The organism is Amycolatopsis sp. NPDC051371, assembly GCF_040682155.1.
Taxonomy (GTDB): Bacteria; Actinomycetota; Actinomycetes; order Mycobacteriales; family Pseudonocardiaceae; genus Amycolatopsis.
This window is the reverse complement of record NZ_JBFBAG010000062.1, coordinates 1-56,061: the sequence shown is the minus strand read 5'-3', so window position 1 is coordinate 56,061 and position 56,061 is coordinate 1. Positions and strand designations below refer to the sequence as shown.

Sequence of the window (56,061 nt, the reverse complement as noted above, 5' to 3'; positions counted from 1 at the left end):
TCGCGGATGCGGGAATGGTCCGTCGGCGGCATGCCCAGCATCTCGGAGATCACCGCGAACGGGAGCGGGAACGCCAGCTCCTCGACCAGGTCCGTGTCGCCCTTCTCGGCCATGCGGTCCAGCGCGGAGTCCACGAGACCCACGATCTTCGGCTCCAGCGCGGCGATCGCGCGGCGGGTGAACACCTTCGTCACCAGCGAGCGCAGCCGCGTGTGGTCGGGCGGGTCGCGGTCGAGCATCGAGAGGTTGAGCGCTCCCGGATCGGCGTCCGGGGTGAGCGCGGCGGCCTGGTCGAGCAGCGGCCCGGGCGCCAGGTTCCCGACCTCCACCGAGAGCCCGGCCTTCAGCAGCGCCGAGACGTCGTCGTAGCGCGAGACGAACCAGAACCCCAGCGGGTGCTCCTGCACCGGGTCCTCGTCGCGCAGCTTCTTGTACTGCTCGTACGGGTTTTCGAAGAAGCCGGGCGCGAACGGGTTGAACAGCAGATCGTCGACGTCGGTCATGACTACCCCCACATGCACTGTGTCGGTGACATGCACAGTGTATGTCCTATGCTTTGCGCATGTCGACCGTCAAGAGCCGGCGGGAGCAGTACTCCGAGGCCACCCGGGCCGCCCTGCTGGCGGCGGCCACCCGCCGGTTCGCCGAGCACGGCTTCACCGGCACGGCCCTGGAGGACATCGCCGGCGACATCCAGGCCACGCGCGGCGCGATCTACCACCACTTCGCGAACAAGACGGCGTTGTTCGAGGCGGTTTTCGAGCAGCTCGAGACCGAGGCGATGGAGCTGTCGGCGGCCGCGGCGGCGCAGGCGGCGGACCCCTGGCACGCGGCGTTCGCGGCCCTCGACGTGTTCCTCGACCGCTGCTGCGACCCGGTGTACGGCAAGCTCGTCTGGCAGGAGGCGCCGCTCGCCCTCGGCTGGCTGCGCTGGCAGGCGGCCGAGGAGCAGTACGCCTACGGGCTCGTCGAGCAGCTGATCAAGGCCCTGGTGGAGGGCGGCGACATCGACGACCAGCCATTGGAAACCACGACGCGGCTGGTGTTCGGCATGCTCGGCACGGCCGGGATGGCGCTGGCCGAGGCGTCCGATGTGGACAAGCCCCGGCTCAAGGCGGAGTACGCCGCCGTCATCGGGAAGATGGCGTCGGGGTTGCGGCCAGGTGGACGCCCGGCCGCGGTGACGGAATTGTGACCTGTCCGATTTACGGCGACCGTTTTATGCGGTTTCTCGGCCCTTTCGAGTTAATGGGGACACCGCGCGTAGCGCTTGTTGGGTCCGTGTAAGCTCCGGTTTCGCTTGACCGGGTGATCGCTCACCCGAATCAGTGGCCGCCGATCGGGGCACGCGGCCCTGCCGTCGCGGTTCGGGCTCGGATAGGAGATTTATGCAGGTCAGGTCCACTCTCGTGCGTGGCGGGATCGCGGCTCTCGCCGCGGCCGCCGCCGTCATGATCGGTTCGCCGGCCGCCCTCGCCGACGACGGTGCCGCCCGCGGCCGCGTCGTCGCGGACGACCACGGCAACGCCAAGGCCACCGTCGGCTACCGGCTCAACCTCGGCAAGGGCGGCGACTACATCGCCGAACTGTTCGAGATGAAGCTGTCCAACGGCAGCACGCTGAAGCTCTACTGCGTGCAGATCACCGTCGGCCTGCGCACCGACGTCGACATGGTCGAGCGTCCGTGGAGCAAGTACCCGGCCGCGAACTCGCCGTTCGAGAAGAACAACACCAAGATCAACTGGGTGCTGCACAACGGCTATCCGGGCACCGGCCTCGACGCGCTGGGCAAGGCGCTGAAGAAGGCCGGCGTCGAGGTCCACGACGGCGTCTCCGAGCGCGAGGCCATCGCCGCGACGCAGGCCGCCGTGTGGCACTTCAGCGACGGCGTGAACCTGGACGCCACCAAGCCGCTGGCCGAGGAGAACTCGGCCGACGCCAACGCCGACGTCGCCGCGCTCTACGCCTACTTCACCGGTGACCAGAACAAGGGTATCGGCGAGCAGCCGAAGCCGACGCTGAACATCGCCGCGGACAAGACCGAGGGCACGGCCGGTGGCAAGATCGGCCCGTACAGCGTCGCCACCAGCGGGGACATCACCTCGCTGACCAGCCAGCTGCCCGCGGGCGTCAAGATCACCGACGCCGACGGCAAGGAGCTGAAGGGCACCGACGTCAAGGACGGCAGCAAGCTGTACGTCGACGTCCCGGCGGGCACCACGCCGGGCAAGGGCGCCTTCACCCTCAAGGCCACCGGCGAGCTGGACACCGGCCGCCTGTTCGTCTCCGAGAACTACGCGAAGAAGCCGGCGCAGTCGCTGATCGTCGCCGACTCGGAGAAGACCGAGGTGACCGCGAACGCGGCCGCCAGCTGGACCGAGGCCGGTGCCCCGACCACCGCGCCGAGCACCCCGGCCGGCTCGACCGGCGGTGGCGGCGAGCTCGCCAACACCGGTGTCGACGCCGCGGTTCCGTTCACCGTCGGCGGCCTGCTGCTCGGCGGCGGCGCGCTGATGCTGCTGGTGAACCGGCGTCGTAGCCGCGCGTAAGCACTAGTCAGTACTGAGAACGGGGCCGGTCCACAGTGGACCGGCCCCGTTTTCGTGCGTCCGGAGACCCGACCATCGGATTGCGATCATCGGGGCAAAAGCGACGAACTGTACCTTCATTGGTCTAGACTTTTCGCCCGGACGGCGAAGGGACGACGTCATGCGCGGTACGACCGTTCCGCCCGGGACGCCCTGCCCGCCACCGCGGGCGGGGGAGCTGCCGATGCACCGGCTGGAGGTGCCGGCCCCGCCCGCGCCGCCGTTCGCGGTCGGCACGTTCGACGAGGTCGGGCCGCTCTCGCGCGCGGAGTTCCCCCACCGGCACACCTTCCACGAGCTCGTCCACGTCACCGGCGGCACCGGCGCGCACGTCGTGGATTTGACGCGCCGGCCGCTGCGTCCGCCGCACTTCGGCGTCATCACGCCGGGGCAGGTGCACCAGTGGGCCGGCGTGCGCGGCCTGACCGGCCACGTCGTCTTGTTCACCGACGACTTCCTCCTCGACCACCCGGCCGATCGCGAGCTGCTGCGGCGGCTCAGCGAACAGCCGTGGCTGGAGCTGGACGCGCGCGCCGACGCGGCCGTCACGCGGCTGATCGCGGATCTCGTGGAGGAGCACCGCCGCGGGGAAGAGTCGGTGCTGCGGGCGCTGGTGCACGTCCTGGTCGTGCGCGCCGGGAGGCTGCTGGGCACGCCGCCGCCCGCGCCCGCCGGAGCGGTGGCGGCGGAGTTCGCCCGGCTTGCCGGCCGCCCCGACCTCGGGCTGTGGTCGGTGTCCGCGCACGCCGAACGCATCGGGGTGACGCCGGGGCACCTCACCGAGGCCGTGAAGGCCGCGACCGGCCGCACCGCCGCGCAGCTGCTGCGCGAGGCGCGGACCCGGGAGGCCCAGCGGTTCCTGCTCCGGACGGACCTCACCGTGCGCCAGGTCGCGACCCGCGTCGGGTTCGCCGACCCGGCCTACTTCTGCCGGTTCTTCCGCCGGGAAACCGGGCTGAGCCCCGGTGACTTCCGCCGCGGCGGGGAGAAGCACCACAACTGACCGGGCCAGTCCATCGTCGCCGGCCCGGTGCGCTGCCTACGTTCGAGGGGATTCCCGACGCCCCCACGAGGAGCAGGCATGGACGAAGACAGCAAGCTCAGCCGCAAGACGGTGCTGCGCGCCGCACTGGCCGCGGGCGTCGCCGCGCCGGTCGCCCTGATCGGCGGGCCGGCGCTCGCCCGCACGACCGCCGTCCCGGAGCTGACACCGTCGTGCCACGACGACGACGATCCGACGCCGGCCCAGACCGAAGGCCCCTACTTCAAGCCGAACTCGCCGGAACGGACCGACCTCGTCACGCCCGGCACGCAGGGCACGCGCCTGACGGTGTCCGGTCACGTCTTCGGGCTCGCCTGCCTGCCGGTGAACCGCGCGCTGCTGGACTTCTGGCAGGCGGACGTCAACGGCGCGTACGACAACACCGGCTACACCTTCCGCGGCCACCAGTACACCGACGCCCAGGGCGCGTTCCGGCTCTCGACGATCGTGCCCGGCCTCTACCCCGGCCGCACCCGGCACATCCACGTCAAGGTCCAGGCGCCCGGCCGGCCGAGCCTGACCACCCAGCTCTACTTCCCGGACGAGCCGCGCAACAACACCGACACGATCTTCGACGCGCGGCTGCTGATGACCGTGCGGGACAACGGCTCCGCGAAGGAAGCCGCGTTCGACTTCGTGCTGAACGTCCCGCAGAACCCGACGTCGACCCCGCCGACCTCCACCTCGCCCGGGGGCACCACCTGGACGGCGGGCACCGGCTACGCGGCGGGCGCCCGGGTCGCCTACGGCGGCCGGGGATACGTCTGCCTGCAGGGCCACACCGCCCAGCCGGGCTGGGAACCCCCGGCCGTCCCGGCGCTGTGGCGGGCCGAGTGATCCCCTGAGGTGGACGCCGGGGCCCGCAGGCTTCCGCACGATAGGCGTCGAGCCGGTCCGGGCCGGCCTGGGAGATTCGTCGGCATGACGGATTCTCGAACCCCGTGGCTCCGGCGCTTCCACCCGGCCGCGCCCGGCGCGCCGCGGCTCGTGTGCTTCCCGCACGCCGGCGGGGCGGCGAGCTACTACCACCCGCTCTCGGCCACGCTGGCCCCCGCGGTCGACGTGCTGGCCGTGCAGTACCCGGGCCGGCAGGACCGCCACGCCGAACCGATGGTGGACGACCTGTTCGTGCTCGCCGACCGGCTGGCGGACGTGCTCGCCGCCGAGGTCGCCGGGCCGACGGCGTTCTTCGGGCACAGCATGGGCGCCAGCCTGGCCTTCGAGGTCGCGCGACGGCTCGGACCCGGACTGCTCGGCCTGTTCGTGTCCGGGCGCCGCGCACCGTCGGAGTTCCGTGAAGGGCCGGTCCCCGAGCGGAGTGACGACGAGCTGCTCGCCGACGTCCGGCGGATCGGCGGGACCGATCCCCGGGTGCTGGCGCACCCCGAGCTCCTCCGCTTGGTGCTGCCGGTGCTGCGCAACGACTACAAGGCCGCGCAGAGCTACCACTACCGGCCGGGGCCCGACGTCGGCTGCCCGGTCTTCGCGCTGTTCGGCGACAGCGACCCGAGGGTCACGGAGGCGGAAGCGCGGCAGTGGGCGGCGCACACGTCCGGGTTCTTCGAGCTGAAGTCGTTCCCGGGCGGTCACTTCTACCTGAACGACCACCTCGAGGAGGTGGGCGGCCTGCTCCGCGAGCGGCTCACCCGGTCGACGGATGAGCCGCTCGCGTCAGGTCAGCAGTAGAGGTTGGCGCCGGGGTCGACGCCGAGGACGGAGCTGATCTGGCGGTACTTCGAGACCCGGCTCTCGACCTGGGCGGGGTTGCCGCCGTTGCACTCGATCGAGCCGTTGATGCTGCGGATGGTCTCGCCGAACCCGCGGCCGTTGACGATCGCGTTGTGCGGGGTCATCGTGCCGGGGCCGGTCTGGGTGTTCCAGTACCAGAGGCCGGTCTTCCACGCGACGGCCGCGTTCTGCTCGACCTGCCAGGGGTTGCCGAGCAGGTCGATGCCGAGGGCGTCACCCGCGGCCTTGTAGTTGAAGTTCCAGCTGAGCTGGATCGGGCCGCGGCCGTAGTACGCGGCTTGGCCGGCCGGGCAGCCGTAGGGCTGGCCGTAGTCGCAGTAGTGCGGGTAGTTGGCCGTGTTCTGCTCGACGATGTAGACCAGCCCGCCGGTTTCGTGGTTGACGTTCGCGAGGAACGCCGCCGCTTCCTGCTTCTTGACCGTGTCGCTGCCGGTGGTGGCGAAGCCGGGGTAGGCTGACAGGGCAGCGGTCAGGCCGCTGTAGGTGTAGAAGCTGTTGCGGCCCGGGAAGATCTGGTTGAACTGGGCTTCGCTGACGACGAACGAGCCGGGGTTGCCCGGGTCGGTGCCGCCGCCGCAGGAGTAGGGCTCCCAGTACCAGGTGCTGATGATCGGGTCGTAACCCGGATTCGCGTTCTTGGCGCGGTAGTAGCTGCCGTTGGTGTACTTGACGATCGCACCGACGTCGTACCACTGGCCGGCGACCCAGTTGGGGGCGTTGCAGGTGGTCCCGCCGCCCCCGCCGTCACAGCTGTAGGGCTCCCAGTACCAGGTGCTGATGATCGGGTCGTAACCCGGATTCGCGTTCTTGGCGCGGTAGTAGCTGCCGTTGGTGTACTTGACGACCGCGCCCACGTCGTACCACTGGCCCGCGACCCAGTTGGGCCCGCTGCAGGCGGCAGCCGCGGCCTGCGGGACTTGGCCGGTGGCGGCGGGCACGCCGAGCACGAGTGCGGCGGCGGCGGCGAATGCTGACAGGACCGCGACAAGACGTCTTCTCAAGACTGGCTCACTCCTTCGGCCACGACGGAGTCCGGACGCGGGGGCGCCCGGTGTCGGAGGGGGTGTGCTCATCCGGCCGGAACGAGGGTGACACCGGTCACTAGAGCAGATTGGTCTAGTCCAGTCAAGGATTCTGGTGGTCCGGGCAAGGGGAGTGCGCGAACGACTCCCGAGTTGAACCGTTGGAGGGTGGGTTCCGGCGGCTCCTTGACACCGCTACGCCGCGGACTTTCCGGCCGGTTTCCGCGCCAGCACCCGTCCCTGCGGCACCCGCGCCGCCGGGTCGCGCAGCACCTGCGTCACGACCTCGAACCCGGCGTCCACCACCAGCTCGCACACCCGCTCCACCGGCAGCCAGTAGATGTCCAGCGAAAATCCCTCGTGCCCGTAGCCGTCGGTGCGGTGGTGCCGCCGGTCGCCGACGTGGAACCCGAGCTGCAAGTGACCTCCCGGACGCAGCACCCGGAACAGCTCCGCGCACACCTCGGGCAGCCGCGCCGGCGGCGTGTGGATGATCGAGTACCACGCCACCGCGCCCGCGAGGCCGCCGTCCGGCAGGTCCAGCGCGAGCAGCGATCCCTGGGAAAACCGCAGCTCCGGGTGGTCGCGGCGGGCGACGGCGAGCATCTCCGGCGACAGGTCGATCCCGGCGACGTCGAGGCCCTTCGAAGTCAGGTACGCCGTCACGCGGCCGGTTCCGCAGCCGAGGTCGGCGACCGGGCCGTCGCCGTCCGCGCGGACCAGGTCGGCGAACGCCGTCAGCAACGCGCGGTCCTGCACGTCTTCGTCGATGGGTGGCACGAACCGGTCGTAGCTCTCGGCGACGATCGAGTAGGTGTGGCGGGTGGTGGTCAGGAAGTCGGTCACGGCGCGCACGGTACCGGCGGACACCGACAGTTTCCGCGATCCGTCCTAAGTGGACTCGGCGTGGCCGAGGTGGTCGAGCATCGAGCGGACGGCCTCGAACTCCCGGACCTCCTGCCGGCAGTCCGGGCACGCCGAAAGGTGCCGCTCCACCCGTGCCGTGTCGGCGGCGTCGAGCAACCCCAGGCTGTACGCCCCGAGGTCGGTCCGGTCGTACCGGGCCATGGATCGCGTCTCCGTTTCCGCGTCCCGCGGGGAACGCCCGCACTACCGGACATCTCCAGAGTCCAGACGCGGACGCGGTACCGGCACCGTTCCGCCGTTTTCCACCCGATCGGCCGACAACTTGGGGCGGCGAACAGCCCATGTGAGTGACGGCGGGCCGTCACGGTACTCACCGGTCCGGACACGGAAAGCTTTTCTGCCCCGAATTTCGGCGTTTCGGCGTCATGGCCCGCGGGTGGGCTCGTCGGACCTGCGTCGGACCGGAATTTTCCGGCCTCGACCAGGGCGAAGGCGATCCGAAAGAGGAGAGCGAGAGCGATGACCGTACTCAGCCACCGGGCGGACCACGTCGTCGAAGAAGTCGGGGTGTGGCTGGCCGGGGAGTTCACGGGGCGGCTCCCCGCCGCGGAGATCGACCGCGTCGTCAAGGTGACGCGGCTCGACCTCGAAAGCAGCATCGCGCCGGAGGAGCTCGGGGAGATGCTCCACCGGCTGGGCCGGGCCCGGCTGCAGCGCATCGCGCAGCTCTCACCGGCCGCGAAGCTGAGGATCCCGCAAGCGCGGTGACCCGCAGCTTTCACGTGAAAGCGCGGCTTCAGCGGGACGCGGCCGCTTTGATCGTGCGGAGGACCGGGGCCGTCTCCAGGGTCCGGACGGCGTCGAGCGCCCCGAGTCGTTGAGTCAGGTAGTGGTGGAGGGCCGCCGCGTCCGGGCAGAGCGCGTGCGCGACCAGGTTGGCCGGCCCGGTCGTCGCCGCGACGAGCGCCAGCTCCGGGTGGCCGGCCAGCTCCTGGCCCACCTGGTCGAGGTGCGCCGGGGCGACCGACATCCAGAGCAGCGCGTGGGTCGTCGCACCCAGCGGGGTCGTGTCGACCTCCAGGTCGAAGAACACCGTGCCGCCGGCCTGCAGGTCGGCCAGCCGGCGCGCGACGGTCGCCGCGGACCAGCCGGTCGCCGTCGCCAGCTCGGCCAGGCTCGCCCGGCCGTCGCGCTGCAACGCGGCCATCAGCGCGTCGTCGTCGCCGGTCAGCGGCTTGCCCTCGCCGGAGAACGCGGGCGTCAGCGCCGCGACCTGTGCGGCGTCCAGGAACCGCGCCCGGCCGAGCCACGCCGTCGGGCCGCCGAAGTAGCGGTGCAGCAGCTGGTGCGCCGACACCGCCGTGATGCTCGCGGACCGTGGGATGTCCCGCAGCAGCAGCGAATGGTCGCTCGACGCCGGCGTGGACACGTTCACGCAGATCTCGGTGCCACCCGACACGAGCTTGACCCACGCGGTGTCGGCGCGTCGCGCGAGGGCGAGCGCGACGTCGCGCGCGGTGTTCGGGGTCGCCGTCAGCCGGACCATCCACTCGGCCTGCCCGGCGCGTTGGGGGTCCGGCAAACCGACGACGCGAAGCGACGCTTCGGCGCGTAGCCGGCGATAGCGCCGCGCCACCGTCTGCGTCGAGACGCCGAGGACGTCCCCGATCTTCGTGAACGGCGCCCGGCCGTCGAGGTGCAGCGCGTGGATCAGGGCGCGATCGACGTCGTCCAGCGTGGTCATATCCGTCATCAAAGCGCACGGCGTGGAAGAAATCAGCCAGAGGGCCGCGATGAGTGGAACCAGGGTCCCGGAGCGGTCCAAGGTCGGTGCCGACCGAAAAGGGGGCACCTCTTGCCGACGACGACCCGCTACCGGCACCGCTGGGCCGCACTGGCCGTGCTGCTCACCGCCGAGGCGATGAACCTGCTCGACGCCACGATCGTCCAGGTCGCCGGCCCGGTGATCCACGCCGGCCTGCCCGGGCCGGCGGCCGACATCCCGTGGTTCAGCGCGGCCTACACCCTGCCGTTCGCGGCCCTCCTGATCACCGGCGGCCGGCTCGGGGACGTCTTCGGCCGGGCCAGAGCATTCAAGATCGGCGTGACGGCCTTCGTGCTCGCGTCGCTGGCCTGCGCGGCCGCGCCGGACGCGGGCCTGCTGATCGGCGCCCGTGCGGTGCAGGGCGCGGCGGCGGCGCTGATCATCCCGCAGACCATCGGCCTCATCCGTGCGCTCTTCGACGGCGACGAACTCGCGAAGGCGCTCGGCAGTATCGGCCCGGTGATGGGCCTGTCCGCGGTCACCGGGCCGCTGCTCGGCGGTCTCCTGACGCAGGCGTTGTCGTGGCGGGCGGTGTTCCTGGTGAACGTCCCGCTCGGCCTCGCGGTCCTGCTCGCCGCGCGGTTCCTGCGCGAGGACAAAGCCGCCACGCGCCCGAAGCTCGACGTCGTCGGCACAGTGCTCGTCGTCGCCGGCGCCGGCCTGCTCGTCTACCCACTGATCAGCCCGGCCGGGACGTCGTGGCCGCTGCTCGCGGCCGGCGCCGCGCTGCTCGTCGTGTTCGGGGTCCAGCAGCGCCGCACGGCCGCGCCACTGGTCGAGCCGAGCCTGTTCGCCCACCGCGGGTTCCCAGCCGCGCTCGCCGGGTCGCTGCTGTACTTCGCGGTGATGACCGGGCTGATGCTCCTCGTCCCCCTGCGGCTACAGCTCGGCGACGGCGTCGACGTCCGCACCGCGAGCCTGACGCTGCTGCCGCTCTCGGCCGGGCTCGCGGTGTCGTCCTGGTTCGCCGGGTCCTGGCTGGTGCCGAAGTTCGGCGCGCGCGTGATGTTCGCCGGGTTGGCCTTGCTGCTGATCGGGATCCTCGCCGTCGCGGGCGGGATGACCGCGGCGCTCGCGTTGTGCGGCCTCGGGATGGGAACGTTCACGGTCCCGTTCTTCGCCGCCGCCCTGCACCGCGTCCGGCCGCACGAGACGGGCTCGGCCGCCGGGCTGCTCAACGCCGTGCAGCAGCTCGGCGGCACCCTGGGCGTCGCCCTGCTCGGCGGGCTCTACCTGGCCGACGGGACGGCGACCACGGCGTTCGGCGTCGCCGCCGGGCTGACCGTGGCCGCCGCTCTCGCGGTCATTCCACTCAGTAGTCGTCGCGGCCGGTGAACTGCTGCTCCAGCAGCTCGGCCGCGCCCGCCACGAGCTCGAGGGGATCGATGAACTCGTTGATGTCCAGGTGGATCAGCGGCAGCGAGTGGCGCAGCACGAGGTGGTCGCCCATCACCGCGAGCCCGCCCACGACCGTCGAGTTGCCGACCTCGGTCAGCACCTCGAGGAGGTCGACCTCGTCGTGGCGGGCGAACGGCGTCGCGATCTGGACCCAGTCCTCTTGCTGGTCGAGGATCTCGTGGGCGATCACCATGATCTGGGCCCGCTGCTCGGTGTCGGGCTCGTCGCCGAAGATCAGCCGGATACGGATCTCGTCGGGGTCGTCGCGCACCACCCGGTATTCGTGCCTGATGTAAGCGACCAGATCGCCCCAGTTCGCCACGCAGTCCTCCGCTCTCGTGCCTGATCGGACGCTCAGCGTAGCGATCAGGCGGTGCCGATCCGGTCGAGGTCGGCGAGGACGTCGGCAGGCAGTTCGAGCGAAGCCGCGGCGAGGTTTTCGCGCAGGTGCCCGAGCGACGACGTGCCCGGGATGAGCAGCATCGACGGCGACCGCTGCAGCAGCCAGGCCAGCGCGACCTGCATCGGCGTCGCTTCGAGCCGGGCGGCGCAGTCGTCGAGGATCCCGGACTGCAGCGGGCTGAACCCGCCGAGCGGGAAGTACGGCACGAAGGCGATGCGCTCGGCGGCGCACTTGTCGACGAGAGCGTCGTTTTCGCGGTGCGCGAGGTTGTACTGGTTCTGCACGCAGACGACGGGCGCGATCGCCTTCGCCTCGTCGAGCTGCTCGGCGCTGACGTGGCTGACGCCGAGGTGCCGGATGAGCCCCTGCTGCCGCAGCTCGGCGAGCACGCCGAAGGGTTCGGCGAGCGACATCGGCACGGGGTAGTCGCCGGTGTCGTTGCTCAGCCGCAGGTTCACCACATCGAGCGCGTCGACGCCGAGGTTCCGCAGGTTGTCGTGCACCGCTTGCGTCAGGTCGTCGGCCGACAGCGCGGGCGGCCAGGCCTTGTCGGGAGTGCGCCGCGCGCCGACCTTCGTGACGATCGTCAGCGCGTCCGGGTACGGATGCAGGGCTTCCTTGATCAGCGCGTTCACGGTGTGCGGGCCGTAGTAGTCGCTGGTGTCGAGGTGGGTGACACCGCTTTCGACGGCTTCGCGCAGTACGGCGACGGCCGTGTCGTGGTCGCGCGGCGGCCCCCAGACACCCGGGCCGGCCAGCTGCATGGCGCCGTACCCCATGCGGGTCACGGGGACTTCGCCGCCGAGGGTGAACGTGCCGCCCAGGTTCGCCATGCCGCTCCTCAGGTAAGTGCTGTTCCGTCGAGGAGTCTAGGCAGGCTCAGCCGCAGACGCCCTTCGCACGGAGTACCCGCGTCACCGACTCCTGCACCCGCGTTTTGGGCAGCTCGCCGGACTGGACGGCCTGCTCCAGCCGGTTCAGGACCTCGTCCACCCGGCCCCCGGACGACCACAGCGCCTCGTCCGCCCCGGCCTGCAACGCCTTCAGCACGGCGTCCGGCAGCGAGTACTGCGCAGTGATCGCCTTCATCGCGCCGAGGTCGTCGGTCAGGACCAGGCCGGTGAACCCGAACTCGGTGCGCAGCAGCTTGTAGGCGGCAGGCGAGATCGACGCCGGGACTCCGCCGGTCAGGTCGGGCACGTCGAGGTGGCCGACCATGACCGCGACCGGCCCGTAGTCCGCGAGGTTCCGGTACGGCACCAGGTCCAGCGTCCGCAACTGCGCGAGCGGCGGGGTGACGACCGTGCCCTTGTGCGAGTCGCCCGAGCCGTGGCCGTGGCCCGGGAAGTGCTTCAGCACCGGCTGGACACCCCCGTCGCGCAGGCCCGCCGCGAATGCCGCGGCGTAGGTCTTCACGCGGTTCGGGTCGGGGCTGAACGAGCGGTCGCCGATGACGTCGTCGTCCGGGGCGTCGGTGACGTCGGTGTCCGGCGCGAAGTCGACCGTCACCCCGCGGGCGCGCAGCTGGCGGCCGCGGTCGGCGGCCAGCGCGCGGACCTCGGCGGGGGACTTCGTCGCGGCCATCTGGCGGGCCGACGGGAGCTCGCCGTCGAGGTCGTCGATGCGCTGGACGCGGCCGCCCTCTTCGTCGACCGACACCGCCACCGGCAACTTGGCCGCGCCCTGGACGGCGTCCAGGGAACGATCTTTCAACAACGCTGTTGCGTTACCGCCGATGAAGATCCCGCCGACCTGGTTGGCGCGGACCATGGACACCGTGGTGCCCGGGTTGTCGCCGGACACCCCCACGACGACCAGCTGCGCGACCTGGCTGCGGACGTCGAGGCCGTTGACCAGCGACGCGCAGTCACCGGACCGCGTCAGGCTCGACGTCGGAGCCGGGGAAGCCGGGGCTGCCGTCCGCGAAGAGGACGGGGGAGGAACCGGCGACCGAGGGACCGCCAGCCCGGACACGGTCTCCGATTGACACCCCGTGACCAGGGAACTCACGACAGCGATGCAGAGGGCCACCCCCAAGGCGGCCGGACGTCGGTGGTTCATCGGTCCCTTCACTCGTCGGTGTGCCCCACGACGGTAGTCGACGGCCCGCTTCACGATGTGAAGAAGGGCTGCGCCCCGGTTAGAGAATTCGTGAAGGCGACCTCAGCAGACTGACACCACCAGGACACGGACAGTGGGGAGGGGCCTCGATGGACCAGGTGCGAGTGGCGGCGTGGGCTTCGGACCCGATCGCGCTGACGGGACTGATCAACCACCTGAAGTCCCGGCCGGAGCTGCTGGTCGTGCCGCGCGCCCGTCGTGGCGAGGCGGCCGTGCTCGTGTTCGCCGTCGGGCAGGTCGACCGCGAGGCGATCGCCGCGCTGCGGGCCGCCTCCGCCGAGTCGCCCGCCGCGATCGTGCTGGTCGCGGGGCACGTCGACCCCGGGCACCTGGGGCTGCTCGCCGACTGCCACGTCTCCGCCGTGCTGCCGCGGACCGCGCTCGACCGGCTCACCGACAGCGTGCTGGCCGCCGCCCGGGGGCGCACGACGTCGCTGCGCGACCAGGTCGAGGCACTGGCCCACGAGGGCAGCGCCGCGGCGCTGACGCCGCGCGAGGTGGATGTGCTTCGCCTGATGGCCGAAGGCTGGGACACTGCGGAGATCGCGGGCAAGCTCTGCTACTCGGAGCGGACCGTGAAGAACGTCATCTACGCCATGACCAACCGGCTCAACCTGCGCAACCGGCCGCACGCGGTCGCCTACGCCGTGCGGGCCGGTGTGATCTGAGGAAGCCCGTTGCGCACGATCGTCCGCCGGACCGCCGTCGCGGTCGCCGCGTTGATCCCGCTCGCCGCCTGCAGCCCCACTGACTCCGGCGGCCCGACGAAGCTCACTATCGCCACCTTCGGCGAATTCGGCTACGCGCCCCTGATCGCCGAGTACCAGAAGCTGCACCCGGAGATCACGGTGCAGAACCGCGTCGCCGACTTCGACACCCACCACAAGGGTCTCGCGACGCAGCTCGCCACCGGTCACGGTGCTGCCGACGTCGTCGCGATCGAAGAGCAGTACATCCCGCAGTACCGGAAGGTGAAGGACAAGTTCGTCGACCTCGCCGGTTATGGCGCGCGGGACCTCGAAAAGCAGTGGGCGCCGTGGAAGTGGGCGCAGGGCACGGACGGCGCGTTCGTCCTCGGCCTCGGCACCGACATGGGCAGCCTCGCCCTCTGCTACCGCCGCGACCTGTTCCAGGCCGCGGGCCTGCCGACCGACCGCGACGAGGTCGCGAAGCTGATGCCCGACTGGGACGCCTACGCCGCGACTGCCCAGCGGTTCACCGAAAAGACGCCGGGCGTGAAGTTCGCCGACTCGGCCGGGACCGTCTACACGGCGATGCTCAACCAGTCGCCCGAAAACTACTTCTCGGCGTCCGACGACTCCTTCATCGGCGACCGCAACCCCAGCGTCCACAACGCCTTCACCCTCTCCGGTGGGATCGCGGCGAAGGGGCAGACGGCGGCCGCGACGACGTTCACGCAGGCCTGGAACGTCGCGATCAAGCAGGGTTCCTTCGCGACCGTCGCCTGCCCGGCGTGGATGCTCAGCCAGATCAAGGAAGCCGGCGGCGACGGCAACAAGGGCAAGTGGGACGTCACGACCGTGCCCGGCAAGAGCGGCAACCAGGGCGGCTCCTTCCTGACCGTGCCGAAGCAGAGCGAGCACCCGAAAGAGGCGTACGAACTCGCGCGCTGGCTGACCGCGCCGGAGCAGCAGAAGAAGCTCTTCCTCTCCGACGGCATCCTGCCCAGCGAGCCGTCGGTCTACGCCGACCCGCAGGTCGTCGCGCACACGGACCCCTACTTCGGGGACGCGCCGATCGGGCGGATCTTCGCCGCGTCCGCCGACCGGCTGCGGCCCAACTACCGCGGCCTGCGCGACGCCGACGTCCGGCCGGAGTTCGGCCGCGCGCTCGGGCGGATCGAGGACAAGACCGACGGCGTCGACCAGGCCTGGACGGAAGCCGTCCAGCAGGCGCTGGCCGCCCTGAAGTAGCGCGCGTGCAGCACCGGCTCGCCCGTTTCGACCGCAAGGCAACGCCGTTGCTGTTCGTCGCGCCCTTCTTCGGCCTGTTCGTCGTCTTCGGCGCCTTTCCGCTGCTCTACACGGCGTGGGTGTCGCTGCACGGCTGGAACCTCCTCGAAGGCGACCAGGGCTACCTCGGCCTGGCGAACTACGGCGAGCTGCTCGCCGACCCGAACTTCTGGAACGCACTGGCCAACACCGTCGGCATCTTCGTGCTCGCCGCCGTCCCGGAGTTCCTGCTGGCGCTGGGCATCGCGGCGCTGCTCGACCGCCCGCTGCGCGGCGCGACCTGGTGGCGCACCGGGATCCTGCTGCCCAACGTCGTGTCCGTCGTCGCGATCGGGCTCGTGTTCGGGCAGCTGTTCAGCCGCGACTACGGCGTCGTCAACGAGGTCTTGGGCTGGTTCGGCATCGCGCCGGTGAACTGGCAGGCCGGGACCTGGACGTCGCACCTCGCGGTCGCGTCGATGGTGCTCTGGCGCTGGACCGGCTACAACGCGCTGATCTACCTGGCCGCGATGCAGGCCGTCCCCGGCGACCTCTATGAAGCTGCCGCTCTGGACGGCGCGTCGCGCTGGCGGACGTTCTGGTCGATCACCGTGCCGGGCATCCGGCCCGCGCTGGCCTTCACCGCCATCGCCGGCACGGTCAACGGCCTGCAGCTGTTCGCCGAGCCGCAGCTGTTCGACGCCGGCGGGTCGGGCGGGACCGGTGGCAACGACCGCCAGTTCCAGACGCTCGTGATGTACCTGTACGAGAAGGGGTTCACGCACTTCGACGCCGGTTACGCGGCCGCGCTGACCTGGGTGATGTTCGTGATCTGCGCGGGGTTCGCGCTGGTCAACTACCGGCTGGTCCGCCGGTTCGTGAGGTCGTCGTGAGGCGCCCCGGCGGCTGGGTCTACGCGGTGCTGGTCGGCGTGCTCGGCGCGTCGATCTTCCCGCTGTACTGGTCGTTCGTCGTGTCCACCAGGGACAACGCGGCGATCGGGGAGACGTCGCCGCTCCTGCTGCCGGGCGGGCACCTCGTCGAGAACGTGCGGCGAGTCTTCGACACCGTCGACTTCTGGCTGGCGCTGGGCAACTCACTGATCGTCGCGACCACCGTCATGGTGGCCAACGTCGTGCTGGCGAGCCTGGCCGGGTTCGCCTTCGCGCGGCTGCGGTTCCGCGGGCGCAACACGCTGTTCCTGCTGGTCGTCGGCTCGGCGATGGTGCCGGCGCAACTCGGCGTCATCCCGCTCTACCTGGTGGTCGGCGAGCTCGGCTGGTACGGGCGGCTCGAGGCGGTGATCGTGCCCGGGCTGCTCAGCGCGTTCAGCGTGTTCTGGATGCGCCAGGCGTGCGAGAACGCGATCAGCCCCGAGCTCGTCGACGCGGCGACCGTCGACGGTTGTTCGATCCTGCGCACCTACTGGCACGTGGCGGTGCCCGCGCTGCGCCCGGCGGCCGCGGTGCTGGCGATGCTGACGTTCATGGCCGCGTGGAACGACTACTTCTGGCCGCTGGTGGTACTCGACCCCAACGAAACGCCGACCGTGCAAGTCGCCCTTTCGCAGCTGGCCAGCGGGTACTACACCGACTACGCGCTCATGCTCACCGGCGCGACCGTGGGCGTCCTGCCCGTGATCGCGCTGTTTCTGCTGCTGGGCCGCCACATCGTCCGGGGGATCCTGAAAGGGGCGCCAGTATGACCGGTCTTTCCTTCCCGCCGGGGTTCCTGTGGGGCGCGGCGACCGCGTCCTACCAGGTCGAAGGCGGGATTTCCGAAGGTGGTCGCGGACCGTCCATCTGGGACACTTTCGCGGCCCGGCCGGGTGCCGTGCTCGGCGGCGCGTCGGGCGAGGTCGCCTGCGACCACTACCACCGGTTTCCCGAAGACATCGGCCTGCTGGCGGATCTGGGCCTGGGTGCGTACCGGTTCTCGGTGGCGTGGCCACGGGTGATGCCGGACGGCCGGACGCTGTCGTCCGCGGGCCTGGCTTTCTACGACCGGCTGGTGGACGAGCTGCTGCGCCGCGACGTCGTGCCGGTGCTGACGCTGTACCACTGGGACCTGCCGCAGGCCCTGGAGGACGCGGGCGGCTGGCCCTCGCGCGACACGGCTTACCGGTTCGCGGACTACGCCGCCGTGGTCCACGACGCTTTGGGCGACCGCGTCAACCAGTGGACGACGATCAACGAGCCGTTCTGCGCGGCGTTCCTGGGGTACGGCAGCGGGGTGCACGCGCCGGGCGTCCAGGACTACGACACGGCGCTGGTCGCGGCGCACCACCTGCTGCTGGCGCACGGGCTGGCGACCCGGGCGCTGACTTCGGCGGCGCGGCCTGGGCAGGAGTTCTCGCTGGCGTTGAACTTCGCTCCCGCTTTGCCCGATGGCTCGTCCCCGGCGCACCTGGAAGCGGCGCGGAAGTTCGACGGGATCCACAACCGGTTTTTCCTGGACCCGGTGCTGGGGCGCGGTTACCCGGCGGACGTCGTCGCCGATGTGGCCCACCACGGAGGTCGCTTCGCGGCGTCGGTGCTGGACGGCGACACGGATGTCATCGCGGCGGCGATCGACTGGCTGGGCGTGAACTACTACGCGCCCGCGCGGGTGACGCCCCTCGAGGACCTTTCGGCGCACGGCAACTGCCCGCTGCCGGGATTGCGGGGCTTGGACGTACTGCCGGCGGTCGGCCCGCTGACGGCGTTCGGCTGGGAGCAGGCGCCTTCGGTGTTCACGGACCTGCTCGGCTGGATCTCCGCGCGGTCCGGCGGGTTGCCGATGGTGGTGGCGGAGAACGGTGCGTCCTTTGTGGACAAGGTCGCGTCGGGCCGGGTGCACGACGCGGCCCGGGTGAACTACTTCCTGGAGCACGTCCGCGCGGTGCACGACGCGATTCGGCTGGGTGCGGACGTGCGGGGGTACTTCGCGTGGTCGCTGCTGGACAACTTCGAGTGGGCGATGGGGTATTCGCAACGCTTCGGCCTGGTGCACGTGGACTTCGAGACGCAGGAGCGGACGGTCAAGGACTCGGGGCGGTTCCTGGGCCGGGTCGCCAAGGCCAACGCCCTAGGGCCGCTGCTGCCGGAAAGCGTCGGCGACCCCCGAGCGTGACGGGGTCTCCAGCTTCCCCAAAAGGCGAGTCACGTGGGCCTGCACGGTCCGCCGCGGCAAGGACAGCTCCGCCGCGATGTCCGGATTGGACCGGCCCTCCGCCACCAGGCTCGCGATCCGGACCTCGATCGGCGTCAACGACTCCCAGCCGTGGCCCGGCCGGATCGCGGAGAACAACGCGCCGCGCCGCACGCCGAGCCGCCGCAACCGCGTCTCCGCCCGGCGCAGGTCCCAGCGGGCCCCCAGCGCCGTGTACGTCTCCGCCGCCTCCTCGAACGCCGCGTGCGCCGCGTCCAAGCGGCCCGCGCGGGCCAGCAGCTCCGCCGCGTCTTCGAGCACGGTGGCCAGCTCCGGACGGCGGCCGACCGCGCGGAAGTGCTCCGCCGTCGCCAGCACCGCCGCCGGGTCTTCCTCGATCAGGCCCCGGCACCACGACACCGCCGCGTGCGCCCGCGCCGGCCGTCGCTCCTTCGCCGCCTCCTCCTCGCAGACCTCCAGCGCCCGGCGAGCGCGGACGACGTCGTCCTGCTCCATCGCCAGCCGCACGAACGTCGGGAGCCACTGGTGGCGCAGCATCATCTGCGCGTACGTCGGGTTCAGGATCGGCTCGAGGACAGCCATCGCGCGGGCCCGGTCGCCGCGCTGCTCGGCCGCGAGGGCGTCCGCGACCAGCAGGAAGTCGAAGCTCTCGCGCTCGGCGCCGGTCGCCGGGGCGTACTCCTCCGCCGCGTCGAGGTGGGCCGCCGCCTGCGCGCGGTCGTCGCGGCGGCCCGCGATGAGCGCCGCGACGCCATGCAGCAGCAGCGCCGCCGGGCCGGGCTCGCGCAGGCCGTAGAACGTGATCGCCGGGCCGTCCTCGGTGACCGTGTCCAGCTCGACCAGGGCCTCGTCCCAGCGGCCTTCCCAGTACCGGTGCACCGCGACGGACACCTGCAGCCCCACCGGCATCGAGTGCCGGGCCGCGACGTCGCCGGCCGCGCGCAACGCCGCGTCCGCCTCGGCGAGCCGATCGAGGTTCTGGAGCGTGAACACGCGGTTGTCGAGCAGGTCGAGGTGCAGGTCGGCCAGTTCGTGCTCGTCGCCGACGGCCTCGATCGCCGCGTCGATGTGCGTCAGCGCGGCGTCGTGCTCGCGGCGCACGGACTCCACCAGCCACAACGACTGCAGCGCGTGCGCCGTCAGGTACCGGTCGCCGCCGGCGAACGACTTCGTCTCGTACGCGGCCTCTTCCGCCGTGTCCAAATCGGACAGATCGCCGCGGCGGAAGTTCGCCAGCAGCTGCCGGTGCTTGACCCGCCAGAGCTCCGGCACGGCCGGGTCGTCGGCCGACGCGGCGAGGATCCCCACCGCGCCTTCGGTGTCGCCCCGGCGGTGCCGCAGCGCCGCGAGGACGTGCCGCATCTCCTCGGCCGTGTCCGGGTCGGTGGCCACGTCGAGGGCTTGCTGCGCCAGGGATTCCGGGTTGCGTTCCAGCCGGAACAGCACCTTGACCAGGGCCACGAGCAGCACTTCGCGTCGCGGACCGGCCCCGGCGGCCAGCGCGCGTTCCAGCAGTTCGACGGCGATCAGCGGCGCGCGGTTGGACACGGCCGCGTGGTGCGTGGCGAGCCAGTCCAGCACCCATTCGTCCACAGTGGCCGGTGCCGCCACCAGCTGCTCGGCGACGCGCTTGACCGGCGCACCGATGCCGGCGAGCGCTTCCGCGGCCTGCCGGTGCAGCGCCGCCCGCGTCCCGGCCAGCAGCCGGTCGTAGAGGGCTTGGCGCAGCAGGGGATGCCGGAAGGCGAGCTGCGTCCCGGTGTCGATGAGGACGTTCGCGGCGACGGCTTCTTCCAGCGGTTCCAGCAGGTCCGACGGCCGGGTGCCGAGCACCGCGGCGATGTCCCCGACGGCGAACTCCATGCCCAGCAGCGCGCCCCAGCGCAGCACTTCCTGCGTCCGGGCCGGGAGGAAGTCGAGCCGCCGGTCGACCGCGGCGACCAGCGAGCTCGGCGCTTCGAACTCCGCCGGGTCGTCGACGTCGGCCTCGCCGCCGCTCACCTCGACCGCACCGGCGCGCAGCAGGACGTCGACCATTTCCTTGACGTACAACGGGTTCCCGGCGCCACGAGCGGCCAGTTCGCGCAGCCCGGGCCCGGGTGCGGCGCCGATCTGGTCCTCGATCAGCCTTCCGACGTCTTCGCCGGTCAACGGCGCGAGGTCGAACACCACGCCGTCGCGCGCCTGGACGCCGCGGCGCAGCTGGGCGAGCTCGGCGCGATCCGGCGCCGGCCGCGTCGCGGCCACCAGCAGCAGCGGCAGCTGCCGGGTCGCCGCGCAGAGGCGGTGCCAGACCAGCACGGACGCCTCGTCCGCCCACTGCAGGTCGTCGACCACCAGCACCTGCGGCGAGCGCGCGCACAGCTCGTCGACCAGGGCCAGCAGACGGTCGACGGCGCCGAGCACCGGGTCGGCCGGGCCGAGGCCGCGCCGCACCGGGCCCTCGCCGGCGAGCTCCTTGGCCACCTTCGCGCGCCGCGGGTCGGCCGAATGCGCGTCGATCGCCAGGCACTCCAGCATCACCTGCAGCGGGAAGCGCGTGCTCAGCTCGTCGGCGGCGGCCCAGAGCCGCTGGAACCCGGGGCCGTCCGGCAGGGTGCTGGTGAGCAGCTCGGACTTGCCGATGCCGGCTTCGCCCTCGATCCACACGGCCCGCCCGCGCCCGGCCCGGACGTCGGCGACGAGCTCGGCCAGCCGGGTCGTCTCCGCTTCCCGGCCGAAGAGCCGGTGCCCGGTGGTCTCGACCGGCGCCGCGGGGGCGTCGAGGGCCGGGTCCTGGGCGAGGATCTGCTGGTGGAGGCGCTGCAAGGCCGGTCCGGGCTCGACGCCGAGCTCGCCGACGAGGGTGGCGCGGGCGTCGCGGAAGACGTCGAGGGCGTCGGCGTGCCGGCCGCTGCGGTAGAGGGCGAGCATGAGCGACTCCCGCAGCGACTCCCGCAGCGGGTGCTCGCCGGCCAGCACGGCGAGTTCCGGCGCGAGGTCGAGGTGGCCGCCGAGGGCGAGCAGCGCCTGGGCACGCCGGTCGAGGGTGTTCAGCCGCAGCTCGGCGAGGTATTCGCGGTGCCGCTCGGCGAACCCGCCGGGCACGCCGGAAAGGGCTTCCCCCTGCCAGAGCGCGAGGGCGGCGTCGAGCTCGGTGACGGCCGCCCGGGGATCGCCCTGGTCCAGGTGCTGTTGCGCGCGTTCGCGATGGCGTTCGAAGACAGCGGCGTCCAGCGCGTCCTCGTCGAGCAGCAGCGAGTACCCGGCCGGGTCCGACACGAGCACGCTGGCGGCCGACCACCGCGACCGGTCGGGTTCGAGCGCCCGCCGCAGCCCCGAGACGTAGGTGTGGACGCTGCCTTCGACGCTCGCGGGCGCGGAGTCGCCCCAGACGCCGGCGATCAGTTCGGTCCGCGGGACGGCGCGCCCGGCGTTGACCGCGAGCACGGCGAAGATCGCGCGCTGACGAGCGGGGCCCAGGCCGATCTCGGCCGCCCCGCGCCAGGCCCGCAGGGGGCCGAGCAAGCCCACTCGCAGACCGGTGTCCGCTTCCCCTCGCATGTCCCTGCCGTTTCCCTCGGGGGACGAACCCGCCGGGGGCGGGCCCCCAGGACCCCGGCGGACATCTTCGCTGCCGACTACTCCGGCGAGCTTACTGACGTGGCAAGCCCGGACCGGGTTGCCCGGGGACGGGGCGGGTTACGACTTTGGGAGGGCGGTGCGGGCTCGCCGGTGCCGATCACCTGACCGGTATGCCCCGGCGCCGGAGGTCATGAAAGGTCGTTCACTGCGTCGGACGCGATGAACGAGTCGTTCATGGCGTCGCGCCCGTGCCTCGGCCGCGCGGCCAAACGTCTTGAATGACTCATTCAGGTCTTCGGAGGTCCTGAACGACTCATTCAAGACCACTGGAGGCGGCCGGCCTCACTCCCCGGCGACCGCCCGGGACCGCACCGAGCCGGCCCGCCGGATCCCGAACGGCTGGATCCGGCTCTCCGCGCGCCGCATGTCCCACGTCGCGCCCATCCCCGTGTACGCCGTCAGGGCCACCCGGAACGCCGTCCGCGCGTCGTCCAACCGGCCCGACTCCGCCAGCAGGATCGCCGCGTCCTCGGTCGCTTTGGCCCGCTTCAGCAACCGGCCCGCCGCCCGGTAGTGCGAGACCGCCGTCAGCACCGGTTCGGGATCTCCCGTGACCAGCCCGCGGCAGTGCGCGGCCGCCGCCGCGTGCGCCGGGGGGACCTCGCCCTCCGGGGTCAGCAAGTGCACCGCACGCTGGGCGAGGTCGGACTCGCCGAGCCGCAAGCTGAGGCGCACCAGGTCCGGGAGCCACTGGTGGCGTGCCGCGGGCGGGTAGTGCTCCTCCAGCAGCGGCAGCAACGCGGCCAGCGCCGCTTCGGGCCGGCCGTCCTGCTCGGCCAGCAGCGCGCGGGCCGCGAGCACGAAGTCGCCGCCGTCGGGCTCGAGACCCGGGGGCCACTGCTGCCGGCCCGCCGCGTCGAGGTGCGTCCCGGCCAGGACCCGCTGGCCACGGTGCCCGGCGATCAGCGCGCCGACGCCGTGCACCAGCAACGCCGAACCGGGGCTGCGCAAGACGTACGACGCCGTTTCCGCGCCGTCGCGGATCACCGCGTCCAGCTCGGACAGGGCCTCGGGCCAGCGGCCCAGCCAGTAGTAGTGCACCGCGCCGGCCAGGTGCATCTCGCCCGGCACCGCGCGCGTCGCGGCGATCCGCCGGGCGGCTTCGAGGGGCTCGGCGGCCTCGTCGAGGCTGTCGAGCGTCGGCATGGACAGCGCCGCGTCGTCCAGCGGGTGCAGCCCGGCCGGCGCCAGGGCCGTCTCCTCGCCGAGCCGCTCCAGCGTGGCCAGCAGCGACTCGTGGCGCCCGCGCCACATCTCCGGGACGTCGGCGTCGTCGAGCGTCCGCTTCAGCTCGGCCGTCGCCTCGGCGAAGTCGCCGCGGCGGTAGTAGACGTACGCCAGGATCCAGCGCATCTCGGCGGCGCGCCTGCTGTCGGACGTCCGCGCGACGACCGAGCGCGCCTCCGCCTCGGGCTCGCGGCCGAGCCAGAACAGCAGCCGCGCGAGCGTCGCCGTCAGCGTCTCCCGCGCGTCCGGCGGCAGCGTGCCCTGCGTGACGGCGTGGCGCAGCAGGTCGACGGCGACGCGCGGGGTCTCGGTGGCGACCGCGCCGATGTTGTCCAGCAGCCACGTCGTCACCCACGGATCGACCTGCGCGGGCGCGGCCGCGAGCTGCTCGGCGACGCGGTCGGCGGGAGCGCGCGCGGCGGCGAACGCCTCGGCCAGCTGCCGGTGCAGCGCCACCCGCATCGCCGCCGGCGTCTTTTCGTAGAGCACCCGGCGCAGCAACGAGTGCCGGAACGCCAGCCGGTCGCCCGACTCGACGAGCACGCCGGACGTGATCGCCTCGTCGACCGCGCCGACCAGCGCCGTCGGCGGCCGCTCGGTGGCGACGGCGATGTCCGACAGCGAGAACTCCCGGCCCAGCAGCGCGGCCCAGCGCAGCGTGTCGCGGGTGCCGCTGGAGAGGAAGCTCAGGTACAGCGTGATCCGCGACGCCAGCGGCGCCGGGATGGTCTGGAACGAGTTGCCGTCCAGGTGCGCGTGGACGCCGTCGAGCACGATCATCGACTGCGTCAGCAGCGTCTCGACGATTTCCCTGACGTAGCGCGGGTTTCCGGACCCGTAGGACACCAGCGCCCGCAGCCCCGGCCCGGGTGGCGCGCCCACCAGCTCGGTGGCCAGCTCGTGCGTCTCCGCGTCGGCCAGCGGCGGCAGCGCGAGCACGGTGGTGACATCGTTGTCGAGTTCGGCTCTCAGTTCGTCGAGCGCGGCCGGTCGAGGCACCGGCCGGCACGCGCCGACCAGCAGCAGCGGCAGCTCCCGCGTCTCCCGGCTCAGGTACCGCCAGACGCGCAACGTGGTGTCGTCGGCCCAGTGCAGGTCGTCGACCGCGAGCACCAGTGGCGCCTCCGCGCACAGTTCGCGGACCAGCCCCAGCAGGCTGTCGACCGGGTCCTCGTCGGACCGTTCGGCGAGCCGGGCGGCCAGGTTCGCGCGGCGCTCGTCGGTGGCCCGCGGGTGCACGCCCAGCGCGTCGAGCAGCGGCCGCAGGGCGAACCGCTGGTCCAGCGCGTCCGCGGCCGCGAAGGCGGGCCGGAAGTCCTGGGTCATGGCGAGCAGTTCGGCCAGCAGCGCCGTCCGGCCGCTGCCCGGTTCGCCTTCGAGCCACAGTGAACGCCCGGTGCCGTCGCCGAGCTCGGTGACGGCTTCGTACAGCCTGGCCAGCTCGGCCTCCCGGCCGACGAAGACGTCGGCGCGGTCCGGCATCGACGTGACGGGCGAGCGCGGCACGCGCACGGTCGGCGGCGGTTTCGGCGCCGGCTCGTCCCGCAGCTCGTCGTGCAGGCGCCGCAGCGCGGGGCCCGGCTCGGTGCCCGAGGACTCGACGAGCCGGTCGCGGACGTCGGCGTAGACCGCGATCGCCTCGGTCCGCCGGTCGGAGCGGGCCAGCGCACGCATCAGCAGGCCGCGCAGCGTCTCGCGGAAGGGGTGTTCGCGGGTCAGCGCGGTCAGCTCGGCGATGAGTTCGGCGTGCCCGCCCGACTCCAGCACGATCTCGGCGCGCCGCTCGATCGTCGCCAGCCGCACCTCGGCCAGCCGCGCGCGCTGGGCGGCGGCGAACGGCCCGGGCAGGCCCGACAGCGGGACGCCGTGCCAGAGGTCGAGGGCTTCGTCGAGTGCTTCGCGCGCACCGCGCGGATCGCCGGCCGACTGCTTGCGCTGGGCCAGTTCCCGCAGCGTTTCGAACCGGTGGACGTCGATCGCGCCGGCGTCCAGGCGGAGTGAGTAGCCGGACCCGATCGACGCCAGCAGCTGCGGGCCCTCGCCCTTGGCGCGGCCGGGTTCGAGCGCGCGCCGCAGGCCGGAGACGTAGGTGTAGATGGAGCCCTGGGCGCTCTGCGGCGGGGCCTCGCCCCAGACGGCGTCGATCAGCTCCTCGCGCGAAACCGTGCGGTTCGGATTCATCGCCAGTACGGCGAGAACCGTCCGACGGTGCGCGGAGCCGAGGTCGAGCTCCGATTCGCCCTGCCACGCCTTGACCGGGCCGAGCATTTGGAGTCTCGGTGCGGAGCCGTCCGCAGCCGACATCGGTCTCCCTTCGTGCGCTGACGAACCGTCACGCGCCGGATGCCTGACGTGAGCATACGCGGCTGCCGTGAACCGCCAGGCAAGGATGGCGGACATTCGGGCAACGGCGGACGGGCCGGGGTTCCGCCGGGCCGCGGGGTGCGCGACCCTCGGTCCGCCGAGACCTCGAGGAGCCCGAAAATGGCCGCAGCCGAGCCGACGGAGGACATGAAACGCGCCGCCGTCCGCTTCGCGTACGCCATCGAAGCGGCCGGTGCCCACCTCCGCGACGTCAACAGCGAGATGGCGCTGGCGCAGGCGTCGTGGCGCGGCGAGGCGTCGGTGCGGTTCGGCCAGGCGATGAGCGACTGGGAGCAGGAGTTCGACGTGATGCTTTCGCGGCTGGTCCGGCTGTTCGAGCTGACCGGCGGCGGCGTGCCGAGGCAGCGGCGGTCATGACGCGCCGCGAGCTCGACTTCGGCTTCGCCGATCTGGTGCTGGACCGGATGGGGGCGATCACCGGTGAGCTGGGCGACCTGCTCGCCGAGCTGGAGTCCACTGTGGAGCCCGAGCTGGCCGGCTGGACCGCCGAAGCGCGGGAGGAGTACCTGCGCGCGAAGCGCGACTGGGGCCGGGCGGCCGAGCGGATGCCGGGGTGCCTGGAGCGCGCGCGGGACGCGGTCGGCGAGCTGGCTCGCGGCGTCCGGTGACTTCTTCACGCGCGTGAAGACGGAATAGGGAAGGCGTGAAGACCCGCCGTCCACACTGCTGTCATGAAGCCCGTCGAAGTGACCGTCCTCGCCTCGGACCCGATCACGCACGCCGGCGCGGTGACCCTGCTGGAGGCCCATCCGGACGTCCGGATCACCGATCTCGTGCCGGACGTGCTGCTGGTGATGGAGGAGCACGTCACGGAGGCGGTACTGGGTGAGGTCCGCGCGGCGAAGGCGTCACACGTCGTGCTGGTGGTCGAGCACTTCCGCGAGAGCGACCTGATGTCGGTGCTGGAGAGCGGCGTCGTGGCGATCCTGCCGCGCCGTGAGACCGGTGGCGCCGAGCTGGTGACGGCGGTGCTCGCCGCGGGCGACGGCACGGCGAACCTGCCGCCGCGGCTGCAGGGGGCGCTGCTTTCGCAGGTCCAGCGGATGCGCAAGGACGTCCTGGAGCCGAACGGGCTGACGCTGTCGGGGCTCGCGGCGCGCGAGTGCGACGTGCTGCGCCTGGTCGCCGAGGGCTTCGGGACCGAGGAGATCGCCGCGAAGCTGTGCTACTCGGAGCGGACCGTGAAGAACGTCCTCTACGGCCTGATGACGCGTTGCGGCCTCAACAACCGCGCCCACGCCGTCGCCTACGCGCTGCGGGCGGGCGCGATCTGAGACGTTTTCCTTGCCACTGTCACCTTTCGGTGGGCTAGGGTCGCGATCATGGTGTTGACCGCAGCAGAGATCGCCGCCTCGGTGCGGGCCGGCGACCTCGACCCGGTGCAGGTGACGAAGGAAGCCCTCGACCGGATCGCCGCGGCGGACGGCGTCGTCGGCGCGTTCCGCCGGGTGCGGGCGGAGGAGGCACTCGCGGAGGCCGCTTCGGTGGCCGCGCGGCCCGATCTCGCGTCGCTGCCGCTGGCCGGGGTGCCGGTCGCGGTCAAGGACGTCACGGAGATCGCGGGCGAGTACGCGTCGCACGGTTCGCTGGCCGGGCCGACCTCGCTTGCCGGGGAGGACGGCGTGATCGCGGCGCGGCTGCGGGCGGCCGGCGCGGTGCTCGTCGGGCTGACGCGGGTGCCGGAGCTGTGCGTCTGGCCGATGAGCGACACCCCGGACGGCATCGCCCGCAACCCCTGGGACCCGACGTACGCCTCGGGCGGCTCGTCCGGCGGCAGCGCGGCGGCGGTGGCGGCGGGGCTGGTCCCCCTGGCGCACGGCACGGACGGCATGGGCTCGGTCCGGCTGCCGGCGGCGATGTGCGGGCTGGTCGGGCTGAAGCCGGGCGCGGACCTGCTCGCCGAAGGCGGCTGGTTCGGCATGTCGGTGCACGGCCCGCTGGCCACGACGGTCGCCGACGCGGCTCTGCTGGTCTCGGTACTGGCTTCGGATCCTGCGCTGGGGGTGGTTTCGCCGCCGCCGACTTCGCGGATCGGGATGTCGACGACGGTGCCGCTGCTGCGCACACCGGTGCCCCGCGAGCTGGTCGCGGCGGTTTCGCAGGCGGCGGGGCTGCTGGCGTCGGCCGGGCACACGATCTCGTCCTCCGCACCGCGCTACCCGGCGACGATGGTCCTGGGCATGACGGCCCGCTGGTGCGCGGGCCCGGCTCAGCAGGCCGCGGGCTTCGACTTCGGCCGCTTCCAGCGCCGGACGCGCACGCACGTGCGGGTGGGCCGGGTGATCGAGCGAATGGGCCTGATCCGCTCGCGAACGCGGGACCGGTGGATTTCGCGGGCTTCGGAGTTCTTCGAGTCCCACGACGTGTTGATGACGCCGACGCTGTCGCACTGGCCGGTGAAGGCGGGCCGCTGGCACGAGCGCCGGTGGCTGACGAACGTCCTGCCGTCGACGCGCCTGGCCGGGTTCACGGGCCAGTGGAACCTGGCGGGCTACCCGGCGATCACGGTCCCGGTGGGCCGGTCGGTCAGGTCTGGCTTGCCGACTTCGGTGCAGCTGGTGGCGAAGCCGGGCGGGGAGTCGCTGCTGCTGGGCCTGGCGGCCCAACTCGAGTCGGCGAACCCGTGGCCGAGGACCGCCCGCGGCTGAGCGCCCCAATGCCACATTGGGTGCGTGGGACGCACCGAACGCCACATTGGAGCGCTGTGGACAACTCGCGCCGGACGACCGGAACTGTCGGTGCCCGCCGGTAGCGTGGAAAACGGGGGCTGCTCAGGCCCGGTTTTGGAGTCTCAGGAACCCGGCTTGCTCGCCGTCGGGGACAGCGGCTTCACGCCGTTCCCGTTTCCGTTCGCCGGCTTGGTCGCCGGGCCGTTCTGCCTCGGGGCGTTGGCCGGCTTCGCGGCCTGGGCGGGCTTGGGTGCCGCGGCCTTCACCGCCGGCTTGGCCGCCGCCGGGATCGACGGCTGGACCACCGGCACGACCGGCGCCGAAGGCGTCGTCGCGGATTCGGCGGAGTCGCCGCCCACCAGCTTGGACGCCTGGGGGATCACCGCTTCCTCCGGCAGCGTCGCCAGCTGTGTCTCGCTGCGGTTGAGGATGTCCTCCGCCGCCGCCAGGCTCTTGCGGGCCTGCTCGCGGATCTCCGCCAGCCGCTCGACCTTGCGGTTCGCCGCCGTCGTGCGCTGGGCCGCCTGGGTCGTCGCCTCGTCGAGCCGGCGCCGGGCTTCCGCCGTGGCCTCGTCGAGCCGCCGCTTGGCCTCCGCTGTCGCCTCCGCGAGCCGGCGCTCGGCCTGGTTCTTGCTCGCCGTGCGCTGGTCGGCGACGTGCTTCTCCAGCGCCGCCTTCTGAGCCGCCTGGGACGACTCGAACTCGCGCTCGATCTTCCGCCGCTTCCGCTCGGCCTCGTTGTCCAGCAGCTCCCGCCGCTGGGCCGCCTCGACGGTCAGCCGCTGCACCTCCGCGCGCGTCTCGGCGAGCGCGCTCTCGTGCTCCGAGTGCAGCAGGTCGGCCTGCTTGTCCAGCTCCGCGACGAGCTTCGTGTACCGCTCACGCAGCTTCGTCGACGCCTCGGTCGAACCCGCCCACGTCTTCTCCGCGGCGGCCTCGGCGCGCTTGATGATCTCGTCCGCGCGGGCCTGCGCGAGCGTGACCGTCCGCTGCATCCGCTCGTCGAGGTCCTCGAGCCGCTCCGGCGGTTTCTTCAGCTCCTCGATGCGCGCTTCCAGCGAAGCCACCTTCGACCGGACCGACTCGGCCTCGCGGGTCGCGGCGGCGGCCTGCGCCACCGCGGCGTCGCGATCGCTGAGCACGCGGCGCAGCTGGGCCTCGACGTGGTCGAGGTACTGCCGGACTTCATTGCGGTCGAAGCCGTGCCAGGCCTGCGTGTATTCACGACGAAGGGGGAGAAGGCCGTTGAGGGCGGTTGCGGCGGGATCGCGCTCAGGAACCATGCGCCCGACCGTACCCGGGCACCGTCCGCTTACGCCGGTCGGCTTAACAAATCACCAACACGTGTCGCGGTCCTGGCGGCGCGTCGCCGGAATGGCCGTACCCGGAAAACGCTGAGTCACCAGTGGAACCCACGCGAAAGCCGGGCGAGAGCCATCGCCGCACGCGAGAGGTGTTTCTCGCCACGCCCGATCTTGAGTCCGCCCGAACCGCCCGCCGCGGTCGAATCCGGGAAGATCCGGAAACCCTGGTACGCGACGGCGTCGGTGAGGCCCGGCGTGAGCGTGTAGGCCAGCCCGATCGCCTGCCCGGCCGGGGTCCCGATGTGCTTGGGCCGCTCGACGAGCGCCTTCATCACCATGTCCGCGGCCTGCTCCGGCGACTTCGTCGGGAACGCGTCGTAGATCTTCGTCGGCCGGATCATCGGCGTGCGCACGAGTGGCATGTGGATGGTGGTGAACGTGATCCCGTCGCCGTGCGTCTCGGTCGCCGCGATCCGCGAGAAGTAGTCCAGCGCCGCCTTCGACGCCGCGTACGCCGAGAAGCGCGGCGCGATGCCCTGGACGCCGATCGACGACACGTTCACGATGTGCCCGAACTTCCGCTCGGACATGTGCGGCAGCACCGCGAGGATCAGCCGGACCGCGCCGAAGTAGTTGATGGCCATCGCGCGCTCGTAGTCGTGCATCCGGTCGTACGAAAGCCGGATCGACCGGCGGATCGACCGGCCGGCGTTGTTGACCAGCATGTCGATCCGGCCGTGCTCGGCCAGCATCGCGTCGACGGCCTTGTGCACCGAGTCCTCGTCGGTGAGGTCGGCCGGGTACACCGACGCCGTGCCGCCGGCGGCGACGATCTCGTCGCGGACCTCTTCGAGCTCGTGCTGGCGGCGCGCGACGAGCAGCGGGACGCCGCCCGCGGCCGCCACCATCAACGCCGTCGCGCGGCCGATGCCGGAGGACGCGCCGGTGATGATCACGCGGCGGCCGTCCAGCTCGCCGCGCGGGCCGTGCTTGCGCGCGCGGAACGGGTCGAGGTGCTCGCGCCAGTAGCGCCACAGCGTCGGCGCGTACCCCTCCAGCCGCGGCACCTCGACGGTGCCGGCCAGCGCCTTGCGCGTCTCGGCCGAGGAGAACACCGACGGGAACGCCATGGTGTCCAGCAGCACCGGCGGGATGCCGAACCGCTCCATCACGGCGTCGCGGGCGATGGTGACGCCGGGGATGTGCTCGGTCAGCTTGACCAGCCCGACGATCCGCTTGGAGAGGCCTTCGCCGAACTGCGCGGTGATCGTCGGCGCGCCCGCGGCCTTAGCGAAGGCGTTGTACACGGAGACGACCGGCTGCGGCTCGGGGTTGACCAGGTGGAAGGCGTGGCCGTCGAGCCCGGGCTTGACCACGAGCTCCAGCAGCGCCTTGGCGACGTAGTCGACCGGCACGATGTTGGTGTCGCCGAGGTCCGGGCCGACCAGCGGCAGGACGTCCGGCAGCCCGGCGAGCCGATTGATCGCCGGGAAGAGGTAGTACGGACCGTCGATCTTGTCCATTTCGCCGGTCTCGGAGTGGCCGACGACGACCGCGGGCCGGTACACCCGCCACGGCACCTCGTCCTGCTCGCGGACGATCTTCTCGGCCTCGAACTTGGTCCGGTGGTACGGCGTGACCAGCCGCTGCCCGGCGTCGAACATCTCCTCGGTGAAGACGCCTTCGTGGTCGCCCGCGACGGCCACCGAAGACACGTGGTGCAGGCAGCCGGCGCGCAGGTCCGCGGCGAGGCCGACGACGGCGCGCGTGCCGTCCACATTGGCCTTGATGCTTTCCTCGTCGTCGGCGGTGAGGTCGTAGAGCGCGGCCAGGTGGACGATGTGGTCGACGCCGCCGCGCAGCTCGTCGCGGTCCGCTTCGGACACGCCGAGCAGCGGCTCGCCGAGGTCGCCGGTGACCAGCGTGACGCGGTCGGAGTGCGGCCACTGGTCGACCAGCGCGGCCAGCTTCGCTTTCGAGGACGCGCGCACGAGCAGCGCGACGCGGTCCTCGTCGGGGCGGGAGAGCAGCAGCCGGGTGAACTGGCGCCCGATCAGTCCGGTCGCCCCGGTCACCAAGAACGTCGCCATCGTCTCTCACCTCTCGCTGCCTCGCCCTGACTCTGGGCATTCTGCTGCATGCGAGCGTCACTGACCACCGCGTCGAAACGTGATGTTACCCACGAGTAACTTATTCGGGGTCCGCGACGACGACGCGGTTCTCCTCGTAGCCGTCCGAGCCGCCGACCCAGCGGCCCCCGCACGTCACCAGCACCACGCGGTGCGGGCCGGACTGGCCGAACAGGTCGTCGGCCCGCGCGGGCAGGTCGTCCTTGTGCACCGTGACCAGCTGGGAGATCCGGTAGCGCCAGGTCTTGCCCGCACTGTCCACAATGGTCACGACGTCGTCGATCCCGGCGCTCCAGAGCTCGGCGAACGGCCCGGTGGCGCCCCGCCAGTTCACGTGCCCGGCGAAGACGCTCGCCCCACCGGCGGCGTCCAGCCCGGCACCCCACCAGGTCGCCTGGCCGAGGTCGTTCGGGACGGGCAGCTCACCGCCGGGGCCGAGGTCCGTGCGCACCAGGGTGGCCGTGCCGCCGGCGGGCAGCCGGACGGTGCCCGGTGGCTGAGGCGGCGGGGCCGGCGGGGGCGCGGTCGACGACGGAGCCTGGGCGGCCGGGACGGCGGGTGCGGTGCTCGTCGACGGCTGCGGTGCGGGGGCGGCCGGCCGGGCCGCCGGAGCGGCGGCACCCGCGGCGGGCAGCGCGGTGCCGGCCACGACGGCCACCGGCGGTGAGGTGACCACGGACGAGCCGAGCTGGACCGCGAGCACCGTCGCCGCGCCGAGCGCGAAGCCGGCGAGCAGCCGGCCGCGGCGTGGCTTCGGTGCGGCTGGGGTCCGGTGGCCGCCGGTTCGCCGGTCGTCGCTCTGCCGGTCGTCGCGGGCGGGCCATTCGTCGCGGGCGGGCCAGGGGTCGCCGGGTTGCCAGTCGGCGCCGTGCTGCCAGTCGTCGACGAACCAGCTGTCGTCCTGCCTGTCGTTGCCTGCCATCCCGGACTACCTGCGCGAGGCCCGTCGCGCGGCGAAGCCGACCAGCCCGGCGCCCAGCAGCACCAGCAGCCCGAGCCCGGCCAGCCCCGGCGCGGAGTAGCTCGTCTCGACCGCGCCTCGCGCCTGCACGACCGGCGCGTCCCCGGCCGGGATCGCGCGCGGCACCTCGTTCGGCTTGTTCACCACGGACAACGCCAGCGTCTCGCCCGGCTTCATCGTTCCGCACGCCGACGGCGGGTTCTTCGGGTCGTACGCGTTCGTGTACCCCGGCGGCGGGCCGGCTTCCACGACGCAGATCTCCTGCGGCGCGCGAAGGTTCTCGACCGTCACGCCGCCGGTCGCCCCGTCGGTGGTGACGACCGCGGGCTTGCCGTCGGCGCCGGTGAGCGGCTTGCCGTCCTGGCCGAGCGCGGCCGTCGTCTTGTCCTCGCCGGTGATCCGCAGGACCGCGCCGCCGACGCCCTTGCCCGTGTTCGCGTCGGTCTTCGTCACCTTCACCTGGCCCGGCTTGGCGAGCGCGATGACGCCCTGCGTCGTCAGTTCCTTCTCGCCGCCGGTGGAGACGACGCGCTGCTTCGCCGTGTCGACCGGCACCCGCACGTACGGCCGGTCGGCGGGTGCGGACAGCGACGCGACGAGCTTCGGCCGCTCACCCGTCGGGGTCAGCTTCACCTGCACGGTGCCGTCGGCGCCGGTCTTGATGGTGACGTCCTTCGCCGCGCCCTGCGGGCTCGAGTTCCCGGCGGTGCCGGCGCTCTCGCCGTCGCCGAGGGTCGCGTCGGTCGCCGTCAGCTTCACCGGGACGTCGGAGACGCCTTTGCCCTTGGCGTTCTTCACCGTGAAGGTCCACTCCGCGGGCTCGCCGGGGTACTGCGGACCCTCAGGTGTGGTCATCGACGCCGTCCACGGGCCGCGGTTCGCCTCGGCCTCGGTCCGGAGCCGCTCGACGGCGGCCTTGGCGGCCGCGGGCAGGTGCTCGAGGTGGACCGGCGCGTCGTAGGCGATCTTGGCGCCGGGCAGGGACGCGTCGAGGTCGGCGGACGTGCGGGGCGCCGCGGTCCAGGAGTGCAGCAGGTGGGCCAGCGCCGCGGCCTCGTCCGGGTCCTTCGTGCCGCCGTAGCGCAGCAACAGGTAGGAGATGTTCGCCGCCTGGTCCGCCGGCAGTTTCGTGCCCCACTTGGTGAGCAGCTCGTCGCCGGGCTGGTACGTCTCGTCGGTGTCGGGCGCCTTGAGCTGGAAGCTCACGCAGAAGACCTGCTGCCCGCCGACCACGTAGGAGCCCAGCCAGTCGTCGCCGGTGCCCTCCTGACCCGTGATGCGGTAGCCGATGCCTTCCTGGCTCGCGGCCGACGCGGCGGGGGCGCCGGTCACGGAGAGGGCGGCGAGCAGCGCCGCGGCGACCAGACCGGTGAGCGCGCGGTAACCCGCGCGCGGGCGTGTTGACCACCTCATGGTGTGTAGGCTCCTTCGTCGGACGTGCGGCGACGGCAGCTGCGTCTCCGCAGGTCACACGATTGATCAACTCCCCGACGCGCGTACGGTGAACGACCGGGCACGCCAAGTGAGCGTCGCGCCGGAGGGGCCGGACTGTCTACCGCCCTTCGGGTGGCGGTCGATCAACGGTCGTGATCCCGGTCGCATACCGTGTCCGTCGTGGCCACGGGCCTGCCGTCGAGTAAAGTCGCCTTTACTCGACGGGAACCGCACGTACCCGGCGGTCGTTGAACCCGATGCAGCGTCGATCCACGAAGCAGCAGATCCAGGAGGATCAGGTGCGTTCCAGTAGCAACCCGGCGTTCCGCAACCTGCCCCGCGGCGGAACCCAGACTCACGGGCAGTACGGGCCCCCGGTGGGCTTCAACCAGACCCAGGGCGGCGTGCCCGGGTACGGCCCCGGCCAGGTCACCTCCGGCGACGACGACCGGCCGATGACGGTCGACGACGTTGTCGTCAAGACCGGCATGAGCCTCGGCGTCGCGCTGCTCGTCGGGATCGTGACCGCGATCTGGGCCCAGAACCAGCTGGCCGAGACCGGCCGGCTCTCCGGTGCCCTGATCGGCGCGATGATCGGCGGCCTGATCGTCGGGCTCGTCATCTCGCTGGTGATCATCTTCCGCCAGAAGCCCAGCGGTCCGCTGACGCTGATCTACTCGGCCGCCGAAGGCCTCTTCCTCGGCGCGCTGAGCGGCGTGTTCGAGGTGATCTACCCGGGCATCGCGCTGCAGGCGATCATCGGCACCGCGGGTGTCTTCATCGGCATGCTGGTGGTCTACAAGACCGGCGCGGTCAAGGTGACGCCGAAGCTGACCAAGTGGATCGTCGGGGCCGTCGTCGGCGTCGCGATCCTGATGCTGTTCAACCTGATCAGCGCGCTGGTCTTCGGCTTCAACCCGCTGCGCGACGGCGGCCCGCTCGCCATCGTGTTCAGCATCGTCTGCATCGGTATCGCGGCATTCAGTTTCCTGCTCGACTTCGACCAGGCCGACCGGATGATCCGCGAGGGCATGCCGTCGAAGTGGGCCTGGTACACCGCGTTCGGCCTGATGACGACCCTCGTCTGGCTGTACCTGGAGATCCTGCGGCTGCTGTCCTACCTCCGCGAGTAACCTGGCTCACAGTTCCCCAGTGAAGGCGCTCCGTAACCAACGGGGCGCCTTTTCTGTGGGTAATTCGTGCATATGGGGACCCCGGTGCGGATCCTGCTCACCCTGCGTGTTTGATGACCCGGTCGGTTCTTCATTTCACATGTGTGAGGTTCACAGTGAGCGTTCCCCCTCCGGCCCCCGGGGGCCAGCAGCCGGTGGGTCAGCCCGATCCCTACGGACCGCCTCCGGGCGGTCAGCAGCAGTACGGACAGCCCGGCCAGTACGGCGCGCCCGGCACTCCGCCGCAGGGCCAGCCCGGTCAGTACGGCCCGCCGCCGGGCCAGTACCCGCCGCCGCCCGGCCAGCCCGGCTTCCCGCCCGCGCCGCCCGCTCCGCCGAAGAAGTCGAAGGCCGGCCGGTTGATCGGGCTCGGCATCGGCTTGGTCGTGCTCATCGGCGTCGTGATCGCCGGGATCATCGCCTTCACGAACTCGCCGGCCAGCTCCAACGCCGGCGACTGCCTGTCGATCACCGAGTTCACCCGGGGCGGGGACGACCCGGCGAAGGCCGACTGCAACGACCCGAAGGCCAACGTCAAGATCGGCGTCAAGCTCGAAAGCGCCAGTGACGAGTGCCCGGGCGGCTCCGACGCCGGCTACGACACCTACTCGGTGAGCGGCCGCAGCTCGTACAAGCTGTGCCTGATGATCAACGCGAAGCAGGGCGACTGCCTGGCGAACTTCTCGTCGCAGACCAAGGGCTACCAGAAGGTGCCCTGCACCGACCCGACGAAGGACGCCGAGCTCGTGAAGGTCGTCGAGGGCCAGGCGAGCGACAGCGTCTGCGAGGGCACGGACGCCACGCGCGTCGCGATCTACCCGCAGCCGGCGACGACGATGTGCGTCAAGACGAACTAACACCACTCAGTCCGTCGAAGGCCTCCTCGCGCGCTTCGCGAGGAGGCCTTCCGCGTGTTCGGTCTTGTCGGTGGCCCCCGGTACTCTCGCGGGCGAATCCACGAACCTGGGGGACTTCTTCCTTATGACTACGCAAAGAACCGGCTCGGCGCCGAACGGTGACGCGCTCGACGCCGGTGTCCTGAAGGTGGCCTCCGTGGTCGTCCTCGGCGCCATCATGGCGATCCTGGACACCACGGTCGTCAACGTCGCGCTGCAGAAGCTCACGATCGAGTTCTCGACGTCGTTCGACGTCATCCAGTGGGTCGCCACGGGCTACCTGCTGGCGCTGGCCACCGTGATCCCGGTGACGGGCTGGGCGTCCGACCGGTTCGGCACCAAGCGGCTCTACATGGTCGCGATCGTGTTGTTCCTGGCGGGATCGATGCTCGCGGGGGCGGCCTGGAACATCGAAACGCTGATCTTCTTCCGCGTGCTGCAGGGCTTCGGCGGCGGCATGCTGATGCCGTGCGGCATGACGATCCTGACCCGCGCGGCCGGCCCGCAGCGAATCGGGCGCGTGATGGCGGTGCTGGGCGTGCCGATGCTGCTCGGCCCGATCGGCGGCCCGATCCTCGGCGGCTGGCTGGTCGACGCGGTGAGCTGGCGCTGGATCTTCTTCATCAACGTGCCGATCGGCATCATCACGCTGCTGCTGTCGTGGCGGCTCCTGCCGAAGGACGCCCCGGAAGGCGCCGGGCGCTTCGACTTCGTCGGCATGCTGATGGTGTCGCCGGGGCTGGCGGCGCTGATCTTCGGCGTCTCGAAGATCCCGTCCGCGGGCGGGTTCGGCGCGGTCGAGGTGTTGCTGCCGGTGCTGGCCGGGGTGGCGCTGCTGGTCGCTTTCGTGGTGCGCGCGCTCCGCGTCCCCGACCCGCTGGTGGACCTGCGGCTGTTCAAGAACCGGTCGTTCACGGTGGCGATGGTGACGATGTCGCTGTTCTTCGTCGCGTTCCTCGGCGGGATGATGCTGCTGCCGACGTACTTCCTGCTGGTGCGCGGCGAAACGACGCTGCACGCCGGGCTGCTGCTGGCCCCGCAGGGCTTCGGCGCGATGATCATGATGCCGATCACCGGCCGGCTGGCCGACAAGGTGGGCGCGCGCAAGATCGTGCTGCCGGGGATGGTGCTGCTCGTCGGTTCGATGGCGATGCTGACCCAGGTCACGGCGACCACGCCGTACTGGGTCCTGCTCTCGGCGCTGTTCGTGATGGGCCTCGGCATGGGCTGCACGATGATGCCGATCACGACGTCGGCCCTGCAGACGCTCCAGCCGAAGGACATGGCCCGCGCCTCCACGGCGACGAACATCGTCCAGCAGACGGCGGGCGCGATCGGGTCGGCGGTGATGGCGACGATCCTGGCGGCCCTGCTGGCGGGCAAGTTCGGCGTCCCGACGGCCCAGGGCCAGCTGGCCGCGACGGCGGCGATCTTCAACCCGGCCACCCACGAGGCGGCGACCGGCCTGGCGGCGGACGCCTTCTCGACGACGTTCGTGTGGTCGCTGGTCCTGGTGGTGCTGTGCGTGATCCCGGCGCTGTTCCTGCCGAAGACCCGCCCGGCGGTCCCGGCCGCGTCGGAAGGCGACGAGGTCACCCCGCCGGTGATGGTCCACTAGCCGATGTCGTGAACGACTCGTTCATATCGCCGGATGACATGAACGAGTCGTTCACCACGGTTCAGCGCGGGGGCCCGGCGAAGTCGGGTGGCCAGGCCGGAGCGGAGGCTGCTCGGGCGTCGGCGTGTCTTGAATGACTCATTCAGGACCTCCGAAGACCTGAATGAGTCATTCAAGACGTTTGGCAGGGCCGGCAGCGAGCGTGCGACCAGCCCCGACGGTTCAGCGGGTCAGGAAAGGCGCTCGATGATCATCGCCATGCCCTGGCCGCCGCCGACGCACATCGTCTCCAGGCCGAACTGCTTGTCGTGGTGCTGCAGCGAGTTGATCAGCGTCGACGTGATGCGCGCACCCGTCATGCCGAACGGGTGGCCCACCGCGATCGCGCCGCCGTTGACGTTGAGCCGGTCGAGCTCGATGCCCAGGTCGCGGTACGACGGGATGACCTGCGCCGCGAACGCCTCGTTGATCTCGACGAGGTCGATGTCGCCGATCGACAGCCCGGCGCGGGACAGCGCCTGCTTGGACGCCTCCACCGGGCCGTAGCCCATGATCTCGGGCGAAAGCCCCGTCACCCCCGTCGAAACGATCCGCGCCAGCGGCGTCAGGCCCAGCTCGCGCGCCTTCGTGTCGGACATGACGACCAGCGCCGCCGCGCCGTCGTTGAGCGCGCAGCAGTTGCCCGCCGTCACGCGGCCGTCCGGGCGGAACACCGGCTTCAGGCCCGAAACGCCCTCGATGGTCACGCCCGCGCGCGGGCCGTCGTCCTTCGAGACGACCGTGCCGTCCGCCAGCGTGACCGGCGTGATGTCCTTCGCCCAGAAGCCGTCCGCGATGGCCTTCTCGGCCAGGTTCTGCGAGCGGACGCCGAACTCGTCCATGTCCTCGCGGGTGACACCCTTCACCCGCGCCAGGTTCTCCGCGGTCTGGCCCATCGCGATGTAGACGTCGGGGACGTCCCCGGAGGTGCGCGGGTCGCTCCAGCTGTCGGTGCCGGACTCGGCGGTCGCCGCGGTCCGCTTCTCGGCGTCGGCGAACAGCGGGTTGTGCGTGTCCGGCCACGAGTCCGAGCTGCCCTTGGCGAACCGCGAGACGGTCTCGACGCCGGCCGAGATGAAGACGTCGCCCTCGCCGGCCTTGATCGCGTGGAACGCCATCCGGGTGGTCTGCAGGCTGGACGAGCAGTAACGGGTGATGGTGCAGCCGGGCAGGTGGTCGTAGCCGAGCTCGACCGCGACCGCGCGGCCCATGTTGAACCCGGACTCGCCGCCCGGCAGGCCGCAGCCCAGCATCAGGTCGTCGATGTCGGCGGGGTCGAGCTGCGGCACCTTGGCCAGGGCCGCCTGGATCATCTGCACGGTCAGGTCGTCGGGCCGCATGCTGACCAGCGAGCCCTTCCCGGCGCGGCCGATCGGCGAGCGAGCGGTGGAGACGATGACGGCTTCAGGCATGACGTGACACATCCTCGTATCGCGAGCTAAGCGGTTGCTCATTAGTGTGCCGTGAACCACGCTCCCCGCAAAGCCGAACGCGACCAAGGCAACAGCCGGCTGGCAGGATCACCCCGATGGGGACCGAGGCGCGGGTGCTGCGGACGAGGACGATCCTGCTGTGGGGAGCAGGCCTGCTGGTGATCGCCGCTACCGCGGCCACCCTCCTGCTCACCCTCCTCGGCGGGGGACGTCCCGAAGACTCCGCCCGGCTCGACGCCCTGAAGACCGCCGCCAACATCGTCGTCGGGACCGGGGGTGCCGCCGCCCTGTTGCTCGCCGCGCGGCGGCAGCGGTCGGCCGAGCTGGACCTCGCGCAGAAGGACCACGACGCCACCGAACGCCGGATCACCGAGATCTACGGCAAGGCCGCCGACCAGCTCGGCAGCGACAAGGCCCCGGTCCGGCTCGCCGGCCTCTACTCCCTCGAGCGGCTGGCCGGCGGGTACGCGGAGCACCGGCAGACCATCGTCAACGTCCTCTGCGCCTACCTGCGGATGCCCTTCAAGAACATCGCGAAGAACGCGGAGGAGCTGCAGGTCCGCAAGGCCGCGCAGCGGATCCTGCTGCTGCACCTGCGCCGGGGCGGCGTCGAACAACCGAACGAAGGGTTCTGGCCGGACATCGACCTGGACTTTTCCGGGGCGACGCTCGTCGGGTTGACCCTCACGCACTGCGAGATCCGCTCGATCACCTGCTTCGACACGACGTTTGAAGAACTGGCGTCCTTCCGCGGCACCGAATTCCGCACCAAAGCCGACTTCAACAAAGCGGAGTTCAAAGGCCGCGTCGATTTCCGCGGAACCGTTTTCGGTGGCGACCGCGACTCGTTCAACGGTGCCGTTTTCGCAGGTCCAGCCGATTTCGGGACGAAGTCGGCCGCCCGGCTCGCCGGCGCCGAGGCGCACCAGGGCTTCCGCCGGACCTGGCCGGTGGGCTGGGAAGAACGCCCGATCGCCGACCGGCCGAATCGATCACAATTGACTCGAAAGGACGATCCGGGGGCAACCGGGTGCCCGATAGGATCGTCGCACCAATGAAAGGTCGCCATTCCCGACGCAGGAGGTGAACCGGCGATGGATATCGGAAGGGTCGCTTACTGGGCGTCCCTGGCCCTACGGATGGGGTGCCGCACACGGATCGGCGCCGGGTGGAACCTCCGGGACGGGATCACGGCTCAGCGTGCGGCGGCCCTCGGGCCGGTACCGGTGTAGACGAGCAGCTTGGTGGCTGCCAGCGGTCTCCGCCGGCGGTCCGACCTCGCTCTCGCGGCCCGTGATCACCGACGCGCACCCGGAGACCGCCTGGTGCCCGCCCTCGCGCCTTGAGTGGACAACGCCACCGGTCGGCCGTTTAGGCTGGCGGTCGTGGAGTACGCAGAGCACATCGCAGACCTCGTGGGCAACACCCCCCTGGTCAAGCTGAACTCGTTGACCAAGGGGCTCAAGCCGCTCGTGCTGGCCAAGGTCGAGTACCTGAACCCGGGTGGCTCGGTCAAGGACCGGATCGCGCTGCGCATGATCGAAGCCGCGGAGCGCTCCGGTGAGCTGCGCCCCGGCGGCACGATCGTGGAGCCGACGTCCGGCAACACCGGCGTCGGGCTGGCCATGGTCGCGCAGCGCAAGGGCTATCAGTGCGTCTTCGTCTGCCCGGACAAGGTCAGCGAAGACAAGCGCAACGTCCTCAAGGCCTACGGCGCCCGCGTCGTGGTGTGCCCGACCGCGGTGGCGCCCGAGCACCCCGACTCCTACTACAACGTCTCCGACCGCCTGGTCCGCGAGATCGACGGCGCCTGGAAGCCCAACCAGTACGCCAACGCGCAGAACCCGGAGAGCCACTACCTCTCCACCGGCCCGGAGCTGTGGAAGCAGACCGACGGGAAGATCACCCACTTCGTCGCGGGCGTCGGCACCGGCGGCACGATCTCCGGCACCGGCAAGTACCTCAAGGAGGTCAGCGACGGCCACGTGCAGGTGGTCGGCGCGGACCCGGAGGGCTCGGTCTACTCCGGCGGCAGCGGCCGTCCCTACCTGGTCGAAGGCGTCGGCGAGGACTTCTGGCCGGACACCTACGACCGGAACATCGCCGACGAGATCATCCCGATCTCCGACGCCGACTCGTTCCAGATCACCCGCCGGCTCGCCCTGGAAGAGGGCCTGCTGGTCGGCGGCTCCTGCGGGATGGCCGTCGCCGCCGCGCTGAAGCTCGCCGAGCGGCTCACCGAAGACGACGTCGTGGTCGTGCTGCTGCCCGACGGCGGCCGCGGCTACCTGACGAAGGTGTTCAACGACACCTGGATGTCCTCCTACGGCTTCCTGCCGCCCGACTCTTCCGGCGCGACGGTCGCCGACGTGCTCACGAAGAAGAGCGGCTCGCTGCCGTCGCTGGTGCACTCGCACCCGAACGAGACGGTCGCCGAGGCCATCGCGATCCTGGCCGAGTTCGACGTCAGCCAGATGCCCGTGGTCAGCGCGGAGCCGCCGGTGATGGCGGCCGAGGTCGTCGGCGCGGTCAACGAGCGCGACCTGCTGGACGCGCTGTTCACCGGCAAGGCGCAGCTGGCGGACCGGCTCGAGCAGCACATGTCGCCGCCGCTGCCGACGATCGGCGGTGGCGAGCAGGTGGGCGCCGCGATGACGGCGCTCGAGGGTGCCGACGGCGCGCTCGTGCTGGTCGACGGCAAGCCGGCCGGGGTCGTCACCCGGCACGACCTCCTGGGCTTCCTGGCCGGCCGCTGAACAGGAGCTGTGAAAGTCGTTAATCGGATCATCCGGCCGGGGCGTTACGAGCGCCCTGCCGGGTGATCCGATAGCGTGAGCGCAAATAGAACACTTTCGCGTCCTCGTCAAGGGGGTTCAAGACCCACATGAGTGCACCGCAGCCACCGAACCAGCCGTGGGGTGGCGGCCAGCCACCTCAGGGCCCACCGAGTGGCCCCCAGCCGCAGCAGGACAACCCGTTCGGCAGCCCGGAACCGACCCAGGTCGTGCAGCCCGCCCAGCCACAGGGCGGTTCCCCGTTCGGGGAGACGCCCGAACCGACCCAGGTCGTCCAGCCGAACCACCCGGGTGACGGCGGGGCGGGCGCGACCCAGGCGATGCCGCCGGTCGACGCGAACGCGACGCAGTTCGTGAACCCGGCCGGCGGCGGCGACGCCCCGGTCTCGGACTCCACGCAGCTGGTCCCGCCGGGCTCCCAGCCGCCGGCGATCCCGTACACCCCGCCGCCGAGCGCGGCCGACAACCCGGCCGCGGCGTTCGGCCAGCAGCCGGGCGGCTACGGCCAGCAGGGTGGTTTCGGTCAGCAAGGGCAGCCCGGTCAGCCGGGCGGGTTCGGCCAGCAGCCGGGCTTCGGCCAGCCGGGACAGCCCGGCCAGCCGCCGCAGGGCTTCGGCGGTCCCGGGTTCGGTGGCCCCCAGCAGCCCGGCTTCGGTGGTCAGCCGCCGCAGTTCGGCGCTCCGTCGGGCGGCAACAACGGTCTCTTCGGCTACATCGCCGGCGGCGTGGTCGCCCTGCTGGGCCTGGTCGCGCTGATCATCTCGTTCAGCTACATGGGCGACGCGAGCGACTACTCCACGCTGGTCGGGGACACGCCGAACCAGGAGCTGATCCAGAAGGCGCTCGACGCGGCCGGGATCGTCGGCCCGGGCACCGTCTGGTTCTACGTGGTCATGATCCTGCTGGGTTCGTTGATCTCCCTCGCCGGTGGCGTCGGGCTGGCGCTCGTGGGCAAGCTCGGCGGGCTCAAGAAGTTCGTCCCGATCGCGATCGTCGCGGGTGGCGCGCTCCTCACGATCTTCGCGCTGCTGCTCAAGATCGGGATGACACCGAACGCCGATGCGCTGGCCGGGGCTTCCGCCTCCGAGCGGAGCACCTTCGGCCTCGGGCTCCCGCCGCTGATCATCGGCGTGCTCATCCTCATCGTGGGTGTGCTCGGCCTCATCCCGGCGACGCAGCAGTTCGTCGGCCTCGGCGGCGGTGCCGCGCCGGGCGGGCCGCAGGGCTTCGGCGGACCTCCGCAGGGTGGTTTCGGTGGCCCGCAGCAGCCGGGCGGGTTCGGTCAGCCGGGGCAGCCCGGTCAGCCGGGTCAGCCGGGTGGGTTCGGGCAGCAGCAGCCGGGCGGCTACGGCCAGCCGGGGCAGCCGCCGCAGGGCTACGGCCCGCCTCCGGGCTACGGCCAGCCGGGCGGGCCCAACCCGTCCAGTGGCGGGTTCCCGCAGCCGTCGAGTGGGGGCTTCCCGCAGCCGGGCCAGCCGCCGCAGCCGGGCGGGTACGGCCAGCCGGGCCAGCCGCCGCAGGGCTACCCGCAGCAGCCGGGGCAGCCGCCGCAGGGCTGGGGCCAGCCCCCGGGCCAGCAGGGCCCGCCGAACGGCGGGTACGGCCAGCCCGGTCAGCCGCCGCAGCAGCAATGGTGAACTAGTACACCTTCTCTTGCCCCGGAGCCCATTCGGCTCCGGGGCAAGCTGCATTTATAGCCGATTGCGCAATTGTCCGAATAGGACAATTCTGCGATATCGTAGGTCATCCGCGTCGCGTGACAGCATTTCTGCCGCTACCGCAGGAAAATGATCTTGGGTTCCGCCGTCCGGCCCAATTCCGTTCTCTTTCGGAGTCTCTTCCCCCTTTGCGGACTAGGGTGAACGCCGTAGTCCCGCGCTCTGCTGATGGGGGAGTTGTGACCGCTCCACGCGGATATCCGGTATCGCGTTCGCATTCGTATTCGTCGGCTCGGCCATCCGGAGTAACAGCGGTTCTCGCTGGCCTGCTCGGACTCGCGGCCGCCGTCGCCGCGGGATATGTGCCGGTCAAGATCTTTCTCGACATGCCCGCCGAATTCAGCCTCGGCGCCCTGCCGGGCTGGGTGCTCGTGGACTTGGCCGCCTATCTCGGGGCCGGGCTCGTGCTCCTGCTGGGCGCGCTGGTGACGCTGTTCCGCGCGACGGCGGGCGCGGTCCTGCTCGGCCTGGGTTCCCTGCTGGCCGTCGGGGCGCTGCTGATGGAGCCGCTGTCCGTGGGCGTCCCGCTGGCCCGGTTCGCGGACGCGATGTTCACCCACGGCGGGTTCGCGATGGTGGACCGGGTGGGCCTCGCCGCCCTGGCGGTGCTGGTGCTGGTCCTGGCGTTCCTGCCGCCGACCCTGCGCTACCTGCGCTACCGCACGCCGGCGGTGCCGATGTGGGCGGGCCAGGAGGCCTACTCGACCCGGAGCTGGTGACCCACGCCGGTCACCCGCGGTGATCGACCGTATCCTCGGCTGCCGTGACCCGAACCGAAGGCCGGACGGCGCTCGCCGCCGCGTCACTCGCCCTGCTCGGCGGGCTGCTGTACCTGGCCGGGCTGGTGCTGGACGTCATCGCGATCGTCCGGTTCCCCGGTGACGTCGGCCGCGTCGCCGTCCACGCGGCCGTGAACGCCGTGCTCGCCTCGACGCTGGTGCCCGGCGGGGTCCTGCTGCTGCGCCGGCAACCCGTCGGCCGGATCGGGTGCATCGCCGGGAGCTCGGCGGCGTTGCTCGCGACGCTGACGTCGGCGGTCCTCGCGGCCGCCGGGCTCACCTTCGGCGGCCCCGGCGACCTGGCGATGGGCGGGCTGACCGCGCTGGCCCTGGTAGCGCCGCCGGCCGCCGTCACGCTGCTGCTCGCGGCGTCCGCGCCCACGGCCCGGTGGTGCGGGACTGAGATCCGTCCCACCTGACGGGAATGCCGGGGCCTCGCCGTACGCTTACCCCATGGTGGACGACTACTCCGTACTGGGATTCGAGACTCGCGCGATCCACGCCGGTCAGAAGCCAGACCCCCGCACCGGCGCCGTGATCGTGCCGATCTACCAGACCTCGACCTACGCGCAGGACGGCGTGGGCGGGACCCGCGAGGGCGACTACGAGTACTCGCGCACCGCGAACCCGACGCGCTCGGCGCTGGAGGAGGCGCTGGCCTCGCTGGAAGGCGGCCGGCACGCGCTGGCCTACGCGTCCGGCATGGCGGCCTCCGACGTGGTGCTGCGCAGTACCCTGCGCCCCGGTGACCACCTGGTGCTCGGCAACGACGCGTACGGCGGCACGTTCCGCCTGATCGACAAGGTGCTCAGCCTGTGGGGCGTCGAGCACACCGTCGCCGACCTGGCGAACCTCGACGAGGTGCGCGCCGCGATCCGCCCCGAGACCAAGCTGATCTGGTGCGAGTCGCCGACCAACCCGATGCTCGGCATCGCCGACATCGCCGCGCTGGCCGGCGTCGCGCACGACGCCGGCGCCCGCCTGGTGGTCGACAACACCTTCGCGACGCCGTACCTGCAGAACCCGCTCTCGCTGGGCGCGGACATCGTGCTGCACTCCACGACGAAGTACCTCGGCGGGCACTCCGACGTCGTCGGCGGCGCGGTGATCACGAACGAGGACGAGCTGCGCGAGCAGCTGTTCTACCTGCGCAACGCCGCGGGCGCGGTGCCCGGGCCGTTCGACGCGTGGCTGACGCTGCGCGGCATCAAGACGCTGGCCCTGCGCATGGAACGGCACAGCGACAACGCCGAACTGGTCGTGCAGGCGCTGGTCAAGCACCCGAAGGTCGCGAAGGTCTACTACCCGGGCCTGCCGGAGCACCCCGGCCACGAGACGGCGGCGAAGCAGATGCGCCGCTTCGGCGGGATGGTCTCGTTCAGCCACGCGGACGGCGAGCAGGCGGCGCTGGAGGTGGCGTCCCGCACGAAGCTGTTCATCCTGGCGGAGTCCCTCGGCGGCATCGAGTCGCTGATCGAGCACCCGGGCAAGATGACCCACGCGAGCACCGCGGGCTCGACGCTGCAGGTCCCGTCCGACCTGCTGCGCCTGTCGGTCGGCATCGAGGACGGCCGCGACCTCGTCGCGGACCTGCTGACCGCCCTGGGCTGACCCTCGGACACAGCGAACGGCGCCGGAGCTGCTCCGGCGCCGTTTTCTTGCTCGAAAACTCAGGGGTTGTAGTTGCCGTGCACGACGCCACCCGACTTCGGGGTGCCCGTCGCCGGCAGGCTCGCGCCATCCACGCAGCCGCCCACCAGCTCCACGTGGCTGTCGTGGCGGATGTACTGGGCCGGGGAACCGCACGAAGCGCTGTCCACCGTGAAGTACGCGGCTCCGGTCAGCGCGGCCGCGGAGGCGACGCCGATCACCAGCGGGAGCAGGCCGGCCGACCGGGTCGCGCGACTCCGTCGAGCGGCGTCCGCGTCGTTCCCCCGTGCCATGGTTGCTCCCTGTTTACCGCGTGTTGACACGCCCAGGGTACCCGGCTCCCGGTCGTGTCAACCTGTGGAGTTCCTGAGTGGCATCATCCGGGCCATGGAACTCGTGACCATCGAGCGGATCCAGGCCGCCCGGGAACTCCTACGCGGAGTCACCCGGGTGACGCCGATGGAGCACGCGCGCGACCTGCGCCGGCTCCACGGCGGTCCGGTGCACCTGAAGTGCGAAAACCTGCAGCGAACCGGGTCGTTCAAGATCCGCGGCGCCTACACCCGCATCCACGGCCTGAGCCAGGCCGAACGCGAACGCGGCGTCGTCGCGGCCAGTGCCGGCAACCACGCGCAGGGCGTCGCGCTCGCGTCGTCGCTGCTCGGCGCCAAGTCCACCGTCTTCATGCCGCTGCGGGCGCCGCTGCCGAAGCTCGCGGCCACCCGCGGGTACGGCGCCGACGTCCACCTCCACGGCGCGCTGCTGGAGGAGACCATCGCCGCGGCGATCGAGTTCGGCGAGCGGACCGGGGCGGTGTTCATCCACCCCTTCGACCACGCGGACGTCATCGCCGGCCAGGGCACCGTCGGCCTCGAGATCCTCGAGCAGGTGCCGGGCGTGAAGACGATCCTGGTCGCCACCGGCGGCGGCGGGCTGGTGGGCGGGGTCGCGTCGGCGGTGAAGGCGGTGCGCCCGGACGTCCGCGTCGTCGGCGTGCAGGCCGAGGAGGCGGCGGCTTACCCGCCGTCGCTGGCCCAGGGCATGCCGGTGCGGCTGAGCTCGACCTCGACGATGGCCGACGGGATCGCGGTCGGCGAACCGGGCCCGGTCAGCTTCGCGCACGTCGCGTCGCTGGTGGACGACGTCGTGACGGTCTCCGAGCAGTCCCTCTCCCGCGCGGTGCTGCTCTGCCTGGAACGCCGCAAGCTGGTGGTGGAGCCGGCGGGCGCGGCGACGGTCGCGGCGCTGCTGCAGCACCCCGGCATCTTCGAGCCGCCGGTCGTCGCGATCCTCTCGGGCGGCAACGTCGACCCGGTGCTGCTCCTGCAGATCATCCAGCACGGCATGACGGCCGGCGGCCGCTACCTGCGCCTCCACCTGCGGGTCCCGGACCGCCCGGGTTCGCTGGTGGGCGTGCTGTCCTGCGTGAGCGGGCTGGGCGCGAACGTGCTCGACGTCGAGCACTCCCGGATTTCCGGCAGCCTCGACCTCGGCGAGGCGGACGTCGTCCTGGCGCTCGAAACCCGCGGTCCCGAGCACTGCAAGGAGCTTGAGATCGCGTTGACGGACGCCGGCTACACCGTTGTCTGAGGCTGCTCTCCGGTGATGGCGGCCAAGGCCAGGTCCTTCGCCGGCTCGGGGACGTCCGACGGCGCGGTGAAGCGGCGGGCCCGGATGTGGGCGACCAGGTCCGGGTCCGGCGGCACCCCGTGCTCACGCAGGTAGTACGCCACCGCGCCGGGCCAGGCCCAGGCGCCGTCGGTGCGGAAGTTCATCGGCACCGCGTCGGTGCGGTCCGGCGCGAACGCGTCCGGGCCGTTGCTGCGCGAGGCCAGGATGACCGGCGCCGCGTCGAGGTACGCCAGCACCCGTTCGGCCTCCGCCGGGACGAGCGGCCGGCGCCGGACGAGCGGCTTGCCCGACGCGTCGACGCCGTCGTGGATCCGCGGTGTGCGGACCTCCCCGTCGGCGACCGGTGGGGTCAGCGCCGCACGCTCACGCAGCCAGCCCGGGATGTGCTCGTCGGCGCGCGGGAAGAACCGCAGCTCGTCCTGGAACCCGATCGGCGGCGGCTGCTGCCGGAACGGCGGTTCGAGGTCCGGCCGCACGAAGTCGACGTCCGGGGGCTGCCCGGGTTCGAACACCAGGATCGCGCCCAGCCAGGTGCCAAGGCCGGGCTGGTACATGCCCGCTCGCAGCACGCCGAGCAGCCGCACCGCCTCGGGGTGGGGCTGCACCGTCCGGGGACGCCCGTCCGGAGCCGTCACCAGCAGCTCGGTTTCGACGTGCCGGCCCGCGGCGCGGTACTCGACTCGCAGCTGCCGCCACCCGGGCGGTATCTGCGCCGTCAGCGCCGCGCCGATCTGCCGGACGATCTCCTGCTGCTGGTCCGGGCGCAGCGGCCCCGGTGGCTGCGTCATGGTCAGGCCCCCTCGGCGCCTTGGCGCAACCAGTCGGGCGTGCGCCGCTCGGAGCGCGGGTAGCGGCGCAGCTCTTCGGCGTACGCCTCGGCCGGCGGCCGCGTCTGGAAGCCCGGGTCTTCGGTCGTGTTGAACTGCGCTTTGACCGACTCCGGGAACTTCATTTCGTACTTCAGGCTCACCCACGTGCCCCGGTCTTCGGACGCCGAAGCCGCGCGGTGGCGCCGAAGCAGCTCGAGCACCTGCTCCGGCGGCGTCCACGGGTAGACCGTCCCGGTGATCGAGTGGACGACCGCGCCGGACTCCTCGTAGTCGCCGACCGCGCGGAACTGCAGCTGGACGTAGTCCCAGCCCGCGGGAAGGGCGAACTTCAGCTCGTCCGCGACGCTCTTCAGCAGGGCGTTCGGGTCGTCCGGGGTCCGCGTCCCGCCGGTTTCCCCCTTGATCCCTTCCCGGTACCAGGCCGGAATCCACTCGTCGTCGCGGGGGAAGGTCTCGAAGTCGTGGTCGAAGACCGCGGTCTCGACCGGCGGGTCCCACCGCGGGTCCGAGTCGAAGTTGTAGGTCACGCGGTAGTCACCGGTCGGCTCGATGACCAGCCGCATCGACAGCCAGGTGCCGCGGCCGCGCACGTACTTCTTCTGCCGCAGCTCGAACAGCAGCGGGCTGATGGCGGGCGGCGGTTCCATCCTCGCCGCGTCGCCGTCGGGCATGACGACCGCGAGCGAGATCTCCTCGACCGTCGAAGCGACGCGGGCCGTCATGTCGATCCGCCGCCAGCCTTCGGGAGCGGCGTCCATCAGCCAGCCGCCGATCCAGCGGACGACCTGGTCCTCGTCCGCCTCCCGGAGATCAGGTCCGGGTGGGGGGTACCACGGGGGCTGGGAGCGGGACATTGCGGAAACTCCTGTAGTTGTAGGTGCGGGTGCCGTCGGGGTGGATTCTCTCGGACATCACGTGCAGGCGGTCGGGGCTCTCGGTGTTCGGCGTCGACGGCTCGTCGGCGTAGACGCGCGTCGTGCCGTGGTCGCCGCCGTTGCGCTCGAACGTCCGGCGGTCCGTTTCCATCTGCGCCCAGTTGTGTTCGTCGCCCACGAGGTGGTTCTGGTTGTAGTCCTGCGGAACCATGCCCATCCGGCCCTGCAGGCCACCCGACCGGTGGTCGGCGGTGTGCCCGCCGCGGTTGACGGTGCTGCCCGGGTGGTCTTCCAGCCCGACGTGGCCGGTGCGTTCCTGGGGGCCGAGGCCGACCCGCTTCGTGGCCGGGCTGGAGTAGTCCGGCTCCCAGGAGACGGCGGCGTTGCCGTGCTCGTCGACGTGGTAGTGCATGTTGTCGGCGCCGATCTCGTACTTGGCGCCGCGCACCGGCATGCCGTCGGGCCGGCCGGCGTGCTGGTCGTGCATCGTGTTCTTGTCGCCCGTCTCCGGGTTGATCATGCCGCGTTCGTTGTCGTGCCACGTCTTGATGTGCGTGAACTCCGGCGGGTTGTCGCCGCTGGTGTAGAAGGTGCCGTGCCACTGGTCGGTGCCGTCGGGCGCCTTCGAGTAGATCTCGTACCGGCTGTTCGGCTTGAGGTCCTCCGGGGGTGTGGCACCGAACGGCCCGTCGCCGTCGTGGCTGGGGTTGTAATCGGTGATCCGGCATTCGACGGGTGGCGGGGTCATCGGCGGGTCGAAGTGGTCGATGTCCAGCTCGGGACGGCCGTCCGCGTCGGTGTGGAACTCGAACTGGCCTTCGCCGGTGTTGACGCGGTAGTCGACGTCGCCGAGCAGGTGGGAGGCGTCCGGGTTGCCGGTCTGGACCCTCGGGTCCACGTCGCTGCCGACGCGGGTGTTCGGGACGTCGGCGTCGATGTGCGTGATCCGAGGCGGCTGCTCGCCGTTCGTGTACACGCGGGTGAAGCGGCCGTCCGGGTCGGTGACCTCGTAGCGCGTGTTCGGTTCGAGGTGCCGCGCGTTCGCCGGGTCGAAGAACCGTTCGTTCCGCCCGAGCGTCAGGTCTTCGTGGCGCTTGAACTCCGGTTCGTGCCAGCCTTCGTCGAGGTCGTGCATGTCCGGGTGGTCCTTGCCCCGGGCGAGCGCGCTGTCGGCGTCAACGTCGTGCGCGTCGCCGTGGTGGCTGTCGGGCGCGAACCCGTCGTCGCCGGCGCGGTGGGTCGAGCCGTCCGGGTGGTGGGTGTTCCACTCGCCGTCCGGGGGGATGCGGGGGCGCATCCGGCCGTCCGGGCCGATCTCGTAGTCGGACGAGAAGACGCGGCCGTGCGAGTCGGTCCACGCCGGCTTCGTCGGGGCCATGACTTCGGTGTCGAGCTCACGCGAAAGCCGGTGCGCGAAGTCGTTCGAGCTCGCGTCGCAGCCGATCAGGCGGACCGGGCGGCCGTCGTAGTCGCCGTTGCGGCGCAGGACGTCCGCGAACTCCTCCGGCGTGTACAGCCGGTCGCCGATGCGCGCGTGGCCGTCCGGCGTGACGTGCACGTCGACGGTGTAGCGCCCGTCCGGGTCGGGCTGCACGCGGTGCGGCAGGTCGCCCATGTCGGGGTCGCCGGCGTGGTACGAGCTGCCCGACGGCGTGCTTTCCGAGTGCCGCGCGTTGACCTCGTCCGGGGTCAGCGGGCCGGAGTCACCGTGGTGCGGGGCGCCGCCGTCCGGGTCGTGGGGACCGGGACCGTGCTCGTGCGGGGCGTTTTCGTGCGGGGCGTTTTGGTGCGGGGCGTTTTGGTGTGGGCGGCCGCCGCCGTCGGGGCCGTGCGTGCCGGGGCCGTACCCACGGGCGGCCGGCGCGGGCGCGTCCGGTGTGCGCGGCCGGCCGGAAGGCAGGTCACCGCCGGTGCGGGGCCGGCCCGGTGCGTCGACGTGCGGGGTGTGCGCGCCCGGGCTGCCCGGGGTGCCGGTCCAGCCGCCGCCACCGCCGGTGCGCGGGGAGCCGCCGCCGAGGCCGCCGCTTCCACCCCCGGGTGCGCCGCCGGGCGGCATCCCGCCGCCGCCCGTCATCGGCGCGCCACCCTGCGGCGGGACGCCGGACGCGGCGCCGTCCCCGCCGCGCGGCGACGGGACCGTGCCCGGGTCGCCGGTGCGCGGGGCGGTCGGCGCGGTGCCGCTGGCGGAGGTGGTGCCGTCGGCACGCGGAGGTGCGGCGGCGCTGCTCGGGGTCTCGGTGCCGGCGTGCGAACCGGGCGCGGCGGGCGAGGAGCCGGAGTGCGTGGGCGATGGACCGCTGTCGCCGCCCCGCGCCGGGGACGGACTGCTGTCGCCCGCGTGCGAGGGAGAGCTGTCCGCGGCGCGGGAGGGCGTGTTGTCGCCGGCGCGGGTGGGCGAGGGGCTGGAGTCGCTGGTGTGGGACGGCGTGCTGTCGCTGCCGCGGGTGGGCGAGGGGCTGGAGTCGCCGGTGTGGGACGGCGTGCTGTCGCTGCCGCGGGTGGGCGAGGGGCTGGAGTCGCCGGTGTGGGACGGCGTGCTGTCGCTGCCGCGGGTCGGCGACGGGCTCGAATCGCCCGCGTGGGAAGGCGATCGAGTCGGCGACGGGCTGCTGTCGCCCGCGTGCGACGGGCTCGAATCCCCGGTGTGGGAGGGCGAACTTTCGCCTGAGCGCACCGAAGACGGGCTGCTGTCCGGCGATCCGTCACCGCTGTGCGCCGACGGGGAACTGTCCCCGTCCGGCGAACCGGATCCGTCCCGGCTCGAACTCCGGCGCGCTGCCGGATCCGGCGACGAGTCCGTGTTCATCGGGTCGGAACTCGGCGAATCCCCGTCCGCGTGGCCGGGATCGCCGGAGTCGGTCGACGAAGTCTCGCCGCTGTGCGAACCGTCCCCCTCGCCGCTGTGGGAACCGTCGCCGCCGGAGGAACCGTCGCCGTCGCCGGAGTGCGAGCTTTCGCCGTCCCCACCGGAAGAACCTTCGCCGTGGGCACGCGCGTGGACGCCGCCACCCTCCCCCTTGGGGATCTTGTGGACGAAGCCGCCTTCCTTGACCTTCAGCCCGTCGAGCCCGCTGACCTTGCCCAGCACCTTGCCGAAGACCTTCGCGATCTTCTCGAAGATGTCGACCAGCTTCGACAGCAGCGGCGACACCTTGCGGATCGTGTCGGTGAGCTTCTTGAGCAGCTCGCCGATCTTCTTGCCCCACTTGGCGATCGCGGCCGACGCCTGCGCCACCACGACCGGCGTGCCGAAGCCGAGGGAGAAGACCTCTTCCATCACCCAGGCGATCAGCTTGCCGACCAAGTCCGCGATCAGCTGCCGCACGGTCTCGCGCACGAACGAAACGACCTGGCCCATGATCATCGTGACCGTGCTGATCGCGCCGGCCACCGTTGCCGCGCCGGACAACGCGTCGCTGTGCTCGGCGGCGAACTTGCGGTACGCGTCGGCGCCGTCACCGGTCCAGCCGGTGGTGCCGTTCTTGACCGCGTTGTCGAAGTCGGTCTTGCGCTCGCCCAGTGCCTTCGAGACGTTGCCCCAAGTGTCCGCATAGGACTGGATCACCGGCGGGTTGCCCGCGACGGAGTCGAGCATGTCCTTCAGCGGCTGGATGTGCTCCATCAGGAACGACGCCACCGACGACATCAGGTACCCGAACGGGTCGACCGCGGCACCCGCGATCTCCCCGGCCAGGCTGAGCACGCCCAGCCCGCCGGAAACCCAGTCGCCGTCCTTGATCCCGTTGAACGCGTCCATCGACGACTCGGCGATGCCGATGCCGCCGGCCCAGCCGTAGTCACCGTTGCCCGCGGTGAACGCGCCCGGCCCGTCCGGGTCCGCCTTGGCGTCGACGACGAGCGGGTTGCCCTCGGGCATCACGCACCGCCCGCGGACTTGTTCAGGTCGTCGGCCACCCCGGCCTCGTACTTGTGGTACGCCGCCGCGGCTTCGCGGACCTTGCCGGAGACGGCGGTCATCGCCTGCACGGCGTCCTTGAGCGCGTCGATCCCGTACTGCTCGACGGGGTCGAGCATCATCCGGAACGGCTGGCAGAGGATGCCGTACGCGTCGGTCGGCATGCTGACCTGGTTCGCCGCGTCGACGGCCTGCTGCAGCCCGTCACCGATGGCGTCGAGCTGCTTCGCGTGCGCCGTGAGGTCGGTGCTGAGTTCCACGTCCGTCACTGTTCCCCCTCAGGAAAGAATCGGTCCGCCGAAGTCGTCGTCATCGTCGTTGTCGGTCGGACGCCGGCGCCGGAGCGGCGGCTGTTGCTGCTGCGGCGGCGCGGGCGGCGGCGGGGTGCGCGGCTGCTCGTCGTTGTCCTCCGGCAGGAACCGGCGGACGCGGTCGGGCTCCGGGAACGCGGGTTCGGGCTCCGGCGGCGGTTCCGGGAAGGTGCTCTGCGCCTCGCGGACGATCTCCACCGCGGCCTGGTCGCCGGTGCCGGTGGTCTCGGTCATGGCCTGCTGCAGCAGCTCCGGGATCCGGGCCTGCGCGCGCTGCACCAGCTGCATCACCTGCGCCGACACCTCGGCCATCCGCTTCCCGGCGGCGGCTTCGGTGATGACGAGGTTCTTCAGCAGGCCGCGCGAATCGACGGTCACCTGGACCGTGCCGTCCTTCGACCGCTCGGTGACCGACTGGTCCTGCATGCGATCGGCCAGCGCCTGGTACCGCGCGGCGTTCTCCTCGAGCCGCTTGGTCCAGTTGTCGATCATCGCGTCGCTGGCGTCGATGCTGTCCGGCATCCCGGCCCCTTCTCTCTGCTTCTCCACACTGACGGTTCCGGGGAGCAGTCGGTTCCCGACTGTGTCCCTCGAAACGCGTCAAAGGCCACCATAGGGGACCCGGAGGTGCCCGATGGTGGCCTTCGCCGTTTCGTGAAACTACAGGTTGCCGCGGCGCTCCTGCTCGCGCTCGATCGCCTCGAACAGGGCCTTGAAGTTGCCCTTGCCGAAGCCGAGCGAGCCGTGGCGCTCGATCAGCTCGTAGAAGACGGTCGGACGGTCGCCGATCGGCTTCGTGAAGATCTGCAGCAGGTAGCCGTCCTCGTCGCGGTCGACCAGGATGCTGTGCTCCTTGAGCGTCTCGATCGACACGCGGACGTTGCCGATCCGGGCGCGCAGCTCCGGGTCTTCGTAGTACGACGCCGGGGTGTCCAGGAACTCGACGCCGGCGGCGCGCATCGCGGTGACGGTCGCGATGATGTCGTTGGTGGCCAGCGCGATGTGCTGGCAGCCGGCGCCGCCGTAGAACTCGAGGTACTCGTCGATCTGCGACTTCTTCTTCGCGACGGCGGGCTCGTTCAGCGGGAACTTGACCCGGTGGTTGCCGTTCGAGACGACCTTGCTCATCAGCGCCGAGTACTCGGTCGCGATGTCGTCGCCGACGAACTCCGCCATGTTCACGAAGCCCATGACGCGGTGGTACCAGTCGACCCAGTAGTCCATCTTGCCGAGCTCGACGTTGCCGACGCAGTGGTCGACGGCCTGGAACAGCCGCTTCGGCGCGCCTTCCGGCCGCTTGATCGTGCTCTCGCGCGGCTCGTAGCCGGGCAGGTAGACGCCGGTGTAGCGCGACCGGTCGACCAGCGAGTGGCGGGTCTCGCCGTAGGTCGCGATCGCGGCGACGCGCACGGTGCCGTGCTCGTCGGAGACGTCGTGCGGCTCCTCGAGGACGGTCGCGCCCTGCGAACGGGCGTGCTCGACGCACTTGTCGACGTCGGTGGTCTCCAGCGCCAGGTCGATGACGCCGTCGCCGTGCTTGCGGTGGTGGTCGAGCAGCGGCGAGTCCGGCTTCACGCCGCCGGTGATGACGAACCGGGCCGAGCCGGACTTGAGGACGTAGGACTTGCGCTCGAAGTCGCCGGTCTCGGGGCCCGAGTAAGCGATGAGCTGCATCCCGAACGCGATCTGGTAGTACCAGGCCGTCTGGGTGGCGTTGCCCGCGATGAACACCACCGCGTCCATGGCCTTGACCGGGAACGGGTCGGTCGAGGCGTCGTGGTCGACAAGCCCGACGAGCTGACGCAGCTGGTCATAGCTGACGTCGTCGAGGCCGCTCTGGGGTTCGGCAGTCTGGGTCATACCTCGAAGGATCGACCCTATGAGGCAAGATGTGCAATGGTCTCAGTTTTTACTGGACAACATGCTTGGTGACGGCCGGACAACGGCTGTCATCGTGGACAACTTGTGCAGGGAGAGAGCAATGTCGGAGAACCTCGACGCGTTGGACGCGCGCCTGCTGCTGTTGCTCACCGACTCCCCCCGGCTGGGGGTGCTGGAGAGCGCCCGCCGGCTGGGGGTCGCGCGCGGGACGGTCCAGGCGCGCCTCGACCGCCTGACCGACCGCGGCATCCTCGGCGGCTTCCCGCCGGAGCTCGACCTGGCGGCGATGGGCTACGAGCTGACGGCGTTCGCGGTGCTGGAGATCGCCCAGGGCCGCCGCGCGGAGGTGGCGGAAGCGCTTTCGGCGATCGACGAGGTCTGCGAAGTCCACGCGACGACCGGCCAGGGCGACCTGTTCGTGCGGATGGTGGCGCGGGGCAACGACGACCTGCAACGGGTGATCGACGAGGTGGTGGGGGTCCCGGACGTGCTGCGGACGTCGACGTCGATCGCTTTGTCGACCCCGGTGCCGCCGCGGGTCCGCCCCCTGCTCGAACGCACTGCCGGTCGTGAGTGAGAAACAGGGTTCTAACCCTCCGTGACCTGAACGAGTGTTCGGTGACAACTGCTGTGACAACCGGAGCTTCGCTCCGGGCCGGGGGCTCC

Annotated in this window: 49 protein-coding genes (1 of these 49 only partly in view); 27 read left to right on the top strand and 22 right to left on the bottom strand. The window is 71.6% G+C overall.

Annotation, left to right across the window (positions count from 1 at the left end; genetic code table 11):
• Nucleotides 1-503: the start of a cytochrome P450 gene (locus AB0M59_RS46885; protein WP_364628660.1), read on the bottom strand. Its footprint begins 718 nt before the window's first position; the window shows 503 of its 1,221 coding nt (coding positions 1-503); the start codon lies at nt 501-503; its stop codon lies off the left edge, out of view.
• A gap of 59 nt (nt 504-562) precedes the next feature.
• Between AB0M59_RS46885 and AB0M59_RS46880 the strand changes: the two genes are divergently transcribed.
• From AB0M59_RS46880 to AB0M59_RS46860, 5 genes are all read left to right on the top strand, one after another.
• Entirely contained in the window at nt 563-1,195 is a 633-nt protein-coding gene (locus AB0M59_RS46880) for a TetR family transcriptional regulator (RefSeq protein WP_364628657.1), read from the top strand.
• A 193-nt stretch (nt 1,196-1,388) separates the two neighbouring features.
• The gene (locus AB0M59_RS46875) at nt 1,389-2,549 is read left to right on the top strand and encodes a thioester domain-containing protein (protein ID WP_364628655.1); all 1,161 of its coding nucleotides are present in this window, start codon (nt 1,389-1,391) and stop codon (nt 2,547-2,549) included.
• Between the two features lie 160 nt (nt 2,550-2,709).
• Nucleotides 2,710-3,591: an AraC family transcriptional regulator gene (locus tag AB0M59_RS46870; RefSeq protein WP_364628652.1), complete on the top strand. Its 882-nt coding sequence runs from the start codon at nt 2,710-2,712 to the stop codon at nt 3,589-3,591.
• Nucleotides 3,592-3,669: 78 nt separating this feature from the next.
• Nucleotides 3,670-4,467: a carbohydrate-binding protein gene (locus AB0M59_RS46865; RefSeq protein WP_364628649.1), complete on the top strand. Its 798-nt coding sequence runs from the start codon at nt 3,670-3,672 to the stop codon at nt 4,465-4,467.
• 84 nt (nt 4,468-4,551) lie between these two features.
• Nucleotides 4,552-5,316, top strand: coding sequence for an alpha/beta fold hydrolase (locus AB0M59_RS46860; protein ID WP_364628646.1), 765 nt, complete (start codon nt 4,552-4,554; stop codon nt 5,314-5,316).
• Here the strand turns inward: AB0M59_RS46860 and AB0M59_RS46855 are convergent.
• The 3 genes from AB0M59_RS46855 to AB0M59_RS46845 all read right to left on the bottom strand — a co-directional run bounded on the left by AB0M59_RS46855 (nt 5,307) and on the right by AB0M59_RS46845 (nt 7,469).
• Nucleotides 5,307-6,326: a chitinase gene (locus AB0M59_RS46855; protein ID WP_364628670.1), complete on the bottom strand. Its 1,020-nt coding sequence runs from the start codon at nt 6,324-6,326 to the stop codon at nt 5,307-5,309. The two genes, AB0M59_RS46860 and AB0M59_RS46855, sit on opposite strands and share 10 nt — an antisense overlap.
• Nucleotides 6,327-6,596: 270 nt before the next feature.
• On the bottom strand, nt 6,597-7,247 hold the full coding sequence (locus tag AB0M59_RS46850) for a methyltransferase domain-containing protein (protein WP_364628643.1): 651 nt from the start codon (nt 7,245-7,247) through the stop codon (nt 6,597-6,599).
• A gap of 45 nt (nt 7,248-7,292) precedes the next feature.
• Complete coding sequence (locus AB0M59_RS46845) at nt 7,293-7,469, bottom strand: zf-HC2 domain-containing protein (RefSeq protein WP_364628641.1); 177 nt, start codon at nt 7,467-7,469, stop codon at nt 7,293-7,295.
• A gap of 318 nt (nt 7,470-7,787) precedes the next feature.
• Between AB0M59_RS46845 and AB0M59_RS46840 the strand changes: the two genes are divergently transcribed.
• Nucleotides 7,788-8,036 (top strand): hypothetical protein, encoded by a 249-nt coding sequence (locus tag AB0M59_RS46840; RefSeq protein WP_364628638.1) that lies wholly within the window; start codon nt 7,788-7,790, stop codon nt 8,034-8,036.
• Nucleotides 8,037-8,064: 28 nt separating this feature from the next.
• Here AB0M59_RS46840 and AB0M59_RS46835 read toward each other — a convergent pair whose 3' ends face one another.
• Complete coding sequence (locus tag AB0M59_RS46835; RefSeq protein ID WP_364628635.1) at nt 8,065-9,012, bottom strand: AsnC family transcriptional regulator; 948 nt, start codon at nt 9,010-9,012, stop codon at nt 8,065-8,067.
• A gap of 111 nt (nt 9,013-9,123) precedes the next feature.
• On the opposite strand from AB0M59_RS46835, the gene AB0M59_RS46830 reads away from it, so the two are divergent.
• Nucleotides 9,124-10,428 (top strand): MFS transporter, encoded by a 1,305-nt coding sequence (locus AB0M59_RS46830; RefSeq protein WP_364628632.1) that lies wholly within the window; start codon nt 9,124-9,126, stop codon nt 10,426-10,428.
• Here AB0M59_RS46830 and AB0M59_RS46825 read toward each other — a convergent pair.
• From AB0M59_RS46825 to AB0M59_RS46815, 3 genes are read right to left on the bottom strand one after another with little or no spacing between them, the layout of a single operon-like run.
• The gene (locus AB0M59_RS46825; protein WP_364628629.1) at nt 10,406-10,813 is read right to left on the bottom strand and encodes a hypothetical protein; all 408 of its coding nucleotides are present in this window, start codon (nt 10,811-10,813) and stop codon (nt 10,406-10,408) included. The two genes, AB0M59_RS46830 and AB0M59_RS46825, sit on opposite strands and share 23 nt — an antisense overlap.
• Nucleotides 10,814-10,857: 44 nt before the next feature.
• Nucleotides 10,858-11,727: an oxidoreductase gene (locus AB0M59_RS46820; protein ID WP_364628626.1), complete on the bottom strand. Its 870-nt coding sequence runs from the start codon at nt 11,725-11,727 to the stop codon at nt 10,858-10,860.
• A 46-nt stretch (nt 11,728-11,773) separates the two neighbouring features.
• Nucleotides 11,774-12,955, bottom strand: a complete 1,182-nt coding sequence (locus AB0M59_RS46815; protein WP_364628624.1) for a glycoside hydrolase family 3 N-terminal domain-containing protein — start codon at nt 12,953-12,955, stop codon at nt 11,774-11,776.
• A gap of 149 nt (nt 12,956-13,104) precedes the next feature.
• Here AB0M59_RS46815 and AB0M59_RS46810 point away from each other — a divergent pair, with 149 nt between their 5' ends.
• From AB0M59_RS46810 to AB0M59_RS46790, 5 genes are read left to right on the top strand one after another with little or no spacing between them, the layout of a single operon-like run.
• The gene (locus tag AB0M59_RS46810) at nt 13,105-13,683 is read left to right on the top strand and encodes a LuxR C-terminal-related transcriptional regulator (RefSeq protein WP_364628621.1); all 579 of its coding nucleotides are present in this window, start codon (nt 13,105-13,107) and stop codon (nt 13,681-13,683) included.
• 9 nt (nt 13,684-13,692) lie between these two features.
• The gene (locus tag AB0M59_RS46805) at nt 13,693-14,949 is read left to right on the top strand and encodes an extracellular solute-binding protein (protein WP_364628618.1); all 1,257 of its coding nucleotides are present in this window, start codon (nt 13,693-13,695) and stop codon (nt 14,947-14,949) included.
• 5 nt (nt 14,950-14,954) lie between these two features.
• Nucleotides 14,955-15,860 carry a sugar ABC transporter permease gene (locus tag AB0M59_RS46800; protein WP_364628616.1) on the top strand — a complete coding sequence of 302 codons (906 nt, stop codon included), beginning with the start codon at nt 14,955-14,957 and terminating at the stop codon, nt 15,858-15,860.
• Nucleotides 15,857-16,672 (top strand): carbohydrate ABC transporter permease, encoded by an 816-nt coding sequence (locus tag AB0M59_RS46795; protein ID WP_364628613.1) that lies wholly within the window; start codon nt 15,857-15,859, stop codon nt 16,670-16,672. Before AB0M59_RS46800 ends, AB0M59_RS46795 begins: the two co-directional genes overlap by 4 nt.
• The gene (locus AB0M59_RS46790; protein ID WP_364628611.1) at nt 16,669-18,078 is read left to right on the top strand and encodes a GH1 family beta-glucosidase; all 1,410 of its coding nucleotides are present in this window, start codon (nt 16,669-16,671) and stop codon (nt 18,076-18,078) included. Before AB0M59_RS46795 ends, AB0M59_RS46790 begins: the two co-directional genes overlap by 4 nt.
• On the opposite strand, the gene AB0M59_RS46785 is transcribed toward AB0M59_RS46790, so the two are convergent.
• Together AB0M59_RS46785 and AB0M59_RS46780 are read right to left on the bottom strand one after the other, a co-directional pair.
• Nucleotides 18,034-21,660 (bottom strand): BTAD domain-containing putative transcriptional regulator, encoded by a 3,627-nt coding sequence (locus AB0M59_RS46785; protein WP_364628608.1) that lies wholly within the window; start codon nt 21,658-21,660, stop codon nt 18,034-18,036. The two genes, AB0M59_RS46790 and AB0M59_RS46785, sit on opposite strands and share 45 nt — an antisense overlap.
• 363 nt (nt 21,661-22,023) lie before the next feature.
• Nucleotides 22,024-25,272, bottom strand: coding sequence for a BTAD domain-containing putative transcriptional regulator (locus AB0M59_RS46780; RefSeq protein WP_364628606.1), 3,249 nt, complete (start codon nt 25,270-25,272; stop codon nt 22,024-22,026).
• Nucleotides 25,273-25,452: 180 nt separating this feature from the next.
• Here AB0M59_RS46780 and AB0M59_RS46775 point away from each other — a divergent pair, with 180 nt between their 5' ends.
• The 4 genes from AB0M59_RS46775 to AB0M59_RS46760 all read left to right on the top strand — a co-directional run bounded on the left by AB0M59_RS46775 (nt 25,453) and on the right by AB0M59_RS46760 (nt 28,001).
• Complete coding sequence (locus AB0M59_RS46775) at nt 25,453-25,710, top strand: WXG100 family type VII secretion target (RefSeq protein ID WP_364628603.1); 258 nt, start codon at nt 25,453-25,455, stop codon at nt 25,708-25,710.
• A complete protein-coding gene (locus tag AB0M59_RS46770) occupies nt 25,707-25,961 on the top strand; it encodes a hypothetical protein (protein WP_364628601.1) in 255 nt (84 codons plus the stop codon). Before AB0M59_RS46775 ends, AB0M59_RS46770 begins: the two co-directional genes overlap by 4 nt.
• Nucleotides 25,962-26,024: 63 nt before the next feature.
• On the top strand, nt 26,025-26,627 hold the full coding sequence (locus AB0M59_RS46765; RefSeq protein WP_285476539.1) for a response regulator transcription factor: 603 nt from the start codon (nt 26,025-26,027) through the stop codon (nt 26,625-26,627).
• Nucleotides 26,628-26,675: 48 nt separating this feature from the next.
• The gene (locus AB0M59_RS46760) at nt 26,676-28,001 is read left to right on the top strand and encodes an amidase family protein (RefSeq protein WP_364628598.1); all 1,326 of its coding nucleotides are present in this window, start codon (nt 26,676-26,678) and stop codon (nt 27,999-28,001) included.
• Nucleotides 28,002-28,144: 143 nt separating this feature from the next.
• On the opposite strand, the gene AB0M59_RS46755 is transcribed toward AB0M59_RS46760, so the two are convergent.
• From AB0M59_RS46755 to AB0M59_RS46740, 4 genes are all read right to left on the bottom strand, one after another.
• Nucleotides 28,145-29,305: a cell division protein DivIVA gene (locus tag AB0M59_RS46755; protein WP_364628595.1), complete on the bottom strand. Its 1,161-nt coding sequence runs from the start codon at nt 29,303-29,305 to the stop codon at nt 28,145-28,147.
• A gap of 116 nt (nt 29,306-29,421) precedes the next feature.
• The gene (locus AB0M59_RS46750; RefSeq protein WP_364628592.1) at nt 29,422-31,416 is read right to left on the bottom strand and encodes an SDR family oxidoreductase; all 1,995 of its coding nucleotides are present in this window, start codon (nt 31,414-31,416) and stop codon (nt 29,422-29,424) included.
• Between the two features lie 100 nt (nt 31,417-31,516).
• Nucleotides 31,517-32,377: a class F sortase gene (locus tag AB0M59_RS46745; RefSeq protein ID WP_364628589.1), complete on the bottom strand. Its 861-nt coding sequence runs from the start codon at nt 32,375-32,377 to the stop codon at nt 31,517-31,519.
• 6 nt (nt 32,378-32,383) lie between these two features.
• Nucleotides 32,384-33,829 (bottom strand): hypothetical protein, encoded by a 1,446-nt coding sequence (locus AB0M59_RS46740; RefSeq protein ID WP_364628587.1) that lies wholly within the window; start codon nt 33,827-33,829, stop codon nt 32,384-32,386.
• A 320-nt stretch (nt 33,830-34,149) separates the two neighbouring features.
• Here AB0M59_RS46740 and AB0M59_RS46735 point away from each other — a divergent pair, with 320 nt between their 5' ends.
• From AB0M59_RS46735 to AB0M59_RS46725, 3 genes are all read left to right on the top strand, one after another.
• Nucleotides 34,150-34,983, top strand: coding sequence for a Bax inhibitor-1/YccA family protein (locus tag AB0M59_RS46735; protein WP_364628584.1), 834 nt, complete (start codon nt 34,150-34,152; stop codon nt 34,981-34,983).
• A 194-nt stretch (nt 34,984-35,177) separates the two neighbouring features.
• Complete coding sequence (locus AB0M59_RS46730; protein WP_364628668.1) at nt 35,178-35,879, top strand: hypothetical protein; 702 nt, start codon at nt 35,178-35,180, stop codon at nt 35,877-35,879.
• Between the two features lie 124 nt (nt 35,880-36,003).
• Nucleotides 36,004-37,536, top strand: coding sequence for a DHA2 family efflux MFS transporter permease subunit (locus AB0M59_RS46725; protein ID WP_364628581.1), 1,533 nt, complete (start codon nt 36,004-36,006; stop codon nt 37,534-37,536).
• Between the two features lie 230 nt (nt 37,537-37,766).
• Here the strand turns inward: AB0M59_RS46725 and AB0M59_RS46720 are convergent, their stop codons facing one another.
• Complete coding sequence (locus AB0M59_RS46720; protein WP_364628578.1) at nt 37,767-38,987, bottom strand: acetyl-CoA C-acetyltransferase; 1,221 nt, start codon at nt 38,985-38,987, stop codon at nt 37,767-37,769.
• Nucleotides 38,988-39,103: 116 nt separating this feature from the next.
• Here AB0M59_RS46720 and AB0M59_RS46715 point away from each other — a divergent pair, with 116 nt between their 5' ends.
• The 6 genes from AB0M59_RS46715 to AB0M59_RS46690 all read left to right on the top strand — a co-directional run bounded on the left by AB0M59_RS46715 (nt 39,104) and on the right by AB0M59_RS46690 (nt 45,911).
• A complete protein-coding gene (locus tag AB0M59_RS46715) occupies nt 39,104-40,066 on the top strand; it encodes a pentapeptide repeat-containing protein (RefSeq protein WP_364628575.1) in 963 nt (320 codons plus the stop codon).
• Nucleotides 40,067-40,393: 327 nt separating this feature from the next.
• Nucleotides 40,394-41,764 carry a cystathionine beta-synthase gene (locus AB0M59_RS46710; protein ID WP_364628573.1) on the top strand — a complete coding sequence of 457 codons (1,371 nt, stop codon included), beginning with the start codon at nt 40,394-40,396 and terminating at the stop codon, nt 41,762-41,764.
• Nucleotides 41,765-41,892: 128 nt separating this feature from the next.
• Entirely contained in the window at nt 41,893-43,440 is a 1,548-nt protein-coding gene (locus AB0M59_RS46705) for a hypothetical protein (protein WP_364628571.1), read from the top strand.
• A 407-nt stretch (nt 43,441-43,847) separates the two neighbouring features.
• Nucleotides 43,848-44,240: a hypothetical protein gene (locus AB0M59_RS46700; RefSeq protein WP_364628569.1), complete on the top strand. Its 393-nt coding sequence runs from the start codon at nt 43,848-43,850 to the stop codon at nt 44,238-44,240.
• A 44-nt stretch (nt 44,241-44,284) separates the two neighbouring features.
• Nucleotides 44,285-44,719: a hypothetical protein gene (locus tag AB0M59_RS46695; RefSeq protein ID WP_364628567.1), complete on the top strand. Its 435-nt coding sequence runs from the start codon at nt 44,285-44,287 to the stop codon at nt 44,717-44,719.
• Between the two features lie 34 nt (nt 44,720-44,753).
• Nucleotides 44,754-45,911 (top strand): cystathionine gamma-synthase, encoded by a 1,158-nt coding sequence (locus AB0M59_RS46690; protein ID WP_364628565.1) that lies wholly within the window; start codon nt 44,754-44,756, stop codon nt 45,909-45,911.
• A 59-nt stretch (nt 45,912-45,970) separates the two neighbouring features.
• Here AB0M59_RS46690 and AB0M59_RS46685 read toward each other — a convergent pair whose 3' ends face one another.
• Nucleotides 45,971-46,243, bottom strand: a complete 273-nt coding sequence (locus AB0M59_RS46685) for a hypothetical protein (RefSeq protein WP_364383159.1) — start codon at nt 46,241-46,243, stop codon at nt 45,971-45,973.
• A gap of 94 nt (nt 46,244-46,337) precedes the next feature.
• Between AB0M59_RS46685 and ilvA the strand changes: the two genes are divergently transcribed.
• On the top strand, nt 46,338-47,540 hold the full coding sequence (gene ilvA / locus AB0M59_RS46680) for a threonine ammonia-lyase (protein WP_364628563.1): 1,203 nt from the start codon (nt 46,338-46,340) through the stop codon (nt 47,538-47,540).
• Here the strand turns inward: ilvA and AB0M59_RS46675 are convergent.
• The 6 genes from AB0M59_RS46675 to hppD form a co-directional block, all read right to left on the bottom strand.
• A complete protein-coding gene (locus tag AB0M59_RS46675) occupies nt 47,525-48,370 on the bottom strand; it encodes a ferredoxin (protein WP_364628561.1) in 846 nt (281 codons plus the stop codon). The genes ilvA and AB0M59_RS46675 overlap by 16 nt on opposite strands.
• Nucleotides 48,371-48,372: 2 nt before the next feature.
• On the bottom strand, nt 48,373-49,266 hold the full coding sequence (locus AB0M59_RS46670) for a hypothetical protein (protein WP_364628560.1): 894 nt from the start codon (nt 49,264-49,266) through the stop codon (nt 48,373-48,375).
• The gene (locus AB0M59_RS46665) at nt 49,223-53,164 is read right to left on the bottom strand and encodes a hypothetical protein (RefSeq protein ID WP_364628558.1); all 3,942 of its coding nucleotides are present in this window, start codon (nt 53,162-53,164) and stop codon (nt 49,223-49,225) included. The genes AB0M59_RS46670 and AB0M59_RS46665 overlap by 44 nt, the downstream gene beginning before the upstream one ends.
• Nucleotides 53,164-53,472, bottom strand: coding sequence for a type VII secretion target (locus tag AB0M59_RS46660; protein WP_364523866.1), 309 nt, complete (start codon nt 53,470-53,472; stop codon nt 53,164-53,166). Before AB0M59_RS46660 ends, AB0M59_RS46665 begins: the two co-directional genes overlap by 1 nt.
• Before the next feature lie 9 nt (nt 53,473-53,481).
• Nucleotides 53,482-54,036: a YbaB/EbfC family nucleoid-associated protein gene (locus AB0M59_RS46655; protein ID WP_364628557.1), complete on the bottom strand. Its 555-nt coding sequence runs from the start codon at nt 54,034-54,036 to the stop codon at nt 53,482-53,484.
• Nucleotides 54,037-54,174: 138 nt separating this feature from the next.
• Nucleotides 54,175-55,374 (bottom strand): 4-hydroxyphenylpyruvate dioxygenase, encoded by a 1,200-nt coding sequence (gene hppD, locus AB0M59_RS46650; RefSeq protein WP_364628555.1) that lies wholly within the window; start codon nt 55,372-55,374, stop codon nt 54,175-54,177.
• 121 nt (nt 55,375-55,495) lie between these two features.
• Between hppD and AB0M59_RS46645 the strand changes: the two genes are divergently transcribed.
• The gene (locus tag AB0M59_RS46645) at nt 55,496-55,972 is read left to right on the top strand and encodes an Lrp/AsnC family transcriptional regulator (RefSeq protein WP_364628554.1); all 477 of its coding nucleotides are present in this window, start codon (nt 55,496-55,498) and stop codon (nt 55,970-55,972) included.
• The last annotated feature ends 89 nt before the right edge of the window (nt 55,973-56,061 follow it).

What these genes read in the sequence shown, in the direction of transcription:
- AB0M59_RS46840 (WP_364628638.1), top strand. Translation starts at nt 7,788, where the DNA reads ATGACCGTACTCAGCCACCGGGCGGACCACGTCGTCGAAGAAGTCGGG.
- AB0M59_RS46810 (WP_364628621.1), top strand. Translation starts at nt 13,105, where the DNA reads ATGGACCAGGTGCGAGTGGCGGCGTGGGCTTCGGACCCGATCGCGCTG.
- AB0M59_RS46745 (WP_364628589.1), bottom strand. Translation starts at nt 32,377, where the DNA reads ATGGCAGGCAACGACAGGCAGGACGACAGCTGGTTCGTCGACGACTGG.
- AB0M59_RS46750 (WP_364628592.1), bottom strand. Translation starts at nt 31,416, where the DNA reads ATGGCGACGTTCTTGGTGACCGGGGCGACCGGACTGATCGGGCGCCAG.
- AB0M59_RS46705 (WP_364628571.1), top strand. Translation starts at nt 41,893, where the DNA reads ATGAGTGCACCGCAGCCACCGAACCAGCCGTGGGGTGGCGGCCAGCCA.
- AB0M59_RS46675 (WP_364628561.1), bottom strand. Translation starts at nt 48,370, where the DNA reads ATGACGCAGCCACCGGGGCCGCTGCGCCCGGACCAGCAGCAGGAGATC.
- AB0M59_RS46775 (WP_364628603.1), top strand. Translation starts at nt 25,453, where the DNA reads ATGGCCGCAGCCGAGCCGACGGAGGACATGAAACGCGCCGCCGTCCGC.
- AB0M59_RS46820 (WP_364628626.1), bottom strand. Translation starts at nt 11,727, where the DNA reads ATGGCGAACCTGGGCGGCACGTTCACCCTCGGCGGCGAAGTCCCCGTG.
- AB0M59_RS46785 (WP_364628608.1), bottom strand. Translation starts at nt 21,660, where the DNA reads ATGCGAGGGGAAGCGGACACCGGTCTGCGAGTGGGCTTGCTCGGCCCC.
- AB0M59_RS46725 (WP_364628581.1), top strand. Translation starts at nt 36,004, where the DNA reads ATGACTACGCAAAGAACCGGCTCGGCGCCGAACGGTGACGCGCTCGAC.
- AB0M59_RS46765 (WP_285476539.1), top strand. Translation starts at nt 26,025, where the DNA reads ATGAAGCCCGTCGAAGTGACCGTCCTCGCCTCGGACCCGATCACGCAC.
- AB0M59_RS46780 (WP_364628606.1), bottom strand. Translation starts at nt 25,272, where the DNA reads ATGTCGGCTGCGGACGGCTCCGCACCGAGACTCCAAATGCTCGGCCCG.
- AB0M59_RS46815 (WP_364628624.1), bottom strand. Translation starts at nt 12,955, where the DNA reads ATGAACCACCGACGTCCGGCCGCCTTGGGGGTGGCCCTCTGCATCGCT.
- AB0M59_RS46880 (WP_364628657.1), top strand. Translation starts at nt 563, where the DNA reads ATGTCGACCGTCAAGAGCCGGCGGGAGCAGTACTCCGAGGCCACCCGG.
- AB0M59_RS46835 (WP_364628635.1), bottom strand. Translation starts at nt 9,012, where the DNA reads ATGACCACGCTGGACGACGTCGATCGCGCCCTGATCCACGCGCTGCAC.
- AB0M59_RS46755 (WP_364628595.1), bottom strand. Translation starts at nt 29,305, where the DNA reads ATGGTTCCTGAGCGCGATCCCGCCGCAACCGCCCTCAACGGCCTTCTC.
- AB0M59_RS46720 (WP_364628578.1), bottom strand. Translation starts at nt 38,987, where the DNA reads ATGCCTGAAGCCGTCATCGTCTCCACCGCTCGCTCGCCGATCGGCCGC.
- AB0M59_RS46865 (WP_364628649.1), top strand. Translation starts at nt 3,670, where the DNA reads ATGGACGAAGACAGCAAGCTCAGCCGCAAGACGGTGCTGCGCGCCGCA.
- ilvA (WP_364628563.1), top strand. Translation starts at nt 46,338, where the DNA reads ATGGAACTCGTGACCATCGAGCGGATCCAGGCCGCCCGGGAACTCCTA.
- AB0M59_RS46790 (WP_364628611.1), top strand. Translation starts at nt 16,669, where the DNA reads ATGACCGGTCTTTCCTTCCCGCCGGGGTTCCTGTGGGGCGCGGCGACC.
- hppD (WP_364628555.1), bottom strand. Translation starts at nt 55,374, where the DNA reads ATGACCCAGACTGCCGAACCCCAGAGCGGCCTCGACGACGTCAGCTAT.
- AB0M59_RS46715 (WP_364628575.1), top strand. Translation starts at nt 39,104, where the DNA reads ATGGGGACCGAGGCGCGGGTGCTGCGGACGAGGACGATCCTGCTGTGG.
- AB0M59_RS46845 (WP_364628641.1), bottom strand. Translation starts at nt 7,469, where the DNA reads ATGGCCCGGTACGACCGGACCGACCTCGGGGCGTACAGCCTGGGGTTG.
- AB0M59_RS46860 (WP_364628646.1), top strand. Translation starts at nt 4,552, where the DNA reads ATGACGGATTCTCGAACCCCGTGGCTCCGGCGCTTCCACCCGGCCGCG.
- AB0M59_RS46670 (WP_364628560.1), bottom strand. Translation starts at nt 49,266, where the DNA reads ATGTCCCGCTCCCAGCCCCCGTGGTACCCCCCACCCGGACCTGATCTC.
- AB0M59_RS46685 (WP_364383159.1), bottom strand. Translation starts at nt 46,243, where the DNA reads ATGGCACGGGGGAACGACGCGGACGCCGCTCGACGGAGTCGCGCGACC.
- AB0M59_RS46655 (WP_364628557.1), bottom strand. Translation starts at nt 54,036, where the DNA reads ATGCCGGACAGCATCGACGCCAGCGACGCGATGATCGACAACTGGACC.
- AB0M59_RS46645 (WP_364628554.1), top strand. Translation starts at nt 55,496, where the DNA reads ATGTCGGAGAACCTCGACGCGTTGGACGCGCGCCTGCTGCTGTTGCTC.
- AB0M59_RS46700 (WP_364628569.1), top strand. Translation starts at nt 43,848, where the DNA reads ATGCCCGCCGAATTCAGCCTCGGCGCCCTGCCGGGCTGGGTGCTCGTG.
- AB0M59_RS46770 (WP_364628601.1), top strand. Translation starts at nt 25,707, where the DNA reads ATGACGCGCCGCGAGCTCGACTTCGGCTTCGCCGATCTGGTGCTGGAC.
- AB0M59_RS46690 (WP_364628565.1), top strand. Translation starts at nt 44,754, where the DNA reads ATGGTGGACGACTACTCCGTACTGGGATTCGAGACTCGCGCGATCCAC.
- AB0M59_RS46870 (WP_364628652.1), top strand. Translation starts at nt 2,710, where the DNA reads ATGCGCGGTACGACCGTTCCGCCCGGGACGCCCTGCCCGCCACCGCGG.
- AB0M59_RS46875 (WP_364628655.1), top strand. Translation starts at nt 1,389, where the DNA reads ATGCAGGTCAGGTCCACTCTCGTGCGTGGCGGGATCGCGGCTCTCGCC.
- AB0M59_RS46760 (WP_364628598.1), top strand. Translation starts at nt 26,676, where the DNA reads ATGGTGTTGACCGCAGCAGAGATCGCCGCCTCGGTGCGGGCCGGCGAC.
- AB0M59_RS46740 (WP_364628587.1), bottom strand. Translation starts at nt 33,829, where the DNA reads ATGAGGTGGTCAACACGCCCGCGCGCGGGTTACCGCGCGCTCACCGGT.
- AB0M59_RS46665 (WP_364628558.1), bottom strand. Translation starts at nt 53,164, where the DNA reads ATGCCCGAGGGCAACCCGCTCGTCGTCGACGCCAAGGCGGACCCGGAC.